Below are 57,671 nucleotides of genomic sequence, written 5' to 3' on the forward strand. Positions count from 1 at the left end.
TGAAGCCGCCCCAGCGGGCATCGTCTATGCGCAGGCCGACGGGGCGATGCTGCTCACCGACGAGGGGTACAAGGAAGCCAAGTTGGGCCGCATTTTTGCCGCGACGGCCTTGCAAACGAGCGTGGTCGAGGAGCGCGGCGGGCACATTGCCGCGTCGATTTTTGTGGGCCATCTGGGGACGGCAGCCGCGTTTGGGGACAAATTTGCGGCGCAACTCGCCCCCTACAAAGACCAGGGGCGCGACCTGGTTTTTATCAGCGACGGGGCCATTTGGCTGCGCCAGTTCATCGAAAAAACCTGTCCCCGGGCCACGCTGATTTTGGACTTCTACCATGCCATGGAACACATTGGCCAGGCCGGCAAGGCGTGTTGGGGGAGCGGAAAAGCGGCTTCCGGCTGGTTTAAAGAACAACGCAAGCTACTGCTGGACAGTAAATTAGACCATGTCTTAGCCCATCTAAAGCAGCTCGCCATCGCCCCGGCCCTGTGCGAATCGGTCTGTGCTTACCTCGAAGCCAACCGCGACCGGATGGATTACAAAGCCTACCGCAAACGCGGCTTGTTGATTGGCTCGGGTGCCATTGAGGCCGCCCACCGCACGGTGATGCAACGCCGCATGAAGCGGGCGGGCCAACGCTGGGGCAAAAACGGCGCCCAACGCGTCTTGACCCTGCGCGTCTGCGCCATGAGTAACCGATGGCAACTGGTGCGACAGCAAATTGAACCCTTCAATCCCGCAAGAGAGGCCTAGCGACAATTTGAATTGCACCCGTTCGTAAGCCGGCAAAAACTTCTATTTCAAATAATAAACCGGAAAGCGCATCCGGAACAAACGAATTTTGACCATCACTTCTCGCTGTCTCCAACAACCGGAAGTGGTTTCGCTTTGCTCCTGATTATCTTATCCATGCGCCAGTTCCTCGCCGTCCTCGTTTCCTGCTACCTGCTGCTTGCCGGCACCTTCCGGGCGCAAGCCGATGCGTTCGACCGTGTTGAAGCCGTGGCGGTTACGTCTCCCGCCGGAGGTGTTCGCCTCAATGGCACGCTGCGCTTGCCCAAGGGCGGCGGCCCATTTCCGGCCGTGGTGTTGCTGGCCGAGCGCGGCGCCGACCTCAGCGACCCCAACTCGGGCAGCAACCAGCTGCTGGGTAGTCTGGCCGATTATCTCGTCAATCAGGGTATCGCCGTGCTGCGCCTGCACGAACGCGGCCAGGGCGGCTCCGGCGGCTCGATTGCCACCACCACGCTTGCGGAGCGGTCGGCCGACGCCATTGCGGCCCTCAACTACTTGCGCACCCGGCCGCAGCTCGATGTCACCCGTTTGGGCCTCATCGGCCACGGCGAAGGCGGCAACGTGGCCCTGCTGGCGGGCGCGCAGCCGCTGGCCCCCAGCTTTGTGGTGGCGTTGGCCGCCGCCGGCCTTCCCGGCCGCGAACTCCTTGCCAGCCAACCCATTATGTATGGCAAAGTACTAGGCGATGACTCGACCGATGTGCAGCGCCGGCGCAAGTACCGGCAGGAGCAAGCGGTGGCGCTGGTCGAAGCCGAGAAGCTGCGCGCCCACGGCTCCAATGCCGCGCAGGTGCAAACCTACCTCGACCAGCAGCACCTCCGCCAGAAGGCGGCCATGCGCCGCGATGCAGAAAGCAGCCTCAAGCACCAGCGGGACATGCTCGAAATTGTGCGCCAAACCCCCGACAACAGCCAGGCTCAAGCCATTTTGAGCAATATGATGCGCCAACGCTACCCGAATATTGCCCCGGCCGATGTGCAGGCCACCGTGCATACGCTCACCACGCCGGCATACCGCAACTTCCTGGGCTTCGACCCCCAGCTCGCACTGGCGCAGGTGCAGTGCCCGGTGCTGCTGCTACAGGGCGACGAGGATGCGGAAATGAATGCCCCACTAAATCTGGCCCTGCTGAAAAAAGGTCTGCGCCGCAACCCCCGCGTGGCTGAAATTCACTACGCCGGCCTGAACCACGCCCTGCAAATCACCAGCGCCATTGCGGCCGGCATGTCGCCTCCGCCCATTTCCCTGGATGCCCCGGCCGACATCCGCGCCTTCATCGCGGGTCAGAAGTAGCCATTCTGAAGCCAACAAAAAAGCCCTTCTCTGGACTGAGAAGGGCTTTTTTATTGGCTTCAGAATAGCCAGGAATTAAGCGGTGGTACAAAAGCAAACGCACACTGAATAACTGGCAACCAACTGCTAATCAAAAGCAAGGCTTGCAGCCTGTAGCTCAAAGTTTATGGCTCACCGCTTAACCTTGCTAGCTATTGCCGCCGTGCTGGGGCTCCAGCATTTCTTCCACAATTTTCTTGTTGAAGGCGGGCAAATCTTCGGGCTTGCGGCTGGTGATGAGGCCGTGGTCGCACACCACTTCCGCGTCTTCCCAGTGGGCGCCGGCGTTGCGCAGGTCGGTTTGGAGGCTGGGCCAGCTCGTGACGCGCTTGCCGCGCACCACATCGGCTTCTACCAGCAGCCAGGGACCGTGGCAGACGGCGGCTACGACCTTGCTCATACCGGAAAACTCCCGCACGAAGGCTACCACGTCTTTGTCCATGCGCAGGATATCGGGGTTCATCTGGCCGCCGGGCAGCACCAGGGCGTCGTAGTCGGCGGGCTTGGCGTCGCCAATCACTTTGTCCACGTCTACTTTGCTGCCCCAGTCTTTGGCCGGGCCGTCCCAGCCCTTAATGGAGCCGCTTTTGAGGGAAATAACGTGCGTTTCGGCGCCCTCGCCTTCCAGGTACTTCTTCGGTTCTTCAAGCTCCGACTGCTCGAAGCCGTCGGTGGCAATGATGGCAATTTTTTTGCCTTTGAGTTTGTCGCTGCTGAAAATGCTCATTGGTAGGGGGTATTGAAAGGAAAGGCCGGGGATATGCCCGGCCTCCTTGTTTTACGCTCTCAGCGGCCGTTGGTTGGGCGACGGGGCGAAATGAGGACGCCCAGATTTTATTTTTCAAGTATCTTCCGAGCTATGAATCGATTTTTACGCGTGCTCTTTTCTACTGGATGGGTATTGCTGCTGCTGGCCGGGCTGGCCCCGCTGAGGGCCTCGGCCACGCACCTGGTGGGCGGCGAGCTGGAGTTGCAGCACCGCAATGGCAACAATTACACGCTCCGCCTCAACCTCTATTTCGACGACGTGAAAGGCGACCCCGGCGCCCTCGACCGGGAGATTTCGGCCGGCATTTTTGCTAAAAATAATAACCAGCGCCTCGGCAACATTGTCCTGCCGCTCGTGTCCAACACGTTTGTGAACTACACCGACCCGGCCTGCGCGGTGGGTTCGCTGCGCACCCGCAAGCTGGTGTACACCCGCGACCTGGTGCTAACCCCCGGCACCTACAACAGCCCCGACGGCTACTACGTGGCCGTAGAGCGCTGTTGCCGCAACAGTGACATTAGCAACATTGTGGCCCCCGAAGCTGCCGCCCAGGCCTTCTACCTGGAGTTTCCGGCCGTGGTGCGCAACGGCGTAGCATTCATCGATTCCACGCCCCGCATCTTTCCGCCGCTTAGCGACTACGCCTGCCGCAACGAGGTTTTTTACTACGATTTTGGCGGCGATGACTCCGACGGGGATTCCCTGGCCTACGACATGGTGACACCCCTCAACGGCAGCACGTCGGTGCAGTTCCCCTCGCTGCCCCAGGTGAGCCCGGCCCCCTATGCCCCCATCATCTGGAAGCCCGGTTTCGATACCGAAAACCAGATTGTGGGCCTGCAGTCCCTGCGCATCAACGCCCGCACCGGCCGCCTCACGGTGCAGCCCGCCGAGCAGGGTCTGTTCGTGTTTGGGGTGCGCTGCTCGGAATACCGCGCCGGCCGGAAAATCGGCGAAACTCGCCGCGACTTTCAGCTGAAGGTCATCCTCTGCCCCACTAACGCCACGCCCCAGCTGCTGGTGAATAACCCCGGCAGCCCCACAGCCTACGTGCCGGGCCGCGACACCCTGCGCCTGGTGCCCGGTGGCAACCGCTGCCTCAGCATCCGCTTCACCGACCCCGACCCCAACTCCCGCCTCACGCTGAGCACCCGCCCGGTCAACTTCAGCACCAACGGTCCCACCTTCACCACCAGCCGCACGGGCACGGTGCGCGCGGCCGGTGCCCCCGACACCCTCAGCGCCACGCTGTGCTTTCCCGAGTGCGCCGATTCGGAGGGCCGGGTTTTCCTGGTCGATGTTATCGTGGCTGATAACGGCTGCAGCCTGCCCCGGCGCGACACCGTGCGGGTGGCCTTCATTGCCACGCAGCCGCCCAACGTCCCGCCCTTACTCACTACCAGCTTTCCGCCCGCGCCCAGCCCGCCGGCCCCGGCCGGGCCCGTGGTTGTTCGCGTGCCCGTGGGCACCCGCTACACGGCCACCCTGGCCGGCACCGACGCCGACGGCAACCCGCTGGCCCTGACTGCCGACGCCCAAGGCTTCGGCCTCGCGGCCCAGGGCATGAGCTTCACGGCCCAGAACGGGGCCGGCCGGGCCGATGCCACCTTCGTCTGGGATGCCACCTGCGCCAACGTCACGCCCGACGGCCTGCTCGTCCGGTTCCGCCTCACCGAGGCCGGGCCTTGCACGCCCCGCAACCAGGAACGCCTGGTACGCTTCGAAGTAGTGCCCCTGGAAGACACCGTGGCCTTCCGGCCGCCCAACATCATTACGCCCAACAACGACAACAAAAACGACTTCCTGAGCATGCCCGACCTGCCGCCCGACTTCTGCGACCGCCGGTTTGCCGGCATCCAGATTTTCACCCGCTGGGGCCAGCGCGTGTACCAGTCGCCCGAGCGCAACTTTAGCTGGGGCGGCGGCGGAGCGGGCGGCGTGTACTACTACCTCGTCACTTATACCGATGGCCGCAAGTTCAAGGGCTGGGTGGAGGTGATTTTGTAGCGGCGGCCCTCCGAATGGAGCGGCAGCCGGTAGCGCCGGGCTACTTTTGCGCCTGCAAAGCAGCGCCAATAGCTGCCCGTACGTCTGTTGCTCCTATGATTCGAATTCTCCTTGCCCTGCTGCTGGCCGGCTCGCTGCTTCCGGCCGCGGCCCAAACGCTGTACATGCCCCGCGACATTCAGCGGGCCTACGACCGAGGCACCCGCAGCCCCGACGGCCGCCCCAGCCCTAAGTACTGGCAAAACCGCGCCCGCTACGACATCACGGTGCAGGCCGCCCCGCCGGCTCGCGACATTCGGGGCCGCGAAACCATTACGTACTTCAACAACAGCCCCGACACGCTGCGGCAGGTGGTGATGCGCCTGACCATGAACATTCACCGGCCCGGCGCGGCCCGCGACGGCGACGCCAGCCCCGACTACCTCACCTCCGGCCTCGTCATCGACACGTTTGCGGTGAACGGCCTGGGCCGGCCGGCACCTTTTGCCGATGGCGGCACCGCCCGCAGCCTGCCGTTGGGCAAGCCGCTCGCACCCCGCGACTCGGTCAAGTTCACCATTGCCTGGCACTTCCCGCTGTCGCTGGAGAGTGGCCGGGAGGGCGTTATCGACCCCAATACGTTCTTCCTGGCCTACTTCTACCCCCGCGTGGCCGTGTACGACGACTACGCCGGCTGGGACCGACTGCCATTTGTGGACAGCAAGGAGTTCTACAACGATTTCAACGACTACCGCCTCAGCGTGCAGGTGCCCGCCAACTACATAGTGTGGGCCACCGGCACCCTCCAAAACCCCGACCAGGTGCTGCAAAAGGCCGCCGCCAAGCGCCTCAAGCAGTCTTTCACCAGCGACAAAGTCATTCACGTGGCCACTGCCGCCGACCTGGCTAAAAAGTCCATTACCGCCCAAAACGCTACCAATACCTGGGTGTGGACGGCTAATGACATTTCCGATATGACGGTGGGCCTGAGCAGCGGCTATGTGTGGGACGCGGCCAGTGTGATGGTGGACGCCCGCACCAAGCGCCGGGCCAGCATGCAGGCCGCGTTTGCCGATTCCACGGCCAATTTTCACCAGTCGGTGAAGTTTGGGCAGTACGCGCTGGGCTGGTTTTCGGACCCCAAAAACTGGCCCGGCGTGGCGTATCCTTTTCCCAAAATGACGGCATTTCAGGGTTTTGCCGACATGGAATACCCGATGATGCTGAACGACAGCCCCCAGGAGGACCCCAAATTTGGGCAGTTTGTGCAGGACCACGAAATCGTGCACACTTACTTCCCTTTCTACATGGGCATCAACGAAAGCCGTTTCGCCTACATGGACGAGGGCTGGGCCACCACGTTCGAGCGCCTCATCAACACCAGCCAGAACGGGGCGGCCTACGCCGATGAATTCTACAAAAAATTCCGGGTCAACCGTTGGATAAACGACCGCAACTCGGCCCAGGACCTGCCCATCATCACGCCCAGCAGCGAGCTGCGCGCCGGCTACGGCAACAATGCCTACGGCAAGCCTTCGCTCAGCTACTTCGCCCTGAAAGACATGCTCGGCGATGCGCTATTCAAGAAGTGCCTACACGCATTCATGGCCGACTGGCACGGCAAGCACCCCATTCCGTGGGATTATTTCAACTCATTCAGCACCACTTCGGGGCAGAATCTGAACTGGTTTTTCCAGAACTGGTTTTTCACCAACAACTACATTGATTTGGCTGTGACGGCCAGCGGCAGCACCGTCACGGTACAAAACGTGGGCGGCTTCGCCATTCCTTTCGATGTGGCCGTGACCTACACCGACGGCACCACGGCCACCCTGCACCAGTCGCCCGCCATCTGGCAGGCCAACCAGAAGCAGGCCACCATCGCGCTGCCCAAAGCCGTGAAATCGGTGACCTTGCAGCAGGGCGTTTTCATGGATGCCACCGAGCCGGACAACACCTGGCCGCAGCGCTAAGCGCCTGGCGCGGGCGAAGTTTGCCCCTACCGTACTTCACCGCAGGAGGCGCAGAAGATTTCGCAGAAAGGCCGCAGAAGTGGTTTTGTTTTCTGCGAAACCTTCTGCGCCTTCTGCGATGAAAACAGCTCGTGCTATCTGCGTAACGGCAGCTACCTACTCAACCTCTTTACGCGCTTTTTTCAGCTCCTGGCGCACGGTTTTCACCCGCTCGTCGAAGCCGTCGGGGTCGTAGTCTATGCCGTCCACATCGAGCTGCTCCAGCAGGTCCATCATGGCGTTGGCGTGGTCGGTGCGGGTGCCGGCGGGCATGGTCACGAAGGTCAGCTCCGACCACAGCAGGGCCAGCAGGCGCGTGCCAGTTTCGTCGCGCATCTGCATTTCCAGCACCAGATTGGAGTTGTCGAAGTGGATGAGCTGGCTGGAAATGCGTACTTCCGTCCCCTGCCGTGCCGGCTTGAGGTAGCTGATATGGTGCTTGGTGACCACCCAGGCCGCGCTTTGCTCACGGGCCAGCTCGCCCATGTTCAGCGAATAATGCGCCGTGGTGTGGTCTTCGCGGGCATTGAGGAAGTAGTCGAGGTAGCGGGAGTTGTTGAGGTGCCCCAGCATGTCGCAGTCCTGGAAATAGATGCGGTGGGTGGTTTCGGGCGTTTTGATGAGGGCAGGCATGAGCTTAGAAAAGGGAAAGCAAGCAGTTATTCTGGGTTTGATTCTGGCCGTTGCGACGAAGCCCGGACCTTCAGCACGGCGTCCAGCACCACGCGGCTGTGCTCCACGGGCTGCTCGTCGCGCAGCTGTTGGATTTCGCGCAGCAGCAGCTCGCTGGCCCGCCGCCCAATGGCGTAGGCGGGCTGCGCTACCGAGCTCACGCTAGGGGTCAGCAGCTCACATACGGCCCAGTCGCTGAAGCCGATAACGGCCACGTCTTCGGGTACGCGGCGGCCCATTTCCTTGAGGGCGGTGATGGCCCCGATGGCCACGGAGTCGGAAACGGCGAAAATGGCGTCGGGCGGCTCGGGCAGGCGCATGAACTGCTGGGCGAAGGCTGCGCCCTCGGCGTGCGTCACGGCCTGGCACTCGGCCACGTACTCGGGGCGGAAGGGCAGGCCGTAGGCGGTGAGGGCGGCCTGGTAGCCAGCGAAGCGCTGCCGGGTATTTTCGGGGTGGGTGGGGCCTTTGATGTGGGCCACGCGGGTGTAGCCCTGGTCGAGCAGGTGGGCCGTGGCATCGTAAGCCCCCTGGAAGTCGTTGGTAACCACGCTGCTGGCCGCCAGCTCCGCGCTGGTTTTGTCGAAGAGTACCACGGGCAGGTCGTAGTCCTGCAAGGCCCGCAGGTGGTCCACGGCCACGGTTTCGTTGCTCAAACACACCAGCAGGCCGTCCACGCCGGTGGCGTGCAGCATCTGCGTCACGCGGATTTCCTTCTCGTAGCTCTCGTTGCTCTGGCTCAGAATAACGTGGTAGCCCAGCTCCTCCACCACGTCCACAATGCCGCTGATGACGTCGGAGAAAAACGGGTGTACGATGTCGGGCACCACCACGCCCACCACCTTGTAGGCCTGCTGGCGCAGCTTCACGGCCAGCGGGTTGGGGGTGTAGTTGAGGCGTTCGGCGGTGGCCAGCACGGCCTGCTTGGTGGCCAGGCTGATGTCGGGATAATCCTTGAGGGCCCGGGAAACGGTGGCGACGGTGACGCCCAGCTCCCGGGCAATGTCGCGAAGGGTGGCGCGCTTCATAGGGCGGGTGGGCCGGCCTTGGTTGCCGGGAGGGCCAAAGTTACTCGCCGGGCCCCGGTGGCAGCGCGCGGCTGATTAGGCGCAAAAATAAATGTGCTTCCGAAATCGGTTACGTAACCGATTTCGGTAAAATTTCTTCTGTATTTCAACTACTTAGGCTTGTAATAGCCATTTCTTTGACTCAATCTTTACGCCATCATTACGGCTTTCTCACTTTCAAAATTCCCACAATCATGAAGAATATTCTACGGTTTTTTGGCTTTTTGCTGTTGCTGCTGAGCGGGTGGCAGCAGGCTCAGGCCCAGGCCCCCATTGCGGGTAGCGTGACGGAGGCAAACGGGAGTCCGGTGATTGGGGCCACCGTGCTGCTGAAAGGCACCACCACCGGCACGGCCACCGATGCTACCGGTCGGTACGAGCTGCCGGCCCAAGCGCCGGGCAGCTACCAAGTGGTGGTTTCCTCCATCGGGTATGTGCGCCGCGAAGTGGCCGTGACGGTGAGCGGCACCACGGCCGTGAACCAGGACGTGACCCTGCTGGCCGACGTGCTTTCGCTCTCCGACGTGGTGGTGACGGGCGTGGCCAACCCGCGCTCCAAGCTGGAGTCGAGCGTGGCTATTACGACACTTTCGCCGCGCGAAATCCAGCGTTTTGCCCCACTCACGACCACCGATTTGGTGAAGGTGATTCCGGGATTCTACGCCGAAAGCTCAGGGGGCGAGGGCAACGGCAACGTATTTGCGCGGGGCCTGCCCTCGTCGGGCGGCTCGCGCTACGTGCAGTTTCAGGAAGACGGTCTGCCGGTGCTCGAATACGGCGATTTGATGTTTGCCAACTCTGATATTTTTGTGCGCCTCGACAACACCATTGGGCGCGTGGAAGCAGTGCGCGGCGGCACGGCTTCGGTGCTCACCAGCAACGCGCCGGCCGGTATCATCAACCTGATTAGCAAAACCGGCGGCAGCACCCTGGAGGGCAGCGTGCGCCAAACCATCGGCCTCACCTTCGACCACAAGCGCACGGACCTGGAGTTTGGCGGCCCGCTCAGCGACCGACTCAAATTCCACGTCGGCGGCTTTTACCGCACCGACGACGGCGTGCGCTCGCCGGGCTTCACCGCCAACAACGGCGGGCAGCTCAAAGCCAACATGACGGCCACCTTCGACAAAGGCTACGTGCGGGTGTATGCCAAGTACCTAAACGACCGGGCCGTGAGCTACCTGCCCATTCCCCTGCAAGGCGACCCCAAGGCCAAAGGCATTCCGGGCTTCGACCCCAACTTTGGCACCCTGCAAAGCGTGGAGCTGATGAACCTGAACGTGAGCACGCCCTTCGGCAGCGAAGTAAACGAGCGGCTCGACCGGGGTATGAACCCCAACGTAACGGCGTTTGGGGCCGAGGCCGGCTTCGAGCTGGGCGACGGCTGGAACGTGCGGGCCTCGCTGCGCAACGCCGACATCAAGGGCCATTTCAACGCCATTTTTGCCGCCGATGGCAACCCGCTGCCAGCCGACGAATACGCCCGCACCCGCTTCGGCCTCACCAACTATACCTACAGCTACGCCCGCGGCTTTGGGGCCGGGCAGCCCCTGCGCACCGGCGACCTGGCCGGCCTGGGCGGCAACGGCCTGGTGGCCCAGTACGGCTGGTGGAACGTGGACAACCCGCTGCAAAACTTCTCGGGCAAGTTGGAAGCCAGCAAGTCGTTTGCCGATAAATTCACGGTGACGGGCGGCTACTACTTCAACCAGAACACCGTGGCGGCCGTGTGGTGGTGGCACAACCTGCTGGTGAACGTGTCGGACAACACCCGCACGCTGAACCTGGTGGACAACACCACGGGCCAGTCGCTCACCACCAACGGCTACTCGCAGTTCGGCTCACTCTACCGCAACTATTCGGCCTCCACGCGCATCAACGCGCCGTATGCCAACGTGGAGTTTAAGCCGGTGGCAGCGCTCTCCATCGAGGCCGGCCTGCGCTACGACATGGGCCGCACCAACGGCTTCACTGAGGCCGATAAGAAGTATGACTACGACGTGAACGGCGACGGCACGATTAACCGGGCGGAGAGGGGCGTGAGCTACGGCAGCAAGAACGATATCCCCTTCGATTACAGCTACAACAAGCTCTCGTACTCGGCCGGCATCAATTACAAGCTGACCGAAAGTGCGGCCGTGTTCGGCCGTTTCAGCGAGGGCTACCGCGCCCAGAACGACCGAACCTACGCCTTTGGGGGTACCACGGCCACGAGCACCGGCGTGCCGGCCGGCTCCAAGCCCGACCGCGTGAACCAGGCCGAGCTGGGGGCCAAGCTGCGCACGGGCCGGATGTCGGTGTTTGCCACGGCGTTTTACAGCCGCTTCCGCGACATTGAGTTTTCGGACCTCGTGGCCGATGGCCGTGGCGGCTTCACCTCCATCAACCTCACCTACAATACCCGCGCTTTCGGCGGCGAGCTGGAATCAACCTTCGATTTGAAGCCGCTGCGCCTGATTTTCAACGCCACCCTGCAGGATTTGCAGTACCAGGACTACGTGTATAACCAGGACACCAACGGCGACGGGGCGCCCGATGTGCGCAACGACTTCAACGGCAAGCAGATTGAGCGCATCCCCAAATTCTACTTCACCCTGCGCCCCGAGGTGACGGTGGCCAAGGGCCTGGAGCTGGGCGGCACGTTGCAGTACTTCGGCAAGCGCTTCACCAACCCCGGCAACCAGCAGGAGCTGCCCGCCTTCGGCCAGTTCAACGCCGACCTGAACTACGCCTACAAGCAGTTCCAGTTCGCGGTTAATATGAATAATGTTTTCAACACCATTGGGCTGACCGAGGGTGACCCGCGCACGGGTCTGACGAGTGTGAACAGCCAATATTTCTACGCCCGGCCCATTCCGGGCCGTAGCGCCACGGTGGCCGTTGGCTACCGGTTTTAGCCCTCGGCCCCGCAACTGGCAGAAGGTGCGGTGGGACAAACCGACTGCCCGCCGCCCGTGGCCCTCTGCAAGGGGCGGCGGGCGGCATTGGTGGTGACGGGCCGTTCACCCCACCCCCTAACCCCCTCCCCTCCGGGAGAGGGGGAACTAGAATTAGCTTTAAAAGTCTAGTATATAGAGACTAATACTATAAATCTAGTTCCCCCTCTCCCGGAGGGGAGGGGGCTAGGGGGTGGGGTAAACGGGCCGCGAGCCAGAAACTTACAGTATCACGCTCTCTTCCCATCGCACCCGACGCATCCTCCAAAATCCCACCCGCATGGCTTCTTCCTCTACGCTGAGCACCCCGGCCGCGCGGGCCCGACCGGCGCTGTCCTTCTGGCACATCTTGAACATGAACGTGGGCTTTTTTGGCTTGCAGTACAGCTTCGGCTTGCAGCAAACCAACATGAGCCCCATTTATTCCTATTTGGGGGCCGATGCCGATAAGCTGCCCTACCTGTGGCTGGCCGGGCCGCTGACGGGCCTGCTGGTGCAGCCGCTGGTAGGAGCCTTTAGCGACCGAACCACCAGCCGCTGGGGGCGGCGCACGCCGTATTTTTTGGGTGGGGCGCTGGTTTGCAGCATCTGCCTGCTGGCCATGCCCTTTAGCTCGGCCGTGTGGATGGCGGCCAGCCTGCTCTGGATTCTGGACGCGGCCAACAACGTGACGATGGAGCCCTACCGGGCCTTCGTGAGCGACCAGCTGCCACCGGCACAGGTGCCCACGGGCTTTCTGACCCAGAGCTTTTTCACGGGCCTGGGCATCACGCTGGCCAATTTCACGCCCTCGGTGCTGGTGTACCTGGGCTTGCTGAGCGCCACGGCCCGGAGCGCCAACAACATCCCGTACACCACCTACGCGGCCTTTTTCATTGGGGCGGCCGTCAGCATCGGGGCCATTCTGTACTCGGTGCTGAAGGTGCGCGAGCAGCCGCTGGATGCGGCGGCGGTGGCCGCTATTCGGGCCGCGCCGGGGGGCGTGGGCGCTACGCTGCGCGAAATTGGCAGCGCCCTGCGCCACATGCCCCCGGTGATGCGGCAGATGGGACTGATGATGTTTTTTAACTGGTATGGCATCTTTTGCTACTGGCAGTACATTACGCTCTGCCTGGCCCGCACCATTTTCAACACCGCCGACCAGCAGTCCGACGGCTTTGCCCAGGCCCAGCTGCTGACCGGCCAGGTGAACGGCACCTACAACATCGTCACGTTTCTGAGCGCCTTTGTGCTGGCGGTGCTGGTGCGGCGGGTGGGGGCCAAAGCCGTGCACCTGGGCAGCCTGGCTTTGGCTGGCCTGGGCCTGCTGGCCCTGCCCGGCCTGCACGACCCGCGGCTGCTGCTGGCGCCCATGCTGGGCCTGGGCATTGGCTGGGCCAGCATGATGGGCACCACCTACGGCCTACTGGCCAGCGGCATTCCCAAGGCCCGCACCGGGGTTTACATGGGCATTTTCAACCTCTTCATCGTGGTGCCCATGCTCTTGCAGACGCTCACCTTTTCCTGGATTTACACCAACCTGTTGGCCTCCCGCCCCGAAAATGTCATTCGCCTGGCCGGCGCTTTATTTCTGGCCGCGGCGGCCGCGGTGCTGCTCATCAGAACTCCGGGGCAACTACCCGCCGCCGAAGCGAACGAAACCAGCGCTGGCAACTAAAGCAGTTTCGGAATCTGTGTGCACGCACCTCGGATTTGCACTAACAACCAACAACTACCACCTGGCAACCAATAACCATGTCCCACCCCGACGCCTCCTCCCCGGCCCTGGCCCTGCTGCACGCCGCCCGCACACCGGCCGGTTTCGTGGCGAGCGGGCAGGACGTGAGCAACTACCAGCGCGTCTGGACCCGCGACGGGGTTATCACGGGCCTGGCCGCGCTGCTGAGCGGCGAGCCGGCCCTCATTGCCACGTTCCGGGACACGCTATTTACCATTTTCGCCCACCAGCACCCCACCGGCTTTTTCCCTTCCAACGTGGACCCCGCCACCGGGCAGGCCAGCTACGGCGGCAACTGCGGGCGGGTCGATAACGTGAGCTGGGCCATAATCGGGCTGCTGCACTACGCCCGCCTGGCTCCGGACGGGGCCGCTTTTGCGGCGGCCTACCAACCGCAGGTGGAACGGGCCTTTCAGGTGCTCAATGCCTGGGAATTCAATGGCAAGCACTTGGTGTATGTGCCGCAAAGCGGCAATTGGGCCGACGAGTACGTGCAGCATGGCTATGTGCTCTACGACCAATTGCTGCGGGTGTGGGCGCTGGAGCTGGCCGCCGGCTGCTACCTCCGCCCCGCCTGGCGGGCGCAGGCTGCCACTATTCGGGCGGTGCTGGCCCGCAACTATTGGAACGACCCGGCCCGGCTGGACGCGGCCGGCCTTTACGCGCCCAACCTGCGGCACCAGCTGCGGGCGGCCCCTACCGGCTTCTGGCTCATGGGCTTCAACCCGGCCCGCGTGTACGGGCAGTTCGACCTGGCGGCCAATGCCCTGGCGCTGCTGCTGGGCCTGGGTACGCCCGCCCAAACGGCGGTGCTGTGCGGGCACTTGCGGCAGGAGCTGGCCACCCGGCCGGGGCTGCTGCCCGCCTTCGCTCCTACCATTACCGATGCGGACACACTGATGGCCGAGCTGCGCGACAACTATGCCTACGGGTTCCGCAACCGCCCCCACGAGTTTCACAACGGCGGCCTCTGGCCGGTATGGAACGGCTGGCTGGCGGCCGCCCTCTACCAGCAGGCCGCACCCGACCTGGCCGGCGAAGTGAGCCGGCGCCTGACCGCCGCCAACCGCCGCCACCCCACCGACCCGGCCGTCTGGGGCTTCTACGAAAACCTGCACGGCCGCACGCAGGCGCCCATTGGCGTACCCGCCTGCGCCTGGAGCGCGGCCGGCAGCGTGCTGGCCGCCGCCCACGCCGCCGGGCTTCGGCTGTGCTTCTGATATACCTTTTGCTTCTCCGCTATGCATCCGCTCCTGCACTCGGCTTCTGCGCCCCCCGCCGCTTACCAAGGCCACCTGCTGGCCATCGGGGAAGCGCTGGTTGATATCCTGACCACGGATTTTGTGGGCGACCTCTCGCAGGTTACCACGCTCCGGGCGCTGGCCGGGGGCAGCCCGGCCAACCTGTGCCGCTTCGTGCGGCAGTGCGGCGGCAACGCCCAACTGGTGGCCGCCGTGGGCCAGGACGGCCTGGGCGACATGCTGGTGCGCGCCCTGGCCGCCGCGGGCCTTAGCACCGCTCACATTGCCCGGCTGCCCGACCGCGCCACTAGCCTTATTGTGGTGGGCCGCAGCCACGCCACGCCCACATTCATCCCCTACCGTAGCGCCGACCGGTTTTTGCCACCCGTGCCGCCCGAACTGATTGCCGAAGCGGCGGTGGTGCACACCACGGCTTTTGCCCTCAGCCGGCAGCCCGCCCAGGGCCACATCCTCGCCGCCCTAGCCCAGGCCGCAATGCTGGGCCGGCAGGTGTCCGTCGATTGGAATTATGCCGCGCCCATCTGGCGGCGCAACGATAATGCGGCGGCCGTCTGGCAGCAAGTACTGGCGCGTCAGCCCCTGCTGAAGGTAAGCCTCGATGACGTGGCCCGCTTTGCGAGCGTGCCGGCTACGGTTTCGGCCGCCAAAGCCTTTCTGCACGACGTGCCGGCGCGGGTACTTTGCCTCACCTGCGGGGCCGCCGGCGTGTGGTACCGCAGCGGTAGCGAGGACTGGCAGCACTTAACGGCGCCGCCCGTGGAGGTGCAGGATGCTACGGGAGCCGGTGATGCCTTTTGGGCCGGGTTTCTGACGGCCTGGATGGCGGCGCAGGGCACGGCGGCGTGCGTGGCCCAGGGCATCCACACCGCCGCCCGCCGCTTACAGGGGCAACTGGTGTAAGCGCGTTCCTACCCTCCCACCCCAAAACTACTCGGCACGCCTAACACTTTGCGGAAAAATCGCTACCTTTTAGCCCTCAAATTTCCCGCCTTATGTTTACGCTAACCCCCGACCGCTCTGCCGTTCTGCACGCCCTTGCCGATACTATTATTCCGGCGATGCCCGATGGCAGCCCGGCCGGCTCGCTGGGCGTGAACCTGGAGAAGCTGGAAGCCGCCATTCAGGAGCAGCCGCTGGGCGCGCAGGCCGAATTTGGCCAGCTGCTCGACCTCATGCAAAAGCCCATTTTGGGCCTCACCTGGTTTGGGCCGCTGAAGCCGTTCCGCAAGCTGGCGCCCGAGCAGCGCGAGCAGCTGCTGCAGAGCTGGGCCACCTCCAACGTGCCGCAGCTGCGCAAGGGGTTTCAGGCGGTGCGCAAGCTGTGCACGCTGCTCTACTACGGCGGTAGCATGGCCGAGGTGCCCGCCGCCTGGGGCCATTTGGGCTACCCCGGCCCCGACGAGAAACCCGTGGACACGCCCAAGCCCATCCATACCCTGCGGCCCGAGCAGAACACGGAGTACGACTGCGACGTGCTGGTGATTGGGAGCGGCGCGGGCGGCGGCGTGGTAGCCAGCGAGCTGGCCCAGGCCGGCTACGACGTGCTGGTGCTGGAAAAAGGCCCCTACTGCCACGGCTGCGACTTCACCCAGCGCGAAGTGGACATGCTGGGCAAGCTGTATGATGCCAAAGGCGCGCTGAGCACCCAGGATGGCAGCATCGGAATTCTGGCGGGTTCCTGCCTGGGCGGCGGCACCACCGTGAACTGGGCCGGCGCCTTCCGCACCCCCGACTACGTGCTGCAGGAATGGGCCCGCGAGCACGATGCGCCCCATTTCACCACGCCGGAGTTCAAGGAAAGCATTAACGCCGTGGCCCGCACTATTGGGGTGAACACCAACTACACCCGCCACAACGGCCAGAACCAGGCCTTGTGGGACGGCTCGACCAAGCTGGGCCAGGAAGTGAAGCTGATTCCGCGCAACGAAAAAGGCCTTACGGATTCGGACAGCCACTTTCGTAGCCTGGGCTACAGCACCCTCGGCGATGGCCACGGCATCAAGCAAGGCACCCTGAATACGTACTTGCTCACGGCCTTCGAGCACGGCGCCCGCATTCTGGCCGATACCAAGGTGGACCGCGTGACCATTGCCCAGGGCCGCGCCACCGGTGCCGAAGCCGTGCACACCACCGAAGACGGCCGCCAAATCCGCATTTCGGTGCGCGCCCGGCGCGTGGTGGTGGCCGGCGGCGCCATTCAGACGCCCGCCCTGCTGCTGCGCTCCGGCCTGAAGCACCCGCACCTGGGCCGCCACCTGCACCTGCACCCCACCGTGGTGGTGGGCGCCCGCTACCCGCACCCCATGAACTCCTGGCACGGCCCGAGCATGAGCGTAGTGAACGACAACTTCACCATGCTGCACGGCACCAACTTCGGTGCTAAGCTCGAAACGCCGCCCACCCACCCCGGCTTGCTGAGCATGGTGCTGCCCTGGCTCTCGGGCCGGCAGCACCACGAGCTGCTGCGCGACGCCGACCACTTGGGCTCATTCATTGTGCTGACGCGGGACCGCGACGGCGGCCGCGTGAGCCTCGACAAGCACGGCGCCGCCCTGATTGACTACACCCTATCGGACTTTGACCGCGCCAACATGCTGGAAGGCGTGCGCGCCGCGGCGCAGATTCACGTGGCGGCCGGCGCCACCGCCGTGTACCTGCCCCACGGCACGCTGCCCGTCCTGCATGCCCACGACGGCACGCTGCAAAACCCGGAAGTGCTCGACAAGCTGCCGCACCTGGGCTGGAAGCCCAACCAGTTCGGCCTCTACAGCGCCCACCAGATGAGCACCTGCCGCATGGGCGGCGACGCGGCCACGCACCCGCTCAAGCTCAATGGCGAGACCGTGGAAGTGCAAGGGCTCTTCGTGGCCGATGGCTCGGCGTTTCCGGCCTGCAGCGGCGTCAACCCCATGCTCACCATCATGGCGCTGGCCCACTTCACGGCCCAGGGCATGAAAACCGGCGACGGCCGCTTCGGCCGCGCAGTACCTTTGGCCCCAACCTTGGGCCAGCATGCAACGAATTAGAACCGCCGTAACAACGCGCCGAATAGCCGTAACGCTGTTTTTTGGTGGTTTACTGCTGCTGGGGCTGCTGCTCACCCCCGACTACGGCATGAGTTGGGACGAGCCCGCCGAGCGGGAGGCCGGCTACGTCAGCCTGCAGTACGTGGCCCAGCGCCTGGCGCCCTACGTGCCCCAAAGCCCTTATCTGACCGGCTGGCCCGTGTTGCGCACCTACCGCGACGCCGACCACGGTGTGGCCTTTCAACTGCCCATGGCGGTGATGGAAGCCATTTTTTCGCGCCATGACTTACAACGCGCCTACTGGCTGCGGCACTTCCTCGTGTTCGGCACTTTTGTGCTCGGAACCTGGGCCATATTTCGCCTGGCTTCGGCCCGATTCGCTAGCTGGAAATGGGGGCTGGTAGCGGCCGGAATTCTGGTGCTGTCGCCGCGCATCTTCGCCGAGGCCTTCTACAACTACAAGGATTTGGTGTTCATGAACCTGTTCGTGCTGGGCGGCTACACCCTCACGCGGCTGTTGCGGCGCCCCACAGCAGGACGGGCCGTAGTCCATGCCCTGGTGACGGCTCTGGCCACCGATGTCCGCATTATGGGGCTGCTGCTACCGGTGCTCACGCTGGGCTTTGGCGCACTGGAGTGGTGGGCGCGGCCGGTGCGGCGGCCGGCCCTGGTGCGCACGCTGGCTCTTTATTCGGCGGCGACGGGCCCTTTGGTGGTGCTGTTCTGGCCGTATCTGTGGGAAGCCCCGCTGCAACGGCTCTGGGAATGTTTCGGCAGCTACCGGCGCTACCGCCAAACCATGCAGGTGTTCTACCTGGGCCAGATGGAATCCTGCCAGCGGCTGCCCTGGCACTACCTCGCGGTGTGGCTGCTGGTGACGACGCCAGTGGTGTACAGCCTGCTTTTTCTGGGTGGGGCCGGCGCAGTATTGCGGGGCTTTTTCCGGCGGCCGGTGGCCTTTCTGCGGCGCACGGCGGGCCGGCGCGACCTGCTGTTCGGGGCGTGGTGCGTGGGGCCGCTGGTGCTGATTGTGGCTATTCAGTCGGTGGTGTACGATGGGTGGCGGCACGTCTACTTTATATATCCGGCCTTCGTGCTGCTGGCCGTGCGGGGCTTGTGGGCCGGGGTACAAGCCTACCAGGCGGCGGCACCGGGCTCGGCACGGCGGCGGCTGGGGCAGCTTGCGGGGGTACTGTTGGCCGCAGGGGTGGCGCACACTGCCGTGCGCCAGGTGGCCGACCATCCGCATCAGTACGCGTATTTCAGCTTTCTGCCGGGGCCGGTGGCCGGGCAGCTGTTCGAGCGCGACTACTGGGGCATTTCTACCGTGCACGGCCTGGCGTGGGTGTTGGCGAATGATAAGCGGATGACCATTACCCTCAGCGACACGCTTTACAGCAAGGATTTTATCGGCAATAATTTGCTCCTGCTACCCGCCGCCGACCAGGCGCGGGTTCGATTGGTGCCCCACCACCAGGCACAGTATTTTCTGGGCATGTATCGCTGGCATCCGGCGCCTTACGAAGCCACTTATGACACGCCCGTTCATGCCGTTGAGGTGGACGGCTTGCCCATTCTCACGGTGTTTCGCCGGTAAAGGCAACGGTACCGAATGATGGTTCTGGAAGCGCCACGCTAACTTTTAGGCCTCTCCCACGGCCGCTCCTTTCCGGCCCCTCAACAAGGTGGTGGAACACGGTTTTTTCTGACTCAACGCACCTAATTGCAACACGCTCCGTACTCGTCTCACCCATTCTATTCCGACGACCTATGCGTTTTGCCTCTTTTTCCGTGCTGTGCCTGACTTCGGCGCTGGCCCTGAGCAGCTGCTCCCTGTTCCGCTCCCGCCCTGCTGCTGCCCCCGTCGTCGAAGCCGTGCGCACGGAGGATTCGCCCACACCCAAAACGGCCGCCCGCGACCTGGCCGATGTCATGACCACCGAGCTCCAGCTCACGCCCGACCAGACCCAACGCGTGCGCACCGTGCTGAACGGCACCGTGGAGCAGGCCAATGCTGCCAAAGCGAAATACGCGCCCAAGTCGCCGGAGCTAATGGCTGAGTTGAAACGCATCAACGTCAGCTCCCAACAAGAGCTGCAAGTGATACTGGGGCCCACCAAATTCAAGCAGTTGCAAGCCAGCCGCCGCAAAATGGCCGCCGAGATGCAGCAGCGCCGACAGTAGCCAAAACAGCCGTTGCTACGGATATTCCGGGGCCGAAATCAGCGCCAGAGGCGCCACATCGGTATCGTCGTACACATCGGCCAGGGGCAGCAGCAGGTTCAGGTCCGGAATATTCAGCACGTCGGCAGGGTCGCTGAGCACGGTGTAAATCCACTGGCCAGCATCATCGCGCCGAAACCATTCCAGCACCCAGGCCGTCTGCGAAACCAGCATGTAATGCCGCAGGGAGGGGATTTTCTTGTACTGATTGAACTTCCGGCTGCGGTCATACTCGGCCGTGGAAGGGGACAGGACTTCCACAATGAGCACGGGCTGGCGCACCAGATAAGGGTCGCGGCGGTCACCGGGGTCGCAACTAACCACTACGTCAGGATAGGTGTAGTGGAAATCGTCCTGCACGGCTAGCCGCACATCTTCCATAAAGACTTGGCATCCTTTGCCCCGAAGGCCCGCCCGGAGCGCTAGGGTAATATTCTGCGTAATCAGGTTGTGCGCCTTGGTACCGCCCGCCATCGCGAAAACCTCACCATCGAAATACTCGTGCCGCACCTCACTCCGGGCTTCCAGCGCAATGTATTCTTCGACGGTGTACTGACGTTGGGTTTCGGGCTGTCCCATAATTTGGTGGAAAATTACGTTCAAAGGTCAGTGTTATGTATTGACTTATAGCGAGCCATTGCAAGCAGCCTGCTTTTTAAGACTACCAAGACTCACGCACGGTATGAAATGCGCTTTTCCCGCAGAGGTAGCAGATTTTTTGACGTTCAACTCTGCGGACCTCTGCGGAAAAGACAGTTAGCATAAGTCGTCAGGTATTTAAAACGGGGGTTTCGTCACATCGAGGCCATTTTCTGACAGCAATACACCACACCGTGTCGCGCTACAAGTATTTCACCAGCAGCCCAATCAACTTGCGCACTTTGGGCGTGTAGGGCGGGTACATGGCTTTAATGCCGGTGAAGCCCACGCGCTGGCGCATCACGCCCTTTTCGTTGCTGAACGCCAGGAAACCGGAGTGGCCGTGGGCCTTGCCGAGGCCAGAGTTGCCCACGCCGCCGGTGGGCAGCTCCGGATGCGCAAAGTGCAGCACCGTTTCGTTGATGCCCGCGCCGCCGGCCGAGATATTGTCCAGCAAGTAGCGGCGGTTTTCGGCGTTGCTGCTGAATACATATTGGGCCAGCGGCTTGAGGCGGGCGTTGACGTAATCCGTCGTTTCGCTCAGGGTTTTGAAGGTGAGCACAGGCAGTAGCGGCCCAAAAATCTCCTCCTCCAGAATGCGGGCGCCGGCCGGCACGTTGGTCAGGATAGTGGGCTCGATGTAGTTGTGCGCGGAATCGACGGTGCCGCCGGCGGCTACGGTGGCGCCCCGGGTCTGGGCATCCTCAAGCAAGCCGGCCAGGCGGGCAAAGTGGTGCTGGTTCACCACGCGGGCCAAAGATTCAGATTGCTGAATGCCGGCCCCGTCGGGGTTGTAGGCGCGCTGAATGGCCGCCGTGAGTTCCTGGAGCAGCGCCGGCTGCACGCTTTCCTGCACCAGCAGGTAGTCGGGTGCCACGCAGGTCTGGCCGTTGTTGAGGAATTTGCCCCACACGATTTTCTCGGCGGCGTCGCGCAGGTCGGCCGTTTCGTCCACCACGGCGGGGTTTTTGCCGCCCAACTCCAGCGTGAGGCCGCTGAGATGCTGGGCCGCGGCGCGCATCACAATTTTGCCTACTTCGGGGCTGCCGGTGAAGAAAATATGGTCCCAGGGCAGCTTTAGCAACTCGGTGGCCACCTCCTTATCGCCCTGAACAAGGGCTACTTCCTCGGGCAAAAACAGCTCCTCGCACATGCGCTGCAGTAGGGCCGACGTAGCGGGCGTCTGCTCCGCCGGCTTGATGAGCACGGCGTTGCCGGCCGCGATAGCCGAGATGAGCGGACCCACGGCCAGGTAAAACGGGTAGTTCCAGGGCGAGATAATCAAAACCACGCCCTTGGGCTCGAACTGCACCCAGGAAGTGGTTCCCAGCAGCGCCATCGACGAGCCCACCGACCGTGGCTCCATCCAGTGCTTCAGGTGCTTGGCGGTGTGCTTGAGCTCGACCAGCGAAGTCCAGATTTCGGTCATGTCCGTTTCGGCGGTCGGCTTGCGAAAGTCCAGGTGCAGCGCCTCGTGAATGGCCGTCCGGTTGGCGTGCAGCCAGTCCTGGAGCTTTTGCAGGCGGGCACGGCGCTCGCTCACACCTTCGCGCCGCAGGGCCGGCGCCCGCTGGCGTAAAGCGTCAAATTGCGCCTGGAAGGCATTAGCCGCTGGCAAAGCGGCTGAGGTGGGCGGAGTAGCGGGCGCTGAAACAGTTGGTTGCATAAGCAGGAGCGATGAGCAAGCCGACCATTCGGAACCGACTCGCTGAAAGATACGTGGTTCACTCCCTAGAGTGGTTCCCGATTTGTTGGACGGAATTAAAAATGAAGAATTAAAAATTAAAAAACTGACTGTCAATTTTTTAATTTTTAATTCTTCATTTTTAATTCCTTCAAAAGCGGTACACGAACCCCAAAACCGCGCTAACGGGTGGCAAAAAACTTCCGGAGGGTTTGCCGCCGACGCCCCCGCGCCAAGTGGCGTCGGCCTGGTTGCCGATGCAAAATAGGTGGGCGCGATGCTGGCTATTTCACCACCAGGCTGCCGCGCAGCATGCCCATGCCGCAGGTAAACGTGAACGTGCCCGCCTGCTGCGGCAGCAGCTCCACCAGCGTGGTTTTAAAAGCCGGCAAGTCGCGGCGTATGCTGAAATCGGGCATCAGCAACTCCTCCGAGCAGGAGTTTTCCTCGTCGCGGTAGAAGCTGAGCTGCACGGGCTTGCCGCGCTCCACTTCGATGACGTCGGGCGAGTATCCGCCTTTCACGGTGATGTCTACTTCCTGCACGCCGCCCGACGAGGAAACGGCGCTGGCCGTTTGGCGGGCCGAAAAGAAGAAGTACCAGATAACGAAGGCAGAAAGGGCCAGGCCCGTCAGGGTCACAATGATTTCGGGGGTATCCATGTTTTTGAATTAAAAATGATGAATTAAAAATTAAAAATTAGTCCTGCGACTCCTGAATACAGTGGCGCTGCTACACGTGAATAGAGTGGCGCTGCTGCACGCAAAAACGCGCATTTTTAATTCAACATTTTTAATTTTTAATTGGAGCGAAGCTCCTGAGCCGCAGCGAATTGGTGAGTACCGATACCGAGCTCAGGGCCATGGCGCCGGCCGCCAGCATGGGCGAGAGCAAAATGCCGAAGAAGGGATAGAGCAGCCCGGCCGCCACCGGAATGCCCAGCGTGTTGTAGACGAAGGCGAAAAACAGGTTCTGCTTGATGGTGCGGATGGTTTGCCGGCTCAGCTCAATGGCCGTGACCACGCCCTGCAAATCGGAACGCATGAGCGTGATGCTGGCGGCTTCCATGGCCACGTCGGTGCCGCCGCCCATGGCCAGGCCAATGTCGGCCTGCGCCAGGGCGGGCGCGTCGTTGATGCCGTCGCCCACCATGGCCACGATGCGGCCCTCGGCCTGCAGCTCCTTCACTTTGCCGGCCTTGTCGGCGGGCAGCACTTCGGCAAAGTAGCGCGTGACGCCCACCTGCCCGGCCACCTGGGCCGCCGTTTGCGGGTTGTCGCCCGTCATCATCACCACTTCGATGCCCATGGCCTGCAGCCGCTGGATGGCGGCGGCGGATGTTTCGCGCACGGTGTCGGCCACCCCAACGAGGCCTACGGCTTGCTTATCCACGGCGACGTAGAGCACGGTTTTGGCCTGGGCCAACAGTTCATCGGCCTGCTGGCGCACGGCCGGGGAAAGGCTGATGCCGGCTTCGTCAAGCAGGCGGAAGTTGCCGATGAGCACCGCCTGGCCATTTACCGTGGCTTCGGCGCCCTTGCCCTCGATGGCCCGGAAGCCAGTGGCGGTCAGCACCGCCGCCTGCTGGGCCTCGGCGTAGCGCACCACGGCCTCAGCCAGCGGGTGTTCCGACTGCCGCTCCACGGCCGCCACTACCTGCAGCAGGGTGCTGGTGTCCTGGCCTGCGGCCGGGACGAAATCCGTCACCGCCGGCTCGCCGCGGGTGATGGTGCCGGTTTTATCGAGCAGCACGGTGTTTACCTGGTAGGCTTTTTCCAGGGCCTCGGCGTTGCGGATGAGCACGCCGTGCTCGGCCCCTTTGCCGGTGCTCACCATGATGGCCGTGGGCGTGGCCAGCCCCAGCGCGCAGGGACAGGCAATGATGAGCATGGCCACAAAGTTGACCAGGGCCAGCGGCAGGCGGGATTCTGCGGGAGCCAAATCAAACCACAATACGAAGGTGAGAATGGCAATAACGACCACCGTGGGCACGAAAATGGCGCTAACCTTGTCGGCCAGCCGCTGAATGGGCGCGCGGCTGCCCTGGGCGTCTTCCACCAGCTTCACAATCTGCGAAAGCATGGTATCGGCGCCCACTTTGGTCACGCGGAAGCGGAACGAGCCGGTCTTGTTGAGGGTGGCGCCGAACACCGGGTCGCCCGCTTTTTTCTCCACCGGCAGGCTTTCGCCGGTGAGCATGGCTTCGTCCACGGCCGAATGGCCTTCTTCGATGAGGCCGTCGGTGGCCACTTTTTCGCCGGGACGCACCACAATGAGGTCGTTGAGCTGCACCTGTTCGATGGGCACGTCCATTTCCTGGCCGTTGGAGCGCACCACGCGGGCGGTTTTAGCCTGCAGCCCAATCAGGGCTTTCATGGCCGCGGAAGTCTGGGTTTTAGCCCGCAGCTCCAGTACCTTGCCCAGCAGAATCAGGGCAATGATGGTGGCCGTGGTGTCGTAGTACACTTCCGGCATCAGGCCCCGGCTGGTGAAGAAGCCGGGCACCACGGTGGCGGCCAGGCTGTAGAGAAAGGCCGCGCCGGTGCCCACGGCAATGAGCGTATCCATGTTGGCGGACCGGTGCCGGAAGCCGTTCCAGGCCGAGGTGTAGAACTCGCGGCCGCTGTAGGCCAGCACGGGCAGCGTGAGCAGCAGCAGGGCGTAGTTGAGCCATTGCATGTTGATGCGCGCCATCATGGCGGGCCACAGCATAAGCATGCTCAAGGGCATGATGACGGCGGCCAGCCCCGCGGCCACCCAGAAACGGCGCTTGAGCTTGCCGTAAGCCAGGGTTTTCTGCTGGTCGATTTCGGCCTGGCGGTCGGCGGCGCTGGTGTCGGGCTTGCGCTCCGTGACGCCGTAGCCGGCCTGCACCACGGCTTCTTTGAGCGTGGCCGGGGTGGCCTGGGCGGGCAGGTAGTCGACGGTGGCCTTTTCGGTGGCAAAGTTGACCACGGCCCGTTGCACGCCGGGCGTGCGGCTCAGGGACTTCTCGACGAAAGACGCGCACGAGGCGCAGGTCATGCCTTCAATGTCGAGGGTTTCGGTTTTGGTGGTAGGTTCCATAAGTAAAGCAAAAAGGGAGCAAGGCAGGGGCAGCTTTGGCTGAAACCCAGGCTTGAAATCACGCAACAAAGGAACGAGCCACCAGTGCGAACCCTGGTACGGAATCCGACCTAAAACATGCAAAATTCGCACCGTGCCACTTTCAAGCCCAGCCAACAACATCTGACTCCACAGTTGCATAATTTGGCCCAGCGCCCTGGGAGTTGCAAACGGAGCGTAGCCGCAGATAAGGCCGCTGCGGCCATCCGATGCAACTTTTGGCCACAGCAACAGGAAGCCCAAGCGGCGCTGTGCGAAACTCTTTCAGCGTAACTGCAGTAATGACTGGGCCATTTGCGTCGTAACGTGTGCTTACTTTTGCGGTTGCTTAGTCCCCGTCATGTTCCGTAGCCTGTTCCCCTTCCGCCGTTTGCTGGCGACGAGCTTCCTGCTCGTCTTCGTCAACGTGTTTGCGGGCCAGTGCTACTGCGCCGGGATGCGCCAGGCGGCAGCAATTGGCTTAGCGCAGAACAAACCGGCCGCCCGGCCCGCCCCCATGGCACCGGGCCACGCCTGCTGTCAGGCCACGGCTCGCAAGGGCAAAGTGGCCACGCGCCCGGACGCCAAGCAGCAGCACCAGCAGAAGCATTCCGATAAGGGCGACTGCTGCAAGGACAAGTCGGCTACGCTACTCTCGTCGCTGACGACGCCGGCGGAGAAGCAGCTGTTTGCCCTCGCTCCGGCCCTGCTGCCGACGGCCACGGCCTTCCATTTTCGCCCCGCCGCGGGCGCGTGGAACCCGGCCCGCGCGGTAACCCTGGTGCTCCGGGAGCACCTGCCGCCCAAAATCCCCGACATCCGAATTTTCATTCAGTCCTTGACGGTCTGATTGGTTTGACGCGCTGAGGCTCGCCCCGGCATAGCATTGCTATGTCCCGGGGCGAGCCTTTCCGTTTGTCCGCCGCGCCGGCCTTTTGGGGGCTTTATTTCTTGGATTACCCTGAAAAGCTCCCGCAAACCGGCTGCCGGCTTGTCGCCGCGAGAACTACCGTAGGGGCTGCTAAGGCAGGCTTGGCTCGCAGCCACAATTCGGCACAGCCACAGCAATTCTTTCCTCTTTTTATTTTTACTATGAAATTTATTCCTTCAATCGCCTTTGCTTTTAGCGGGCTATTGCTGCTTGGGGCCTGCTCTTCCAGCAGCACCACCACCGAGCCCCGCAAGGAAGTCAGCTACATCCGCGGGCCCTACAACGCCGCGTTTTTCCGCCGGCACGGCGACTCCGAAGCCCTGTCGGCGGGCTTCCACTTCCACCACGGCCGCGAGCACGACGTGCTGCTGCAAACCAAGCTGGCCGACCGCGAAAAAGTGGACGCCGACTTCGACGCGGCCGTGTTCGACTTCGTGAAAAACCAGAAGTCGAAGGTGGGCCCCTCCATGGAGTTGTTTGGGCCCTACACGGCGCGGGTGATGTGGCGGCTGTTTCGGACCATTGACTGGACCCACCAGCACCACGAGCAGACCTACGACATCATGGCCAGCCAGCGCGTGGCCTGGGCCAAGAAGAAGGAATGGACCGACCGCGCCGTGAAGCTCTATTTGGCCCGCAATAAGGAGGTGGCCCGCTCAGTGGCCCCGCTCGACATTACCATGCGCCGGGCGGCCTGCATGATGAAGCCTTACTTCACCTACTACCGCAACTTCTACCCCAAGTCCAACTCCCAGGCCTGGGTGGCGCACTGGTGGCACCCGGCCATTTATGAGGCCCAGATGCTGAGCGGCAACGCCGCCGGCGGCCAGGAAGCGGCCATCAAGTCGGTGAACGACCTCATGTTCAGCGACGTGTACAAGAACCGGCCCCAGCGCATGATTCTCAGTCGCGAGCTGATGCCGCGCTACTCGCGCATGTCGCCGGAGTCGGCCAACATCTTCGACAACCTGCACATGCTCCACGGCCTGGCCTACGACATCCTCAGCTACGAGGGCTGGACCGAGCAGCAGCAGCGCGACGAGCTCTACCGCGTCATCGACGCCATGAGTTACCAGCCCGGCGACGAAAAATACGTGCGCAAGTTCGAGCTGCCCTACCCCGACGTGGACCTGCGCCAATACCCCGCCTGGATGGCCGGCCCGGAAGGCTCGATGTCGAAAATCATGATGGAAATGATGATGGAGATGATGCCGATGATGATGCCCGACCTGGCCCCGGACATGAAGGAGAAGATGATGGCGCAGTTCCAGATGAAGATGCGCCCCGGCATGGAGCCCGGCGAAACCGAAGGCTCGCTGCACGACGCCATGATGAAAATGATGCCCGGCATGAAGATGATGCCCGGCGCGCTGGAGCCCGGCAAAACGCCCGAAATGATGCGCGAGGCCATGCTCAAGGGCTGGCAGGAAAAGCACGGCAACATGCCCGACGTGCCGCCGCTCGACATGAGCCAGGAGCCCACGCTGGCCCGCTAGCGCCGGTGTCGTTTTTCCATTTCATCACCTGAATTATTCTTTTATGAACAAGTCATTTATCGTGCGTAGCCTGCTGCTGGCTACCAGCTGCCTGCTGGGCCTGGCCCCACTGGCCCACGCTCAATCCGACCAGATTAACCTCGACGCCGGCCTGCCTACCCGCCTCGAAGACGCCTACCCCACGGCCCGGGGCAACCGTGAGTTCCAGCTGCCCGTGCGCTACCAGCGCAGCCAGCAGGGCAACAACCTGGTAGAGTATACGCCCACCCTCGAATTGGGCCTTTTCCGCAACACCCAACTGGCCGTGTCCGTGCCCATCTACTCGGGCAACGGCGACCGGGGCGGCAGCGGCAACGTGCAGATTGGGGGCCTCTACAACTTCAACACCGAAGGCAAGTTCCTGCCCGCCGTGGCTCTGGCCGGCGCCCTCACGCTGCCCACCGGCCTGCGTAGCGAAGGCACCGATTACAACGGCCGCTTCATCCTCACCAAAAGCCTGTTCGGCACCCTCAACCGCCTGCACCTCAACCTGGCCTACTTCCACAACAGCCAGCCCGGCGTGCAGGCCGAAGGCAATGAGCTAAAAGTGGAGCGGCCCGACCGCCTCGCGCTGCTGGTGGGCTACTCCACACGCATCGCGCCGCAGTCGTCGCTGGTCGTGGATTTTGTGCGTGAGCAGCGCCGCTTCCGGGGCGAAATGGGTTCGTCGCTGGAGGCGGGCATTCGCCGCCAGATGAACCCGCGCCTGGTGCTGAGCCTCGGGGCCGCCGCCGGCCTGGGCACCGATGCCGACAAGTTTACGACCACGCTGGGTTTCCAGCACGCGTTTTAATGTCGGCCGGCACATGGGGCCGGCCAGTCATTTCCTTTTGCCAACCTTCTCCGCGTGAACATTACCCGTCAACCCTTGCTGCTGTGATGGAGCTGCTGGTTAATCACGAATTTTCAAAGTGATATCCGTTTGTCCTGCTGGCCCTCATTCAGGGGGTGCCCGGCCGGGCGGGCTGACTGCCCAGGCCAGGAGCTTGTCCTCGCTTATTCATTTTTCTAATTTTCTCCCGCTTTTTATGGAACACAAAAAACCTTATTCGCGCTTTTTCCTGATGCTGGGCACCTCCCTGGTGGCCATGTACGTGGTGATGTACCTCAACGTCTACGAGTGGGACCATGTGTATTTCAGCATGACCCGCCTGTACATGTCCCTGCTGATGCTGGTACCGATGACCCTGATTATGATGGGTTTTATGTGGAGCATGTACCCCAACAAGCAGCGCAATGCTCTGATTATGGGGGGCAGCCTGGCGCTGTTCGTGGTGGTCACCATTATGGTGCGCTCCCAAACCTTCATCGGCGATACGCTGTGGATGAGGGCCATGATTCCGCACCATTCCATTGCCATCATGGTCAGCAAGCGCGCCGACATCAAGGACCCCGAAGTACGCAAGCTGGCCGATGACATCATTGAGGCCCAGGAGCGCGAAATCAAACAAATGCAGCAGATGCTGGCCCGGCTCAAGCAGGAACGGGCAGCGCAATAAGCAACTTACACTGGCTCGTCCTCAGCCTTGGCGCATCGGCCGGGCGGGGCACCGACGCCGACAATTTTACGACCACGCTGGGTTTCCAGCACGCATTTTAATTCTTAGGTGGCGGTAGTCTTTACCGTTGCCGAAACTTCATCTTTCGACCTTTTTTATGAACCGCATTCCACTTTTTCTGCTGGCCAGTGCCAGTCTGTTTGCCGTTGCCAGCTGCTCCTCCGACTCCGCTTCGAGCAGCGCCACCAACACCGTGACCACGCCCACCAACGGCCCGGCCGCGGGCACCGCCGACCACGCTGGCGGGCACATCTACGCCTGTCCCATGCACCCGGAGGTGACCAGCACCAAGGCGGGCGAAAAGTGCCCCAAGTGCGGCATGAACCTGGAGCACAACGACCAGGTCAGCAACGGCAAAATCTACGACATGAAGCTGGTGCCCACGCCCATGCAGCTCACCGCCGGCCAGCCCGCCACGCTGGCCTTCACACCCCGCGAAACCGGCAACGAGGCCGCGCCCGTGCCGCTGGCCGTGGTGCACGAGAAAAAAATTCACCTCATCATCGTGAGCAAAGACCTGGGCCAGTTCTACCACGAGCACCCCGAATACACGGCCGACGGCGACTACAAGGTGCAGTACACCTTCCCAAAGGGCGGCGACTACGTGCTGTTTCAGGACTACACGCCCGCCGGCAGCGGCCACCAGTTGGGCCGCCAGCCCATCACGGTTAAGGGCGCGGCTTATGCACCGATGAAGTTTAAAAACGACGACATGCAGTGGGACAAGGACGGCTACCAGGCCACGCTGGCCTTCGACAAGGCCCTGACCACGGGCCAGCTGCTGGGTATGAAAATCACCATCAGCAAGGATGGTAAGCCGGTGACGAATCTGGATAACTACCTCGGCGCGCTGGGCCACGTGGTGGTCATCAGCGAAGACACCCAGAACTACCTGCACGTACACCCCAACGACCAGGCCGACAAGGGCCCCAACATCGGATTCAACACCAACTTCGAGAAGCCCGGCTTGTACCGCGTGTTCCTGCAGTTCAACCACGCCGGTGCCATTCACACCGGCGACTTCACCATCAACGTGAAGGCCCCGGCCGCCAGCTAGGCGCGCATTTCTTCACGCATTGTTTCACCTGCTTCCCAACCAAATTCCATGAATAAGTTCCCTTTTTTCCTCGCGGCCCTCTGCTCGAGCACCCTGCTGCTGGCCAGCTGCAGCAACGACAAAACCGCTGACACCACGGCCACCGATACCAACACCGTGGCCATGGATTCGGCCACTTCCGGCGACATGGCCGGCATGGACCACTCCAGCATGGCCGGGGGCAGCATGGCCGGCGCTTCGCCTCTGATGGCCTCCATGAACGACATGATGGCCAAAATGGACGCCATGAAGATGAAAGGCAATACCGACCACGACTTCGCCCACATGATGATGGAGCACCACAAGGGTGCCGTGGCCATGGCCGACATCGAGCTGCGCGACGGCAAAGACGCCACCATGCGCCAAATGGCCGAGAAATTAAAGGCCGACCAGCAGAAGGAGCTAGCCGAAATGGGCCCCATCGCGGAGCGCCTCGACAGCGCCCCGACCAACTACAAGCCCCAGGACCCAACCGACCCCTTCACGGCGCAAATGAAGACGAGCATGGCCCACATGATGGGCAACATGCCCGCGCTGGTGGCCGATGCCGACATGAACTTCAACATGATGATGACGGTGCACCACCAAAGCGCCATGGACATGGCCGAAGCGGAACTGGCCCATGGCAAAGACACGCGGCTCAAGGAATTGGCGCAGCAAATGGTGAAAGAGCAGAAAAATGAAATCGAGCAGTTCAAAGCCTGGCACGCCCGGAACGCTGATAAAATGAAAATGTAGGCTCCGACGAGCCTGTGAAAAAGAACGTCATGCTGAGCGGAGCCGAAGCATCTCTACCGCCCCGCAGTGAACTCGTGCGGTTGACGCGAGAGCGAAGCGGTAGAGATGCTTCGACTCCGCTGCGCTTCGCTCAGCATGACGTTCTTTTTCAATTCCAAGTACCTCCGATTCAACAACCCCAATTATTCCTCCCATGAAATTCTCCCTGATTCTCGCGGCCGCTATGGTTGCCACTGCTTCTTTCGCGGCGCAAGCCCAGCACAGCCACAAGCCCGGCGCGGCGGCCCACGGCCACAAAGCGGCTGGCGAAACCCACGCCCACAAATCTCCCCACGGTGGCGTGGTGCGCACGGCCGGTGCCTACCACCTTGAGCTGGTGCAGCAGGCCGGCGAAGTACACGTGTACCTGCTCGACGGCAAGGAAGCCACGATGGCCACCGCGGGCACCACCGGCTCGGTGATGATGCTGACCACGGCCGGCAAAACCAGCACCGTGGCCCTGACGCCCGCCGGCGACCATCTCGTGGCCCAGGTTCCGGCCGGCACTACCGTGCGCACGGCCATCGTGAGCCTCAAAGCCAGCGGCAAGTCGCTGAGTGCCCGGTTTGAAAAACTGGATGCGGCGGCCAAAACCAGCAAGGCCTCCGCGGCCTACACCTGCCCGATGAACTGCGAAGGCTCGGCCAGCGACAAGCCCGGCAGCTGCCCCAAGTGCGGCATGGCCCTCGTGAAAAAGTCGTAAGGTTGGGGGTGAATTAAAAATTAAAAATGAAGAATTAAAAATCGCCGAAATGAAGAAAAAACTCATTTTTAATTTATCATTTTTAATTTTTAATTTTCTGATAATCTGCGGATTAGCTCAGGCCCAAACCACCATCAGCCTCGACAGCGCCGAAGCCCTGACCTTGCGCCGCCACCCGCGGCTGCGGCAGTCGGACCGCGAGATTGAGGAGCAGCGCGCCCTGAAGCGGGGCTCGTTTGCGCCGGCCAACCCGGACTTCCTGTTCTCGGCGCCCACGGGCGAAATGTGGGCCCCGGGCGTGGTGCAAACCATTGACTTCCCGAACGTGTACCGGCGGCAGCGCCAGGTAGCGCAGGCCGGCATCACGCTGGCCGAGCGCAACCGCGCGGTGAGCCGGGCCTCGGTGCTGCGCGATACGCGCCTGGCTTACCTGAGTTTGCAGTTTGCCGAAGCTCAGGTGCGGCAGCTGACGTACCAAGACAGCCTGTTTCGGGCGCTGCGGGTGGCCACCGAGCGGCTATTCGCGGCCGGCGAGGTCACGTCGCTGCAGCGCATCAGCACCGACGCCGAAGCCCGGCAGGTGACCGTTCAGCTGCAGCAGGCCACCGAGGACCGGCGCGCCGCCCAGCGCCGCCTGGGTTTGCTGCTGGGCCAGCCCACCGCGCCCCTCACCACCAGCACCGACCTGCGCCGCAGCGGCCCGGAGCTGGCCCAAACCGGTGGGGCGCTGCTGGGCAGCCTGCCCGCCGAAGACAGCGCGGCCCTGGGGCGCAGCCCCACGCTGGCCGCCGCCACCCAGAACGTGGCCCTCAGCCAGTCGGGCATCAGCCTGGTGCGGGCCCGGCGCACCCCGGCCCTCACGCTGGGGTACCAGAACCAGGCCTTTGAAAACTCGGCCCTTCGGTACCGCTTCCAGTTCGGGGTGTCGGTGCCCATCTGGTTCTGGACCTACCGCTCGCAGCTGCAGGCGGCCACGGCCCGCAGCGAGGCGGCCGGCTACCAGCTCCAAACCCAGCGCCTGGAGCTGAGCACCCTCTACCAGCAGGCGCTGGCCGATACGCGCAAGTTCTCGGCCGCGCTGGGCTACTACGAGCAGACCGGCGTGCCGCAGTCGCGGGCCATCATCAGCCAGTCGCAGCGCCTGTTCCGGGCCGGCGAAATCAGCTACCTCGTCCTGATTCAGAGCCTGAACCAGGCCTTCACCATTCAGAATACCTACCTGACCACCATCCGCGACTTCCGTCAGGCCCTCATCGAACTTAACTACCTGCGGGGTGAATAACATGAAGCAACTCCTGATTTTGCTGCTGGGCTTATTGCTAAGTGGCACCGCGTACGCCCACGGCGGCGAGGACCACGGCGACGGACCCAAGGCCGGCACCCCGGCCGGCGCTACCTCGTTTTCGGTGGCGGCCCTCTCCGAGCAGTTCGAGGTGCTGCTGCGCTACGAGCCGCTGGAAGGCGGCCAGCCCGCCGACCTGCGCCTGTTCCTGTCGGACTACGCCACCAACGCCCCCATCAAGGGCGCGAAGCTCACGCTCACCAACCCCGAGGATGCCGCGCTGAAATGGGCCGTGACGGAGCAGGAGCCCGGTATCTACCTCGTCGAAGGCCAGTTTCCGGCCAACAAAACCTACAGCTTCACGGTGAACATCGTGGCCGGCGAACAGGCGGACCTGATGCTGCTGGAAGGCATTAACGTGGGCGAGAAGCTGCCGGTAGCGGCCGCGCCGCCGGCCGTAGCTACTTCGCTTTTTTCCTCCTGGAAAACCATTCTGGCCCTGGTCGGCGCTTTCGTACTCGGCATCGGCCTGACGGTCCTGCTGATGCGGCGTCGGCGCACGGCCGCTCCTGTTTCCACCTCCAGTTCCGCAGTCTATGAAAACCACGCATAAATTCCTCGCCGTGACGGCCGCGGCCGGCCTGGTCCTGACCGTGTTGCTGCCGCCCCCGGCCCTGGTGCAGGCGCACGGCGGCGAAGACCACGGCGGCGAAGCCAAAGCCAGCACCGGCGTGGCCCTCACCGACGAAGTGCTGCTGCCCAAGGAAAGCCAGTTTCTGTTTGAAGTGCGCACCCGCCTGGCGGCCTTTTCCACCACCTACAGCCGCGCCACGCTCTACGGCACCGTGTCGGCCGCGGCCGGGGGCGAGGGCCGTATTGTGGTGCCGCAAAGCGGGCGCATCGTGAGCCTGGCCGCAAAAGTGGGCCAGCAGGTGCGCGCCGGCCAGACGCTGGCCGTGGTGGAGCAAACCCTGGACGCCACCCAGCAAATTGGCCTCAGCACCGAGCGGGCCAACGCCCAGGCCGAGCTGCGCGCCGCCCAGCAGGACTACGCCCGCCTGCAAACCATTGCCGACATTGCCGCCCGCAAGGATGTGGTGGCCGCCGAGCTGCGCCTGCGTCAGGCCCGCCAGAACGCTAGCATCCAGAACGGCCAGGCGGGCCAGCGCCGCGTGAGCATCACCTCGCCAGTGAGCGGCACCGTGGACGTGTTCAACCTCGCCGTGGGCCAGCAGGTGAGCCAGGGCGACGAGCTGTTCCGGGTCATCAACCCCGGCAAGCTGCGCGTGGAGGCCCAGGTGTTTGCCCAGGACTTGGCCAAGGTGACGCCTGGGGCCGTGTTCCGGGTGGAAGGCCTGCAGGGCCAGGCGGGCGTGCCGGCCCGGCTGGTGGTGTTCAGCAACGTGGTGAACCCCGTGAACCAGGCCCGCCAGCTGGTGCTGGAGCTCGACGCCCCCGCCGGCAGCGCCTACCGCGCCGGCCAGGCCGTGAACGTGCAGGTGGTGGGCCAAACCGGCGGCGGCACCCCGCAGCTGGTGGTGCCCACCTCAGCCATCACCGACCTCAACGGTAAGCCCGTGGTGTTTGTGCACACGGAGCCCGAACGGTTCAAGATTCGCTACGTGCAGCCCGGCGCCGAGAACGGCCAGCAAACCGTGCTGCTGCAGGGCCAGGTGAATGAAAACGACCGGGTGGTCACGGCCGGCACCTACCAGCTGAAATCCATCTACCTGAATCAGTAGAACGACCAACTCCCCTCCTCAGATGAGGAGGGGATGTCCGCGCTTCAGCGCGGACGGGGGTGGTTGACCTCGTTGCACGACACCCGAACGAACCTGACGCCAGTCGTTCAACGACGTCCCTCCGGTGGCACCACCCCAGCCGCGCCTTCGGCCCGGCGTCCCCTCCTCATCTGAGGAGGGGATTTTCGTCCAGCTTGTCCACTATCATGCTTGATAAAATCATCCGCTTTGCCCTGCAAAACCGCCTGCTGATGCTGGCCTTCGCCGTGGGCTTGCTCATTGCCGGCACCTACACGGCCAACCAGCTGCCCGTGGACGTACTGCCCGACCTCGACCGGCCCCGCGTAACCGTGTTTCTTGAAGCCCCCGGCATGGCCCCTGAGGAAGTGGAGGCCCTGGTGACGCTGCCCGTGGAAACGGCCCTGAACGGGGCCACCGGCGTGTCGGCGGTGCGCTCCAACTCGGCCATTGGTCTGGGCATGGTGTTCGTGGAGTTCGATTACGGCACCGACATTTTCACGGCCCGCCAGATTGTGAGCGAGAAGCTGCAAACTACCGGCGAGCAGCTGCCGCAAGGCGTCACGCCGGTGCTGGGACCCATTTCGTCAGTCATGGGCCAGATTATGCTGGTAGGAATGTCAATTAAAAATGAAGAATTAAAAATTAAAAATGACTCCCTAACAGATTCGGCAGGCTCCCCCTCTCTTTCGGAGAGGGGGCCGGGGGGTGAGGCGAACCGTCCGAACGCCGCCCGCACCAACGCCGCCGACCTGCGCACGCTGGCCAACTACACCGTGCGCCAGCGCCTTTTGTCAATTCCCGGCGTGGCTCAGGTCATCCCCATTGGGGGCGACAACCTGCAGTACCAGGTGCTGCTCGATATGCCGCGCCTGAACGCCACCGGCCTGACGGTGAACCAGGTGGAGGAGGCATTGCGCAAGTCGAACCTGAACACCACGGGCAACTTCTTCGACCGTAACGGTTCGGAAGTCCTCATCCGCAACCTGGGCCGGTTGCGCTCGGTGGCGGATATCGAGAACATCATCGTGGGCTACCGCGAGCAGTCGCCCATCCGGGTGGCCGATGTGGCCAAGGTGGAATTTGGGGCGCGCTTTAAGCGCGGCGACGGCAGCGTAAACGGCCAGCCCGCCGTGATTCTGAGCATCGAAAAGCAGCCCGGCGCGGCTACCGTGGGCCTGACCGAAGCGGTGGAAAAAGCCCTGGTGGAACTCAAGCCTTCGCTGCCCAAGGACGTGCAAGTGAATACCCGCCTGTTCAAGCAGTCGGAGTTCATTGAGTCCTCGATTTCCAACGTGGAGGAAGCCTTGCGCGACGGCGCCATTCTGGTGGTCATCGTGCTGTTTGCCTTCCTGCTGAACGTGCGGACCACCTTTATTTCACTGGTGGCCATTCCGCTCTCGCTGCTAGTTACAGCGCTGGTATTTAAGGCGGCCGGCATCAGTATCAACACCATGACGCTGGGCGGACTGGCCATTGCCATCGGTGAGCTGGTCGACGATGCCATCGTGGACGTGGAAAATGTGTACCGGCGCCTGCGCGAAAACAAGCAGCGGCCCGACCCGCAGCCGGTGCTGCGCGTCGTTTATTCGGCCTCGTCGGAGGTGCGCAACTCCATCGTGTACGCCACCATCATCGTGGTGCTGGTATTTCTGCCGCTGTTTGCGCTGGAGGGCATGGAAGGCCGCATTTTCGCGCCGCTGGGCATTGCCTACATCACGAGCATCGTGGCCTCGCTGTTCGTTTCGCTTACCGTTACGCCGGTGCTCTGCTATTACCTGCTGCCCGGCATGAAGCAGATGGACCACCCCGAAACCGACGGCGGGCTGGTACGCTGGCTCAAGAAAAAGGATACCCGGCTGCTGGGTTGGGGCATGCGGCATCCCAAGCTGGTGCTCACCTCTGCGGCCCTGCTCTTTATGATGGCCGTGGCCATGGTGCCTTTCTTCGGCACCGAGTTTCTGCCGCCCTTCAACGAAGGCTCGCTGACGGTGAACTTCTCGGCCCCGGCCGGCACCTCGCTCACCGAAAGCAACCGGCTGGGCACGCTGGGCGAGCAGCAGATGCTCAAGATTCCGGAAGTGGCCTACACGGCCCGCCGCACCGGCCGCGCCGAGCTCGATGAGCACGCCGAATCGGTGAACAATTCGGAAATCGAGGTGGCCTTCAAGACCGAAGCCGAGCTGGAGAAGGAGGGCAAAACCATGCGCAGCCGCGACGAAATTCTGGCTGACATGCGCGAAAAGCTCAGCCTGATAACCGGCGTGAACGTGAACATCGGCCAGCCCATTTCCCACCGCCTCGACCACCTGCTGAGCGGGGTGCGGGCCCAGGTGGCCATCAAGGTGTTCGGCAACGACCTGCTGGAGCTGCGCCGCTACGCCAACGAGGTGCGCGACGCCGCCAGCACCGTGCCCGGCGTGGTCGATTTGCAGGTAGAAAAGCAGGTGCAGATTCCGCAGCTGCTGATTCGGCCCAAAGACGACGCGCTGCGCGCCTACGGCATGGGCCGCGGCGAGCTGGTACGCGACCTGGAAACGCTGTTTCAGGGAACCGTGGTCTCGCAGATGGTCGATGGCCAGAAGCGCTTCGACCTGGTGGTGAAACTGCCCGAGGAGCAGCGCAACGACATGGCCGCCATCAGCCAGACCCGCATCGAAACCCCCAGCGGCGCGCTGATACCCGTGAGCCAGGTAGCGGAAATAACTTACGAGCCGGGACCCAACACCATCAACCACGAAAACACCCAGCGCCGCATCACCATCTCGCTCAACGTGGCCGAGCGCGACCTGGGCTCCACGGTGCAGGAGATTCAGGCCAAAGTGAGCCAGCAGGTGAAGCTGCCGCCAGGCTATTACCTCACCTACGGCGGGCAGTTCGAGAGCCAGCAGTCGGCCTCGCAGAAGATTCTGTGGCTGAGCTTATTCTCGCTGGCCGGCATCTTTCTGGTTTTGTTCTCGCACTTCAAGAGCAGCTATATGGTGGGCCAGATTATGCTCAACATTCCGCTGGCGCTCATCGGCTCGGTGGTGGCGGTGCTGCTCACGGGCGGCACGTTCAGCATTGCCTCGCTGGTGGGCTTTATCACCCTCACCGGCATTGCCTCGCGCAACGGCATCATGATGATTTCGCACTACATCCACCTCGTGGAGCACGAGGGCGAGCAGTTCGGCATACCCATGATTATCCGCGGCTCCTTAGAGCGCCTCGTGCCGGTGCTGATGACGGCCCTGGTGGCGGCGCTGGCCCTGGTGCCGCTCACGCTGGCCAAAGACGCGCCGGGCAAGGAAATCCTGTATCCGGTGGCCACAGTGATTTTGGGCGGCCTGCTCAGCTCCACCTTTCTCGACATCATCGTGACGCCGGTGGTGTTCTGGCTGGTGGGCGAAAAAGCCCTGGCCCAGTACTTCGCCGCCCACAGCGAAACCGGCCTCGACGCCCACCCGCAGGAGCTGGACGCCGCGCCCCTCAAGCCGGCCGGCGACCAGAACCCGGGGCTGCCCACGCGGTAAAAGAGCCAAATAATGGCTGTCAGGAACTCAATTTTGTACCCGCATCGGCGCACGCGCCGCTACTTTTGGCTGTTTCTATTTCAACCAACCCGCCCGCTTCGGGCCCCTCTATTTCAACTCCATGAAAACGCTCCAATTCAAAACCAACATCAACTGCAACAACTGCATTCGGGCCGTAACGCCCACCCTGAACGCCGAAACTGCCATCACTTCCTGGCAAGTCGATACGGCCAACGCCGATAAAATCCTCACCATCACCGGCGACCTAACCGAAGCTCAGGTTGTGGCGCTGGTGGAAGAAGCTGGTTTCAAAGCCGAAAAGGCGTAGCGCTAAACCAAAAAAGAAGCCCGTTCCAATGCTGGAGCGGGCTTCTTTTTTTGAGAAAAGCAGTGCTTAGAACAGCGGCTTCTTCACTTTCTTGTTGCCGTCTTCGTCAATTTTGATTTTGGTGCCGTCGGCCAGCTTCACCTTGCGCGAGCCGTCGTCGCTCACCTTCACCTTGGCGTCGTTCAGGTACTTGGTTTTGCGGTTGCCCTCGCCGTCACGCTCCAGCTTTTTCACGCCCGAGCCCTGGCCCACGCTGCTGGTGCCGGTGCCGGTGCTAGCTGTCACTACGCGAACCGGAGCCACCGTGTACGGGCCGCTGCCGTAGCTGGCGCGGTTGGCGGAGTAGGTGTTGTAGTAGTCGGGGTTGTTGAGCGTGGTGCGCACCTCCTCGTCGGCGCGGTCGTTGGTTTCGCGCATGGCCAGGTAGCGGCCCGTGGTGTCGGTAGAGTAGCGGGTTTCGAGCTCGCCCAGGGTCCGGCCGCGGGTGTAGTAGGTCTTTTCGATGCGGGTCACGACCACGGTGTCGGTCAGCTTCAGGTCTTCGGCCACCCGGGCAGCCAGGCGGCGGGCCTCGTCGCGGGCCAGCACGTCATCTTCCGTCACCACGGCGGTGTTGGAGTCGGTAACGGGCGTGGTGGCAACAACTTCCGTCGTTTTTTCCTGCGAGCAGGCGGCGGTGGCCAATGCGGCGGCGGCCAGCAGGCCGAGAATTTTAGTGTTCATAATCTTGCGGGTTGAGTAACCATAAATGGCCATGTAGCCATTTTCAGGCCCTGATACGGCGGCACTGGTTCAGAGGTTCAAAACGGATACGGCGCAGCCTAGGCATTCACCACCGAGCCGCCGTTGGGGTGCAGCGTCTGGCCCGAGAAGTAGGAAGCGTCTTCCGAAGCCAGAAATACGTAGGACGGGGCTACTTCGGAGGGCTGGCCGGCGCGGCCCATGGGCACGTCGTGGCCGAAAAGCGGCAGTTTCAGCATGCCGATGCCAGTGATAAATGGCGTCCAGATGGGGCCGGGCGCCACGGAATTCACCCGAATGCCTTTTTTGATGAGCTGCAGCGACAGCGCGCGCGTAAAGGCCGTGATAGCGCCTTTGGTAGACGTGTAGTCGAGCAGCATCTCGTTGCCCTTAAAGCCGTTCACCGACGCAGTGTTGATGATGGAGTCGCCTTCGGTGAGGTGCTTGAGGGCCGCCCGCGAAATGCGGAACATGGCAATAATATTGAGGTTGAAGATGCTGTCGAGCTCCTCGTCCTTGATTTCTTCAAGGGTGTCATGCCAGTTCTGCTCGGCGGCGTTGTTCACCAGAATATTCAGGCCGCCCAGCTCGGCCACCGTGCGGTCTACTATTTCCTGGCAGAAGGCGGGCTGCTTGAGGTCGCCGGGCAGGAGCAGGCAGCGGCGGCCGTAGCCGCGCACAATTTCCTGCACCATCTCGGCGTCCTGCTGCTCGGTGGGGAAGTAGCTGAGGGCAATGTCGGCGCCTTCCACGGCGTAATGCACGGCCACGGCCCGGCCAATGCCGGAGTCGCCGCCCGTGATGAGGGCCACTTTGCCCTTGAGCTTGTCGGCCCCTTTGTAGCCCTCCCGAATGAACTCGGGCGCGGGGGTCATCTTGTATTCCAGGCCGGGGTTGCCAGCGCCGGCATCTTGTTTTTGGGGCGGGAAAATAGTGGGCTTGTCAGACATCAGATAGGTAATTGGAAAGGAATGTCTGATTCCTAACGGGTCTGCCCGATGCTGGTTGCGCCCCGTGACGATTTTGCCCGGCGGGGGCTGCACTTGCCCAGGGCGTACCTTTGGGGCATCCGTTCCGGCGGTGGCGCCCGCGCCGCTTCGGTTTCGGCGCATCACTCAACTTCTTGCCCAATGCCCCCCATCACCTCCACCCGCCTCAATAAATTCATCAGCGAAAGCGGCTTTTGCTCCCGCCGCGAAGCCGACCGGTTTATCGAGCAGGGCCAGGTGCTGCTCAACGGCAAGCCGGCCCAGATAGGCGACCAGGTGGGCCCGCGCGACCGGGTGAGTGTGAACGGCCACAAGCTGGAGCCCAAACAGGCCGAAGACGCGGTGTATCTGGCTTTCAACAAGCCCGTGGGCGTGACCAGCACTTCCGAACCGGGCGTGCGCGGCAACATCGTGGACTACGTGAACCACGCCGCCCGCGTCTTCCCCATCGGCCGCCTCGACAAGGACTCGTCGGGCCTGATTTTCCTGACCAGCGACGGCGACATCGTGAACAAAATTCTGCGGGCCGGCAACAACCACGAGAAGGAATACCTCGTGCAGGTGAACCGCATTCTCTCCGACCGCATGCTGGAGGAAATGTCCCAGGGCATTCCCATGCTAGGCACCGTCACCAAGCCCTGCCTCATTGAAAAAGAGACGCCCTACATCTTCCGCGCCACGCTGGTGCAGGGGCTGAACCGCCAGATTCGCCGCATGGTGGAGCATTTTGGCTACGAAGTGGTGAAGCTCGAACGCGTCCGCATCATGAACGTGACGGTGAAGGGCCTGCCCGTGGGCGACTGGCGCGAGCTGACCCCACCGGAGCTGGCCGGCATTATGAAAATGGTGGCCAAGTCCAGCGGCACCGAAGAAGCCTCGGGCGGCCGCCGCCGCTCTACCCAAACTGCCGCCCCCAAAACGCCCGCCGTGGACCGGCGCCCCAAATCCGGCCCGCCATCCCAGAAAAACCCTTCCGCCAACGGCTGGTGGGGCCCCCGCCCCGAAAAAGCCGCCGGCCCCGGCACCAGCAAGCGCCCGGCCAAACCCGGTAGCAGCAGCGGCTCAAAACCAAAGAACAGCGGCCCCAACAAGCTGGGCAGCCGCCCCCCCGCTCGCGGCAACGCCGGAGGCCGCAGCAAAGGCCCGGCCCCAAGACGGTAAGCGTCTTCAACAAAGCCAGCACTCGGTAGCTCGCAGCTGGAATCAAACCCATTCGTTTCGGGGTTAGGTTTGTTGATGAAGCACTTTCTACTACTCGCGCTGTGGCTGTGGCTGCCCGGGATGGCGAGGGCCCTCGCGCCACTGGAGCCCCTGCAGATAGCCGAGCAGTTTGTGGCCCCGGCCGGCTGGCCCGAAATGCGGGACTACCTCTGCTGCGAAGCCGCCGGCCAGGCCCGGCGCGAAACCCTGGGCCAACAGATTCCGGCCCGGCTGCGGCGCGTGTGCCAGCTGGTGCAGCAAGGCGCCGCCACTGCCGTGGTAGCCGTGGAGCTACGCGACTCTGTGGACCGCCGGGATTTTTACCTGCACTTCAGCAAGGAAGGCGGGGCCTGGAAGCTGCTGGCCATCCGCAACCTGGCCATGACGCACCTGGGGCCGCCCATGGTGGAAATCCTGTCGGGCATGAAGCCCGCCGAAGTAGCCGACTACGACCAGAAACACCCCGACGCCAGCCACGCCTTCACCCTGGGCAACCTGAAGCTGTGGACCAGCGCCGACGCCGACATTGCCGCCCACTTCGCCCGCAACCAAGCTGGCTTCCAACAGCTCCTGCGCCTGGTGCAGAAGGGCCGGTACTTTGCCCCGGCCAAGCCCGCGGCCGCTCCCACCGGCGAGCAGGCCGCCAACGCCAACCCGGCCGTGCACGCCCTGCTCCGCCAGCTGTTTCTGGCCCAGGTCACGCGCCGCGAAACCGACTGCACGGGCTGCCTGGAGTTCGTTATCGGGGGCAAGGTGAGCAGCACGGTGGGCCTGCTCTACCAGCCCACGGCCGCTTTGCTCCCCGCCATGACGCCTGACCGCCTCATCGTCCTCAAGCCCTTGGGCGGCGGCTGGTATCTGTACAAAACGGTGTGAGCCGCACGGCCACCAACCGTGCCACGGCTCAGGCTGGTACCTTTGTGGCCTCAATGCCCCGCCCCATGAAGCCACCGCTCCCCGCCGCCCCCCTCGAAAAAGACCAGCTGCACCCGCGCAACCCGCACCGCGCGCCCTACGATTTCCCGCAGCTCAGCCAGGTCAGCCCCGAGCTGGCCGCTTTTGTGCAGCCCAACCAGTACGGCAACCTGTCCATCGACTTTGCCAACCCCACCGCCGTGAAAGCCCTGAACCGGGCCCTGCTGCGGCAGTTCTACGGCATCGAGCACTGGGACATTCCCAAGGGCTACCTGTGCCCGCCCATTCCCGGCCGGGCCGATTACGTGCACTACCTGGCCGACTTGCTGGCCGAAAGCAACGGCGGCGTGCTGCCCCCCGGCGAAGAAATCACGGTGCTCGACGTGGGCGTGGGCGCCAACTGCATCTACCCCATCATCGGCCGCCGCGAATACGGCTGGCACTTTGTGGGCTCCGATGTGGACGGCGTGGCCGTGCGCGCCGCCCAGCAGATTGAGGCGGCCAACCCCGCCCTGGCCGGCGCCATTGAGTGCCGCCTGCAGCCCGCCCGTACCCGCATTTTCGACGGCCTCATTCAGTCCGGTGAAGTATTTGACCTCACCATGTGCAACCCGCCGTTTCACGCCTCGGCGGCGGCGGCGGCGGCTGGCAGCCAGCGCAAAACCACCAACCTGGGCACCGCCCGCGGCCCCCGCCCGGCCCTGAACTTTGGCGGCCAGAACAACGAGCTCTGGTGCGAGGGCGGCGAGGCCTCGTTTATCCGCCGCATGGTGCAGGAGAGTGGCCGGCGGCCCCGCTCCTGCTACTGGTACACGTCGCTGGTTTCAAAAAAAGAAACCCTGCCTGGCGTGTACAAGGCCCTGAAAACGGCCGGCGCCACCGCCGTGCGCACCATCGATATGGCCCAGGGCCAGAAAAAAAGCCGCCTCGTGGCCTGGACCTTCCTCACGCCTGCCCAGCAAGCCCGGTGGCAGGCGGAGCGGTGGGCAAGTATTCAGTAGCTTACCTAACAAACGCACCTTAATATTGCGTATCTTCGTAATAATCCACTCCTCTGTTTTGTTCCTCTACTTGAATTAGGAAAAACAGATACAACGATTTAGCAGCACAACACTATGGGTAGGTCACAAGAGACTTTTGGTAAGAAGGACAACGAAAAGAAGCGCGCGAAGAAGAAAACCGAGAAGGAAGAGCGCAAAGCCGAGCGCCAGGCTAACGCCAAGGCCGGCCAGCCGCTGGAAGAAATGTTTGCGTACGTAGACGAGGATGGCAACATCTCGGCCACGCCGCCCGACCCCAAGAAGAAGCGCATCATCAAGGACGAGGACATCCAGATTGGGGTGGCCCGCCGCACCGATGACGACAACGAAGACCCCGTGCGCAATGGCATTGTGAGCTTTTTCAACGATTCCAAGGGCTACGGTTTTATTAAGGACCAGCAGACCCAGGAAAGCATTTTCGTGCACGCCAACGGCTTGGCCGGTGGCCCCATTGGCGAAAACGACAAGGTGACGTTTGAGGTGGAAATGGGCCCCAAAGGCCCCAACGCCGTGCGCGTGAAGAAAGCCAGCGCGACGCCTCCGCCCGCGCCTGCTGCTCCCGCGGCGCCCGCTGCCCCTGCCGAATAACGCAGGCTAACCATTGCTGCAAAGAGGCTGATACTCCCGAAGTGTCAGCCTCTTTGCGTTTCGGCCAACAGGTGGGCTCGGGCGCTTTGCCAGTACAAGGCACTTCTTACTGACCGGTACTTTCGTAACCTTGCGCCTATGAAACACTTTTTTCTCTTCCTTCTATCGTTCGCTTTTGTTACTACGGGCTTTGCACAGTCCAAAAAGAGCGACATTCTGCTGCTGGGCACTTTCCACTTTCATAACCCGGGCTCTGATGTAGTCAAGGTTAAAACCTTCGACGTGATGACGCCCAAGGTGCAGGCCGAACTGGAAAACATCACCCAGAAAATCAGCGTTTTTCATCCCGATAAAATCTTCGTGGAGTGGGCCTGGGACGAGCAGAAGCAACTGGATGCGCTCTACAGTGCCTACCTCAACGGCAATTTCGAGCAGCACGTCACGACTACCTACCCCAAAGCGCAGCACAATTTTCTGTTGAAAAGCGAAATCATTCAGCTGGCCTTTCGGGCGGGCAAAAAGACGAAGCTGACCCGGATTCACGCCCTCGACTACCGCAACGTCTCCCTGCCGTTCGACAGCGTGATGAATGCCATGAAGGCCGCCAACCAAACGGCGCTGATGCAAAAGGTGCAGGATGCCACCAGCGAGCTGGAAACCAGTCAGAACAAGAAAATCGAGAAATTCACGCTCACCCAGCTGCTACTGGACACCAACACCAAAGAAGAGCTGGCATTCAACAAATCCCTCTACATCGACATTCTCAACCGGGCGGGCAAAACCGACAATTTTGCGGGCGCTTTTCTGGTGTCGGAATGGTACCGCCGCAACCTGTACATGTACTCCCTGGTGCAGAAAAACATGACGGCGCCAGACAGCAAGGCGCTGGTGCTGGTGGGCTCCGGCCACGCCGCCATGATGAAGGAATTTATCGAATCAGACCAGCAGTTCCGATTGAAAGAGCTCAAAGACGTGCTGAAATAAGTCGCCCGTAGCTACCCGCAGCAACGGGGTTTCTGCATATCGGTTACCCCATTCTGACTCACTTATCAGCGCGGGTTAAGGCGCTCTGTTGCTGCGTAGATTCACCGTATTTCTCTGACCTGTCCGCCCCGTTATGAAAAGTAAAACAGTAGCCCTCTTCTTATTCCTTGCCTTTGCCGGCAGCACAGCTCACGGCCAAAGTGGCGCACACAGTACCAAGCCCAACACACGCCGGCCAACCACCGGAGCCGTAGTTCCAAAGCCAGCTGCGAAGGATGAGCTGTACCAAACGGTAGCCAAGCTAGACGCGGAAATGTTCGCCGCCTTCAACGCCCACGACGTGGACAAGCTTATGTCCTACTTCGCCGACAACGTGGAATTTTACCACGACAAAGGCGGCCTGGCCGATTTCGCCCAAACCAAGCAAGGCTTCGCCCGCATGTTCGCCCAAAGCCCCGACATCACCCGCACGCTGGTGCCCGGCACCCTGGAAGTGTATCCCGTGAAAGACTACGGGGCCATGCACATCGCCACGCAGCGCTTCTGCCACGTCGAAAACGGCCGCGAGGACTGCGGCAACTCCAAGTTCGTGATGGTCTGGCAGCAGCAAGCCGAAAGCTGGAGAATTACGCGCGTCGTGAGCTATGACCATTAGCCGGGCCGCGCCAAGGCCCTATTCACAAACCGAAATTTCCGTTGGCAAAGCGGGTTGCGGGGACGGTACTGCAGGCTAAAATCACTCTGGCGAAGCTGGCCTAAATTGAATTATTACTGCTTTTTGTTATATCTGGAAAGGCCGCGCTGGCCCGACCATTTTCAACGCGCGCGCCTCACTGACAAACCGGCAAAAAAACGTCATAAAACTGATTGTTTTTTTAAGTGCAGCAAGGCTATTCTCATCGGGCCGGGAAGAATCGCAAGGAGGGAAGAAGGGCCTCAGTAGGCCGGGCAGCAACCGCTTTAAAGAGTTGTGCGCTAAGCGTGCAAAAACTCCCGCAAACGATTTTCTCACAATGCCGGAGCGCTTTTTTCTGGACTAAAGCCCCCTATCTTGCGTCTCGAAGTACTGGCCCGGCCAGCCCGCTGCCAGCCATTTTGAGCCCCAAATCCCGGATGCCGCCGCAGCCTGCCGCTGCTACTGCTTACTGCTTGGGCAAGATGCTTTTTTTGATGCCTGCACCTGCCTTTCCGCTCCCGTCACCGTCCCTGGAAGCGGCATTTTTTCTACACTTTCTACACTATGAAAAAAGTACACTTTTCTCAGTGCTCGCCGTGTTGCTTGCGACGCTGCTACTGCCGCTTCGGGGCTGGGCTCAGGGGCCGATTCTGTTCACCATCGCCAATAACTCGCCCTTCGCCAACACCGACCTGTATGTAGCCGTGGTGGGCATCGACGCGGCTACCGGCAACCACATTTTGGTGAACCCGCGCACAAACGCCAGCCTGCCCATATCCATGTCGTTCAACACGGTGCTGGGGCCTACTTATAACGGCGCCATAGGACCGGGGGGGAACTAGCGCTACGCCAATTGCTTCACCTGGCTCAGTGACATTGCCAACCGCACCTTCAACCTGCCGCAGATTGCCGGCTGCCAAATGTTCATCTAGCGCGGGCAGCAGCTGTACTTCTATTTATACGGAGCGTCCGGGGCACTATCGGGCTGCTCCAGGCCCAACGCTCACAACCCTAATGCCCACAACCGGGGCATTCTTTACGAAATTATTAATCTAACCAACAATAAGTCCTACTTTTTCAGCAACACGACGCGGGTTGAGTCCTGTAAATACCCGATGGGCTTGGAGCTTTTTGGCGCTGGCTACCAACAGCGCACCGGCGAACTGAAAAACCACGCCGACGTGCAGGCCGCCTTCCGCGCCAACGTGCCCGCCGAATTCCAGGGCAACCGGAACAACACGACGGGCAAAATCACCTTTCCCTCCAAAACCCCGGCCTTTGCCGACGGCACCAACGGCACCGCGCCCGGCCCCTATCCAATTTTACCTGGGCTCGCACATCGACGCCATATGGAGCAAATTCACCAACTAGGACCTTATTTTCTTTACCGGTAACACAGGCGTGTTTGAGGGCCGCGTGAGCGGTGGGCACCTTACGATGGTGGCGAGTTGGGAGCCTACGCTGACCACACGGGCATTGTGGCGGCCAAACCCACCACGCAGGAGGCTTTTGAAGGAAAGAGCGTGCTCAACCGACAGTTGGGCGACGGCGACAGCGACCTCGTGGTGCAGGCCCAACTCACGGCGGCCATGAACCGCCACGTGATGAACACCACCGCCAACCCCGGCCAGCAAAAATGGTCCGATGCCTCCCAGTATTATCTGGCCGCACCGGCCAGATAATACGCACGATTCTGGCACCTGCTGGGCATCAGCGTCGACCAACAGTCCCACGTCTTTGCCTACGACGACGTGAACGACCAGTCGGCGACGCTGCAAACGCCGCGGCCGACCAAGGTGATTGCCACCTTTGGGTGCTACGCTGGCGCTGCTCCGCCACTGGCTACCGGCGTGGCCACCATGTACAAGGATTGCAGCTACACCGGCACCGCTGTGGCCCTGCCCGCCGACGACCACAACTTGGGGGCTCTGCAAAGCTGCGGCATCCTCAACGACGACATCTTGTCGCTGCGCGAGAACAGCGGCTACGAAGTGGGGCTCTACGAAAACGACAACTTCGGCGGCACGGCGCTCACGGTAGGCGCGACCGATTCAAGGGCGATGCCGTGAACGTGGACGCCCTGCTGCCCGGCCTGTACACGCTAGAAGTGGTGGCGCAGGGCCAACGCGCCATTATCCGCCGCTTTTTGAAATAGCCGCGAGCGGGCATTTACAGAAAAAGGCGACCCGACTGGGCCGCATTTTTCGTTAGGTTTGCGACTGAATGGTCACTGATGCTACGCAGTGCGCTCGTAAACCTCAACCCCTGTGGGAGAGAGGGACTAGCTTTAATTACTAGAAACCTGACTTTTAGAAGGCAAAAACCAGGTCTCCCTCTCCTAGGGAGAGGGGGCTATGCCCCGAATTTTGCCAAAGATACCGCGCTGGGCTGTATGCTGCTGCTCATGTCGCCCAACCTGCCCGAGGAATTCCAAACCCTGGTTCTCAGCCGCGAAAAAACGGTGCAGTTCTACACGCTCTGCCCCATCTACCCCGAGGAAATGCACTTGAAAATGGACCAAGGCGCCGACATTCTCCTTGACCGCTTCGACGAGTACGGTATCACCGACATCGTGGACCTGGACCGGCCCAACGTAGCGCTAGCGTAAGCAGTTGCTGGTTGTCAGTCACCAGATAATGTACTGACTAACAACTAGCAACTAGTATCAGGCGAGTGCGGCCAGCGGCAGCATAGGTCCTTCAAAGTGCTGCTCAAAAAACTCGTCGCACCACCGACATACGTTCTGTAAGTCCTCGCCGCGGGCCAGGGCGTGGGCCTCGCTCACGCCGATGGACTCGCCCATTTTCCAGGGGTCGCCCTCGTTCAGGCGCTGCATAATTTCGGATTGGGAAGCGCGGAGCAGCACGTCGGCCACTTTCTCCTTGCGGGCGTCGCCAAGTGGGAATTTGGTGCCGGGGCAGCAGGGGTTGATTTTCCAGAGCTGAATGCTGATTTCCTGGGGCAGCTCGGTGCCGCCCAAAAAGCCTTTGGCCCCCGACAGGATGGCGCAGAAGTTGTGGCTGGGGTCGCGCAGCCAGATGTCTTTTTCCAGGGCGCGGCCCCTGGCCCAGTTGCCGCCCAGCCACATGTCCTCGGTGGCGCCCCAGTAGCCCCAGCTCAGCGGGTTTTCGGCCAGGTAGTCTTCCCGGTTGATGAGCGGGTCGTGGTCGTCGCCGTTTACACCGCGGCTTTCGAAGAGGTCGGCCAGGGTCATGAGCCGGCTACCCGCCGCTTTGTGGTAGCGGTCGATGCTGGCAATATCGAAGCGCGTGACGCCTTTTTCAATCAGCAAATCGAGGATTTCGGGCGTGAGCAGGTCGCCGTTGGTTTGCAGCATCACCTGGGTGCGGCCCTGGTATTTCTCCTGAATGGCATCCAGAATCAGGTACAGCTTAGCGCGGTCAGCAATGGGTTCGCCGCCGGAAAGAATCAGCCGGTCAATGCTATCGGGCAGATTTCGTACGATACGCAGGCAGTCCTGGGCGCTGATGCGGGTGCCCTGCGGCCCGGAGCTGTTATAGCAATGGTCGCATTTGTCGTTGCAGAGTTGGGTAAATACCCAGTAAACGGACTCGCAGTGGTTGAAATCGGTTTTCATTGAATAACATTAATGGCAATCGGAACACCATGCTAAGCTTGTTGAAGCATGACGCTCTGACGTTCTAGGGAGTCAAAACCGCCGTTTGCTGAATGTTCTCCCAAAAAGACAGCTCAGCCTGGATATTGGTGCGCGGGTCCTGAATAAACTCGCGCACCGATGCGAACGTGCTGAGGACGCCCCGGTCAAGGTAGCCGAAGCGGGTGCCCACGGTGAGGGCCTCGCGGCTGTCGTGCGTCACGAAGAGGGACGTAATCTGGTGCTGCCGGCTCACCCGCAGAAACAGCTGCTGCATGTCGGCCCGCGTCTGGGCATCGAGGTTGCCGAAGGGCTCGTCGAGCAGCAGCAGACGCGGCCGGATGATGAGGGCGCGACCAAACGACACCCGCTGCCGCTGCCCGCCCGAGAGCTGGTGCGGCGCCTTTTGCGCGTGTTCGGCCAGGTCCAGCTCGGCTAGCAGCGTGCGCACCTGCGCGTCGGCCACCGCACGGGGCACTTTGCGGATGCGCAGGCCAAAAGCCACGTTCTCAAACACGCTCAGGTGCGGAAACAGCAGCGGCTCCTGGTAGAGGTACACCATCTGGCGCTCGTTGGGCGGCACGGGCAGCAGGTTTTCGCCCTGCAAAAGCACGGTGCCGGCATCGGGCGTTTCGAGGCCGGCCAGGATTTTCAGCAGCGTGGTTTTGCCGCAGCCCGAGCGGCCCAGTACCGCCAGCACCTCGCCCTCGGCCAGGCCAAAGGCAATGTCGCGCAGCACCGGCTGCCCGTCAAACTGCTTGGTGAGGCCATTTACTCGCAACAAGTCACTCATACCAGTGCCCCTTCGCCGTACGCGGCGGCATCGATAGTCATGCGGTCGGGCGTGGGGCGCACGCCGCTCAGCCACTCGGTGAGGCGGTCCACGTAGTTGTCCAGGTGCGTGATTTGCTGCACGCCGTGCTCCACGATGGGGTCGAGGGTGGTGGCCAGCAAAGTGCCGCCGTACTGTTGGGTTTGCCAGGTGATGACGTCGCCCCCGGCGTTGGTCTGGAGGATTTCGGCCGCCTCAGGCACGCGGGTATACACGCCGTGGGTGTGCCAACAGGCCTGACGCGGGGTGAGGCCCTGGTATACCGGGTGGTCGTAATTGGTATCGGATACGGGCGGCTTGGTGGGGTCCGTCACCCACCAGTAGTTGTTCACCGGACGGTCTTCCCACTGCGCATCGAGCCAGGCCGTAGACGAGTCGCCTTCCAGAAACACCTTTTTGCCGGCGGCCAGGAAGTCGTAAATGATGTCCTTTTTCTCGGTCAGCACCGCCTGGTTCGACTGGAAGGGGATGGCCAGCGCGTCGAGGTCGGCCACGGCTGCGGCCGTGAGGTCGTGCACGTAAAGCAGCTCGTACAAGTCGCGGTATTTGGGGGCCGTAGCCATGGCGTAGTGCGACCACACCCCGTTGAAAATCAGTCCAATCTTAGCCATGAGCGGGAACGGTTGAAGTGGAAAGCAAGTGAATAAAGTTACGGTATAGCGCCACCAGCGCGCTGTCGGCTTTGCCGGAATAGGTGACGTCGGCCAGCGGGCCGCTGGCCGTGAGCAGCATCCGGCCGTTGGTGCTCACCTCGTCGAGCACCACGATGGCCCGCTGCCAGGTATCGGCCAGCAGCACCTCGGCCCCCGGCGCGGCCTGAATGTAGCCGCAGGACCACCAGCCGCTCATGCCGTGCGAGAAATTCAGCTGGTCGAGGTCGATGTTTTGAAGCAGGCCGTGGCGGTCGGGGCCGGGCAGGTAGCGCACGTCCAGCGTGCGGCGGGAGTTGTCCATCAGCCACTGGTTGCCGGGCACCCAGGCCGTGAAAAAGCCGTCGCAGCACACCAGCGCCTTGCCTTCGTCCAGAAAAGCCCGCACCTTATCCTTAATTTTGAGCATGGCCACGTGGTCGGAGCCGTTGGGCACCACCAGCAGGTCGTAAGGCGTCAGGTCGGGGTTGAAGTCTTTGGTGATGAGGCAGATGGTGTAGCGCACCAGCTCATTCGAAACGTAGTATTTTTCGAGCCCCTGGAGGCCATTGGAAATAAGCAGGGCTTGGAGCATGGGCGGTTGTTTGGAGGTGTTCGGTATTGGTGATGCTTCGACAAGCGGACGCCGGATGGGCATGACGTTCCAACTGCATCCTTAAACACATACGGGTAAAAGCACTTATTCAGTCTTCCGCAGCAGCGCATTCTTGTTGGCCCACAGCAGCAGCGTCGGCGGCAGCAGCAGCAGCAGCGAGGCCACCGCCGCCAGCTGGGCATTGGCTTCGCCTACATACGTAAATACCTGCACCGTGAGCGTGCGCACCTTGCCCACGCTCAGCAGGTTGGTCAGGCCAAAGTCAAACCATGCCAGCAGAAACGTCTGGAACAGGGCCGTGCGCAGCAGCGGCCACGCCAGCGGCAGCAGCACCTGCCAAAGCGCCTGCCGGGCCGTGCACCCCAACGTGCGGGCCAGCTGCTCGTATTCGCGGGCCTGCTGCGTCCAGAAGCTGCGCAGCAGCAGCGTGGCGAAGGGCACGGCAATAAGCAGCAGCCCCAGCAGTACCCCGCCCACCGAGCCGGATAGGTGCAGCCGGATAATAAAGGGCTGAATGAGCACCGCCAGCAGCACCGGCGGCAGCGCATATGGCAAGTAGCTCAGGGCTTCCCAGCGGCCCGGCCGGACCGCGCGGGTGATGGCCCGCGCCAATGCAAAGCCCGCAATTGTGGCCACCACAGCCACCACACTCGCCAGCAGCACGCTGCGGCCCAGTCCGGCCAGCAGCTCATTGTCGGCCGCCACCAGGTCGCGCAGCGCGCCCAGCGAGTACGCGGCCGGCAGCGCGGCCGGGAAGCGCCAGGCGGGCGCCACCGCCAGCAACGCCAGCAGCACGAACGGCAGGGCAAACAACAGGGCGAGCAGCGTGGTAAGGAGCTTAGAGCGCATGGCGACGAGTCAAACGGGTAAGCACCAGAATCAGCCCCAACAGTCCCACGGCCACGAGGAAGCCCGCCAGGTAAGCGGCCGGCAGCTCGCGCAAATCGAAGCGCTGCAGGCGGGTGGCGATGTACACCGAGAGCATTTGGGGGTAGGGCCGGCCCAGCAGCAGCGGGATGTCGTAGGCCCCGAGCGTGGCAATGCCACTGAGCAGCAGCGTGGGAGCGGCCCGGCGCAGCAGCACCGGCACGGCCACCCGCCACCGAAACTGACCCGGCGTAGCCCCCAGCGTCTGGGCCAGCTGGCGGTAGTCGGCCAGACGGCTTTCCTGATAAATAGCTTGAAAGAGCAGCGTGAGAAACGGAAACAGCAGCAGCACATGCGCCCCAATGATGCCCACGCCCGCCGCATCCTGCACTAGCTCGGGAAAGCCTTCGACACTATGCGTAAGGCCCAGCCCAAAGCTGAGGCGCGAGAGCCAGCCGGCCCGGCTCAGCAATTGAAACAGGTAGAAACCCATCACCAGCGAGGGCATGAGCAGCGGCACGTAGAGCAATGTCGGAAACGGCCGACGGCGGAGCGTGCCCTGTGCCCCCAGCACCAGCGCGAGGGCCAACGCCACGGCCAGCGTCAGCGAAACACTGGCAATCCAGAAACTGAACAGCGCCGATTTCAGCAGGCCCGCATCGGCCCCCAGCGCCTGCCAATGGCGGCCGGTGAAGCCGGTGGCCAGCGGTCCGGCCAGCCCCACACTGCCCAGCAGCGCATAGCCGAGCCCGGCCAGCGGCAGGCCGGCCACCAGCAGGGCGTAGCATAGCAAGAGCCAGTTGCGGGGTTTCATGGGTTTTGAGGAAAGAACGTCATGCTGAGCCTGTCGAAGCATCTCTACCGCTTCGTTGAGCGGTAGAATTACTATTGCGGTAGAGATGCTTCGGCTTCGCTCAGCATGACGGTTTGTGGTACGAAAACCCGCTCACCGCTCAATCACTTGCGTCCGAAAATCCTTAAACAGCCGGGTCATGTATTCGGGGTCGGGCTCCATGAGGGCGAGGTCCTGGATGGCTTCGCGCTTGGGGGCGTAGCGGCGCGAGGGCAGTTGCACAAACTGCTGGCGTTGGGCGGGCGGCAGGGCAGCCAGGCTCAGCACGGTATGGTCGCCCCACACGTTGGGGTCCATTTTTTTGAGCTGGGCCTCGGGCGAAATCAGGAAGTTGATGGCCAGCATGGCGGCTTCCGGGTGCTGGGCGCCTTTCACGATGCCCAGGTAGTGCGAGTTCTGGATGGTGCCGGGCTGGGGCACGTAGGCGCGGGCGGTGGCCGGAAATACGCCCTGGTTCACCTTGTTGTCCACCTCGGCGTCATTATTGGAGAAGGTGAAGGCCACCTCGCCGTTGGCAAAGAGCTGGTGCAGGGGCGCGAGCTGCTCAGGAAACGTCTGGCCCTGCTTCCAGAAGTAAGGCCGGCTGGCATTCACCTGCTTCCACAGCTCACCCGACCACTTATTATACACCGCCTCATCAAACTTGCCCTGGAACAGCCTGGGGTCGCCCGACAGCGCAATCATCCACGATTTGAGCAGGGTCATGCCCGTAAACTCGTTCGGAATGGTGAACTGGCCGGGGTGGGCTTTCACAAAAGCCGGCAGCTCGGCAAACGACTTCGGCGGACTGGCCACCCGCGCCGAATCGTAGATAAACGTCATCTGCACGTTGCCCCAGGGGCATTCCATGCCCGCCACCGGCTGCTGGAAATCGGTATTGATGAACGGGTTTTGCAGGTCGAGGAAACGGGCGTTGGGCAGCTTCTCCACAAACGGACCCAGCAGGGCATCGACCTGGCGGAGCTGGTAGAAAGTTTCCCCGTTTATCCAGGCAATATCGACTTCGCTGGGCTGGCCGGCCTGCTGCTCGGCGGCCAGCGTTTGGGCCAGGCCCGCGCCCTGGCCGGCCGAAATCTGCAGGTCGATATCGTAGCGGCGCTTCAGCTCGGGCTTCACGTAGGCACTCATGTACTTGTTGATGAGCGGGTCGCCCATCCACATCTGCATGCTCACCGGCTGGCCTTTGCCAGTGGCCTCAATTTGCGGCCACGTCTGGGCCAGGGTCTGCTGCGGGGTGCGGGCGGGCTGGTTGTCGCAGCCGGCCAGCAGGGTGGCGGCGGTGAGGAGCGGGAGGAAGTTTTTCATGGGACATAGTAACCCCACCCCAACCCCTCCCCTCCGGGAGAGGGGCTCTAATTCTAATTTCTAGTTTCTAGTTTACGTATCTAGAAGCTAAGATTAGAGCCCCTCTCCCGGAGGGGAGGGGTTGGGGTGGGGTGAATGGGGTATTTACAGCGCGTAGCGCAACCCGAACTGGAACTGACGCGGCGCGCTGGCATTGCGCCGGATGATGCCCGAATTGGCCGCGCCGGTCTGAATCTGGTTGCTTTGCGTGGCGTTGTTGGCGTAGCCGCTCAGGTTCTGGGTGTTGAGCACGTTGAACACGTCGGCGGTCAATTCCAGGCGGCTGGTGGCCTGGCCGAAACGGAACGTGTACTGCGCGCCCAGGTCAAACGTCTTCGACCAGGGCAGGCGGTCGGAGTTGCGGCCCTCGCCGGGGAAGCGGTCGGCGTTGCCCAGGTAAGCGGTGCTGAACGAGCTGCCGTCGCCATTCAGGTCGTTGGTCGTCTTCGGGCTGCCATCTTCATTAAACTCGCCCACGATGGGGTAAGCCCCCGTGACGCGGTTGATGGGCTGGCCGCTTTGCAGCAAAGTCGCCAGCGTGAAGCGCAGGCTGCTGATGGGGTAGTAGCTGCCGATGGCGTTGATAACGTGCGTGCGGTCGTTGATGGAATTGGCGAATTCGGAGCCGTAGTTGTTGCCGTCGGCAGCGCGAAAGTTCACGTCCTCGGTGTCGTTTTTCAGGTTCGAGAGCGTGTAGGAAACCCGGTAGCCGTACTTATCGTCGGCCGCGTCCTTCTGCAGGTTGAAGCTGGCGGCCAGGTAGCGCGAGCGGCCTTCCGATTCGGTCAGCACCACGCTGCGGGCCACGCCCCGCACTATCTGGCCGTTGATGACGGCGTAGGAGCCCGTGGCATCGGTTACGATGGGCACCGGGCGGGTGGCGTCGGCTTGCGTTGTCGTGCGTACCACCACGTTGTTGGGGTCCGAAACGGGGTATTCCGACACGCCGTTCACGTTGCGCAGCCGCAACAGGTCGGAGGAGCGGTTGTACATGGCATCCACGTAAAACAGCGTTTTGCTGCTCACCTGGTACTGATAGCCCAGCGTGGCCTGCCGCGAGTAAGGGTTCTGGTAGCCGTTGGGATTCAGAATGCGGCGCTCGCCTCCAAATGCGGTGGCCCGCTGCCCTTGCAGGCTGGCCGCCGGAGGCCCTTGCAGGTACGTAATGCCGCTCGTGAACCCGGCGCCCTGATTGCCGTCGAACGTAACGCGGTCCACGTTGGTGTTGGCCGGCAGGGCGCCCACCCGCACCAGCTCGCGGAGCTGGGTTTTATAGTCGGCCGAGTTGGTATTGGCGCCCAGGGCGTCGCTGTACACGGTGTACAGGATTTTGTCGTAGAACAAGCCGTAGCCGCCGCGCAAGGCGCTGCGGTCGGTGAGTTGCAGGTTGAAATTGGCGCGGGGCGCCACGTTGTTGCGGTCGCCATTGGCCGCGCCGCCCTTCGAAAGGTTGTCGTAGTCGTAGCGCAAGCCCAGGGTCAGGTTCAGGCGCTCGGTCACGGCCACCTGGTCTTCGAGGTAAACGTTGTACAGGTTTTGGGTGGTGCCGAAGGAGGCCGGGCGCAGCTCCACACCGTAGTTCAGCACCTGCACATTGCCGGGAATATCATTGATGCTCAGCCCCGTGCCCAGGTTGCGGCTGCGAAGCTCGTTGAGCTGCGCCAGGCTGAGCTGCACGCTGTAGCTGCCGTTGGGGTTGCCGCCGCCAAAGAGCGAGTGTTCGGTGCTGATGAGGCCGAAACCGCCCTTAAACGTGTTGCGGCCCTTGAGCAGCGTGAATTTTTGCTGGGCCTGCCAGGTGCTCTGGTGCGAGTCGAACAAGTAGCCGGGGTGGCCCAGCACGGCCACGGTCTGGATTACGGCCGGAACCGGGCCCACGGCTTCCTGGGTCACGGCGTTCACCGTCACGTCGGGGCTGTTGGGGTTGTCGGCGTTGGCGTAGTTCCAGCGGAAGCGGGCGTACTGCACGTCGGTCTGGGAGGTGAAATTCTGGCCCACGTACACGTTTTGGGTGGCGATGTTCAGCGAGTTGCGGTCCTGCTGGTTGCCGGTCGAGGGGAAGGCCACGCCGCCATCCAGCCCACCGCCCTGGCGCTCAATGTTCACGATGCCCACGTTGGCCCGCAGCGACGAGCGGAACCGTTCCGTCCAGCGCTGGTCGAGCTTGCCCGAGAGGTAGGTGAAGCGGTTCTGGCCCTGCACGGTGGCGTTCACGCCCAGCGCGGGCGAAGTCAGCGCATTGTCTTTAAAATCGAAGGTCTGCTCGGCGTTCAGGTAAAAAAACGTCTTGTCCTTCACCAGCGCGCCGCCCACGCCGAAGCCGAACTGCTGGCGCTGAAAGCCGTTTTTAACCTGGTTTCCCGAAATGTCGCGTTGCGCGAAATCGGTCTTGCCATCAATGCTCGGGCCGGGCCGGGTGAGGTAAAACACCTCCGCCGCAAGGTCGTTGGAACCCGATTTGGTGGTCACGTTCACGATGCCGTTGGCCGAGTTGCCGAACTCGGTGGAGAAGTTGTTGGTGAGCACGCTCACATTCTGGGCAAAGCCCACCGGAATGGCGAAACGCTGCCCGCCGAGGAAGTTCTCGTTGTTGTCCAGCCCGTCAATCAGATAGTTGGTATACAAGCCATTGGCCCCGTTGATGCTCACATTGGGCGCTTCGGTGAAGAAGCCGGTGGCCAGCGTTACGTTGGGCAGGCGGTAGAGGGCGCGGGTGATGTCGCGGGCCTCAATGGGAATCTCGCGCAGCTCGCGGGCCGAGAGCTGGGAGGCCACCTCCGCGTTCTGGGTGTTGATGGTGGTGGCGTTGTTAGGAGCCCGCACCACCACGCCATCCAGCGTTTGGGCGCTGAGGTTGGGCAGCACCAGCGTCACGCTGGGGCTGGAGTTGGCGCGCAGCACCAGGTTGGCTTCGCGCACGGCCTGGTACTTGTCGCTCACCGTGGTGCTCACGGCGTAGCTGCCGGCCGTGCTCAGGCCCCGGAATCGGGCTTTGCCCTGGGCATCGGTGGGCTGTGCGGTACTGAAGCCGATGGCGGCGTTATCGAGCTGCACTGGCAGGCCCACAACGGGCCGGCGGGCATTGTCCTGCACCGT

Annotated in this window: 49 protein-coding genes and 2 pseudogenes (1 of these 51 running past the window's edge); 34 read left to right on the forward strand and 17 right to left on the reverse strand. The window is 62.5% G+C overall.

The window, feature by feature from the left end; translation table 11 throughout:
* Positions 1 to 751: pseudogene (locus GM79_RS25655) on the forward strand (ISLre2 family transposase); the annotation flags it as partial.
* A gap of 156 nt (positions 752 to 907) precedes the next feature.
* The gene (locus GM79_RS21490; protein WP_035567960.1) at positions 908 to 2,086 is read left to right on the forward strand and encodes an alpha/beta hydrolase family protein; all 1,179 of its coding nucleotides are present in this window, start codon (positions 908 to 910) and stop codon (positions 2,084 to 2,086) included.
* Between the two features lie 187 nt (positions 2,087 to 2,273).
* Here GM79_RS21490 and GM79_RS21495 read toward each other — a convergent pair whose 3' ends face one another.
* Positions 2,274 to 2,852: a type 1 glutamine amidotransferase domain-containing protein gene (locus GM79_RS21495; RefSeq protein ID WP_035567961.1), complete on the reverse strand. Its 579-nt coding sequence runs from the start codon at positions 2,850 to 2,852 to the stop codon at positions 2,274 to 2,276.
* Between the two features lie 132 nt (positions 2,853 to 2,984).
* Here GM79_RS21495 and GM79_RS23450 point away from each other — a divergent pair, with 132 nt between their 5' ends.
* Together GM79_RS23450 and GM79_RS21505 are read left to right on the forward strand one after the other, a co-directional pair.
* Positions 2,985 to 4,901, forward strand: a complete 1,917-nt coding sequence (locus tag GM79_RS23450; protein ID WP_152560135.1) for a gliding motility-associated C-terminal domain-containing protein — start codon at positions 2,985 to 2,987, stop codon at positions 4,899 to 4,901.
* Between the two features lie 95 nt (positions 4,902 to 4,996).
* Positions 4,997 to 6,853 (forward strand): M1 family metallopeptidase, encoded by a 1,857-nt coding sequence (locus GM79_RS21505; protein ID WP_035567962.1) that lies wholly within the window; start codon positions 4,997 to 4,999, stop codon positions 6,851 to 6,853.
* Positions 6,854 to 7,009: 156 nt separating this feature from the next.
* On the opposite strand, the gene GM79_RS21510 is transcribed toward GM79_RS21505, so the two are convergent.
* Complete coding sequence (locus GM79_RS21510; protein WP_035567963.1) at positions 7,010 to 7,525, reverse strand: acyl-CoA thioesterase; 516 nt, start codon at positions 7,523 to 7,525, stop codon at positions 7,010 to 7,012.
* Positions 7,526 to 7,551: 26 nt separating this feature from the next.
* Positions 7,552 to 8,592, reverse strand: coding sequence for a LacI family DNA-binding transcriptional regulator (locus tag GM79_RS21515; RefSeq protein ID WP_035567964.1), 1,041 nt, complete (start codon positions 8,590 to 8,592; stop codon positions 7,552 to 7,554).
* A 233-nt stretch (positions 8,593 to 8,825) separates the two neighbouring features.
* Between GM79_RS21515 and GM79_RS21520 the strand changes: the two genes are divergently transcribed.
* The 7 genes from GM79_RS21520 to GM79_RS21550 all read left to right on the forward strand — a co-directional run bounded on the left by GM79_RS21520 (position 8,826) and on the right by GM79_RS21550 (position 19,756).
* A complete protein-coding gene (locus GM79_RS21520) occupies positions 8,826 to 11,528 on the forward strand; it encodes a TonB-dependent receptor (protein WP_035567965.1) in 2,703 nt (900 codons plus the stop codon).
* A gap of 319 nt (positions 11,529 to 11,847) precedes the next feature.
* A complete protein-coding gene (locus GM79_RS21525; protein ID WP_051719170.1) occupies positions 11,848 to 13,224 on the forward strand; it encodes an MFS transporter in 1,377 nt (458 codons plus the stop codon).
* A gap of 77 nt (positions 13,225 to 13,301) precedes the next feature.
* The gene (locus tag GM79_RS21530; protein WP_051719171.1) at positions 13,302 to 14,504 is read left to right on the forward strand and encodes a hypothetical protein; all 1,203 of its coding nucleotides are present in this window, start codon (positions 13,302 to 13,304) and stop codon (positions 14,502 to 14,504) included.
* Positions 14,505 to 14,525: 21 nt separating this feature from the next.
* A complete protein-coding gene (locus GM79_RS21535; RefSeq protein WP_051719172.1) occupies positions 14,526 to 15,446 on the forward strand; it encodes a carbohydrate kinase family protein in 921 nt (306 codons plus the stop codon).
* Positions 15,447 to 15,538: 92 nt separating this feature from the next.
* The gene (locus GM79_RS21540; protein WP_035567966.1) at positions 15,539 to 17,572 is read left to right on the forward strand and encodes an FAD-dependent oxidoreductase; all 2,034 of its coding nucleotides are present in this window, start codon (positions 15,539 to 15,541) and stop codon (positions 17,570 to 17,572) included.
* Entirely contained in the window at positions 17,559 to 19,169 is a 1,611-nt protein-coding gene (locus GM79_RS21545; protein ID WP_035567967.1) for a hypothetical protein, read from the forward strand. Before GM79_RS21540 ends, GM79_RS21545 begins: the two co-directional genes overlap by 14 nt.
* A gap of 173 nt (positions 19,170 to 19,342) precedes the next feature.
* On the forward strand, positions 19,343 to 19,756 hold the full coding sequence (locus GM79_RS21550) for a hypothetical protein (protein WP_035567968.1): 414 nt from the start codon (positions 19,343 to 19,345) through the stop codon (positions 19,754 to 19,756).
* A 15-nt stretch (positions 19,757 to 19,771) separates the two neighbouring features.
* Here the strand turns inward: GM79_RS21550 and GM79_RS21555 are convergent, their stop codons facing one another.
* Together GM79_RS21555 and GM79_RS21560 are read right to left on the reverse strand one after the other, a co-directional pair.
* Positions 19,772 to 20,374, reverse strand: a complete 603-nt coding sequence (locus tag GM79_RS21555) for a Uma2 family endonuclease (RefSeq protein WP_051719173.1) — start codon at positions 20,372 to 20,374, stop codon at positions 19,772 to 19,774.
* A 262-nt stretch (positions 20,375 to 20,636) separates the two neighbouring features.
* Positions 20,637 to 22,100 (reverse strand): aldehyde dehydrogenase family protein, encoded by a 1,464-nt coding sequence (locus GM79_RS21560; RefSeq protein ID WP_081867933.1) that lies wholly within the window; start codon positions 22,098 to 22,100, stop codon positions 20,637 to 20,639.
* A 70-nt stretch (positions 22,101 to 22,170) separates the two neighbouring features.
* Here GM79_RS21560 and GM79_RS21565 point away from each other — a divergent pair, with 70 nt between their 5' ends.
* On the forward strand, positions 22,171 to 22,386 hold the full coding sequence (locus GM79_RS21565; RefSeq protein WP_152560136.1) for a hypothetical protein: 216 nt from the start codon (positions 22,171 to 22,173) through the stop codon (positions 22,384 to 22,386).
* Between the two features lie 16 nt (positions 22,387 to 22,402).
* Here the strand turns inward: GM79_RS21565 and GM79_RS21570 are convergent, their stop codons facing one another.
* Together GM79_RS21570 and GM79_RS21575 are read right to left on the reverse strand one after the other, a co-directional pair.
* A complete protein-coding gene (locus GM79_RS21570) occupies positions 22,403 to 22,780 on the reverse strand; it encodes a cupredoxin domain-containing protein (protein ID WP_035567971.1) in 378 nt (125 codons plus the stop codon).
* A 130-nt stretch (positions 22,781 to 22,910) separates the two neighbouring features.
* Positions 22,911 to 25,184 (reverse strand): heavy metal translocating P-type ATPase, encoded by a 2,274-nt coding sequence (locus GM79_RS21575; protein ID WP_035567972.1) that lies wholly within the window; start codon positions 25,182 to 25,184, stop codon positions 22,911 to 22,913.
* A gap of 379 nt (positions 25,185 to 25,563) precedes the next feature.
* On the opposite strand from GM79_RS21575, the gene GM79_RS21580 reads away from it, so the two are divergent.
* The 12 genes from GM79_RS21580 to GM79_RS21635 all read left to right on the forward strand — a co-directional run bounded on the left by GM79_RS21580 (position 25,564) and on the right by GM79_RS21635 (position 38,685).
* Positions 25,564 to 26,052 carry a hypothetical protein gene (locus GM79_RS21580; protein WP_035567973.1) on the forward strand — a complete coding sequence of 163 codons (489 nt, stop codon included), beginning with the start codon at positions 25,564 to 25,566 and terminating at the stop codon, positions 26,050 to 26,052.
* Positions 26,053 to 26,294: 242 nt separating this feature from the next.
* A complete protein-coding gene (locus tag GM79_RS21585; protein WP_035567974.1) occupies positions 26,295 to 27,629 on the forward strand; it encodes a hypothetical protein in 1,335 nt (444 codons plus the stop codon).
* 43 nt (positions 27,630 to 27,672) lie between these two features.
* A complete protein-coding gene (locus GM79_RS21590) occupies positions 27,673 to 28,461 on the forward strand; it encodes a hypothetical protein (RefSeq protein ID WP_051719174.1) in 789 nt (262 codons plus the stop codon).
* 235 nt (positions 28,462 to 28,696) lie between these two features.
* A complete protein-coding gene (locus tag GM79_RS21595; protein WP_035567975.1) occupies positions 28,697 to 29,167 on the forward strand; it encodes a DUF305 domain-containing protein in 471 nt (156 codons plus the stop codon).
* A gap of 157 nt (positions 29,168 to 29,324) precedes the next feature.
* Positions 29,325 to 30,284: a heavy metal-binding domain-containing protein gene (locus GM79_RS23455; protein ID WP_051719175.1), complete on the forward strand. Its 960-nt coding sequence runs from the start codon at positions 29,325 to 29,327 to the stop codon at positions 30,282 to 30,284.
* Positions 30,285 to 30,332: 48 nt separating this feature from the next.
* Positions 30,333 to 31,061 (forward strand): DUF305 domain-containing protein, encoded by a 729-nt coding sequence (locus tag GM79_RS21605; protein ID WP_035567976.1) that lies wholly within the window; start codon positions 30,333 to 30,335, stop codon positions 31,059 to 31,061.
* A 193-nt stretch (positions 31,062 to 31,254) separates the two neighbouring features.
* A complete protein-coding gene (locus tag GM79_RS25860) occupies positions 31,255 to 31,803 on the forward strand; it encodes a heavy metal-binding domain-containing protein (protein ID WP_051719176.1) in 549 nt (182 codons plus the stop codon).
* Positions 31,804 to 31,852: 49 nt separating this feature from the next.
* Entirely contained in the window at positions 31,853 to 33,085 is a 1,233-nt protein-coding gene (locus tag GM79_RS21615; protein WP_035567977.1) for a TolC family protein, read from the forward strand.
* A gap of 1 nt (position 33,086) precedes the next feature.
* Positions 33,087 to 33,698, forward strand: a complete 612-nt coding sequence (locus GM79_RS21620) for a hypothetical protein (RefSeq protein ID WP_035567979.1) — start codon at positions 33,087 to 33,089, stop codon at positions 33,696 to 33,698.
* On the forward strand, positions 33,682 to 34,827 hold the full coding sequence (locus GM79_RS21625; protein WP_035567980.1) for an efflux RND transporter periplasmic adaptor subunit: 1,146 nt from the start codon (positions 33,682 to 33,684) through the stop codon (positions 34,825 to 34,827). Before GM79_RS21620 ends, GM79_RS21625 begins: the two co-directional genes overlap by 17 nt.
* Positions 34,828 to 35,033: 206 nt before the next feature.
* A complete protein-coding gene (locus tag GM79_RS21630; protein ID WP_035567981.1) occupies positions 35,034 to 38,357 on the forward strand; it encodes an efflux RND transporter permease subunit in 3,324 nt (1,107 codons plus the stop codon).
* Positions 38,358 to 38,478: 121 nt separating this feature from the next.
* A complete protein-coding gene (locus GM79_RS21635; protein WP_035567982.1) occupies positions 38,479 to 38,685 on the forward strand; it encodes a heavy-metal-associated domain-containing protein in 207 nt (68 codons plus the stop codon).
* A gap of 66 nt (positions 38,686 to 38,751) precedes the next feature.
* Here GM79_RS21635 and GM79_RS21640 read toward each other — a convergent pair whose 3' ends face one another.
* Both GM79_RS21640 and GM79_RS21645 read right to left on the reverse strand, forming a co-directional pair.
* Entirely contained in the window at positions 38,752 to 39,408 is a 657-nt protein-coding gene (locus GM79_RS21640) for a hypothetical protein (protein ID WP_035567983.1), read from the reverse strand.
* 98 nt (positions 39,409 to 39,506) lie between these two features.
* On the reverse strand, positions 39,507 to 40,376 hold the full coding sequence (locus tag GM79_RS21645) for an SDR family oxidoreductase (protein WP_035567984.1): 870 nt from the start codon (positions 40,374 to 40,376) through the stop codon (positions 39,507 to 39,509).
* A 180-nt stretch (positions 40,377 to 40,556) separates the two neighbouring features.
* Between GM79_RS21645 and rluF the strand changes: the two genes are divergently transcribed.
* From rluF to GM79_RS26290, 10 genes and pseudogenes are all read left to right on the forward strand, one after another.
* The gene (gene rluF / locus GM79_RS21650) at positions 40,557 to 41,576 is read left to right on the forward strand and encodes a 23S rRNA pseudouridine(2604) synthase RluF (protein ID WP_035567985.1); all 1,020 of its coding nucleotides are present in this window, start codon (positions 40,557 to 40,559) and stop codon (positions 41,574 to 41,576) included.
* A gap of 75 nt (positions 41,577 to 41,651) precedes the next feature.
* Positions 41,652 to 42,491 (forward strand): hypothetical protein, encoded by an 840-nt coding sequence (locus tag GM79_RS21655; protein WP_035567986.1) that lies wholly within the window; start codon positions 41,652 to 41,654, stop codon positions 42,489 to 42,491.
* A 65-nt stretch (positions 42,492 to 42,556) separates the two neighbouring features.
* Positions 42,557 to 43,531, forward strand: coding sequence for a 23S rRNA (adenine(1618)-N(6))-methyltransferase RlmF (rlmF, locus tag GM79_RS21660; protein WP_035568009.1), 975 nt, complete (start codon positions 42,557 to 42,559; stop codon positions 43,529 to 43,531).
* A gap of 114 nt (positions 43,532 to 43,645) precedes the next feature.
* A complete protein-coding gene (locus GM79_RS21665) occupies positions 43,646 to 44,158 on the forward strand; it encodes a cold-shock protein (RefSeq protein WP_051719177.1) in 513 nt (170 codons plus the stop codon).
* Between the two features lie 138 nt (positions 44,159 to 44,296).
* Positions 44,297 to 45,142, forward strand: coding sequence for a DUF5694 domain-containing protein (locus GM79_RS21670; RefSeq protein WP_035567987.1), 846 nt, complete (start codon positions 44,297 to 44,299; stop codon positions 45,140 to 45,142).
* 133 nt (positions 45,143 to 45,275) lie between these two features.
* Positions 45,276 to 45,797, forward strand: coding sequence for a nuclear transport factor 2 family protein (locus tag GM79_RS21675; RefSeq protein ID WP_035567988.1), 522 nt, complete (start codon positions 45,276 to 45,278; stop codon positions 45,795 to 45,797).
* Positions 45,798 to 46,414: 617 nt separating this feature from the next.
* Positions 46,415 to 46,660: a hypothetical protein gene (locus GM79_RS25865; RefSeq protein ID WP_200875639.1), complete on the forward strand. Its 246-nt coding sequence runs from the start codon at positions 46,415 to 46,417 to the stop codon at positions 46,658 to 46,660.
* Positions 46,661 to 46,762: 102 nt separating this feature from the next.
* Positions 46,763 to 47,212, forward strand: a complete 450-nt coding sequence (locus GM79_RS25870; RefSeq protein ID WP_081867934.1) for a beta-1,3-glucanase family protein — start codon at positions 46,763 to 46,765, stop codon at positions 47,210 to 47,212.
* Between the two features lie 84 nt (positions 47,213 to 47,296).
* Positions 47,297 to 47,887 (forward strand): annotated as a pseudogene (locus GM79_RS26380) (beta-1,3-glucanase family protein).
* A gap of 164 nt (positions 47,888 to 48,051) precedes the next feature.
* Positions 48,052 to 48,426: a suppressor of fused domain protein gene (locus tag GM79_RS26290; RefSeq protein ID WP_081867935.1), complete on the forward strand. Its 375-nt coding sequence runs from the start codon at positions 48,052 to 48,054 to the stop codon at positions 48,424 to 48,426.
* Positions 48,427 to 48,483: 57 nt separating this feature from the next.
* Here GM79_RS26290 and GM79_RS21690 read toward each other — a convergent pair whose 3' ends face one another.
* The 8 genes from GM79_RS21690 to GM79_RS21725 form a co-directional block, all read right to left on the reverse strand.
* Positions 48,484 to 49,416 carry a radical SAM protein gene (locus tag GM79_RS21690; RefSeq protein ID WP_035567990.1) on the reverse strand — a complete coding sequence of 311 codons (933 nt, stop codon included), beginning with the start codon at positions 49,414 to 49,416 and terminating at the stop codon, positions 48,484 to 48,486.
* 64 nt (positions 49,417 to 49,480) lie between these two features.
* Positions 49,481 to 50,227 carry an ABC transporter ATP-binding protein gene (locus tag GM79_RS21695; RefSeq protein WP_035567991.1) on the reverse strand — a complete coding sequence of 249 codons (747 nt, stop codon included), beginning with the start codon at positions 50,225 to 50,227 and terminating at the stop codon, positions 49,481 to 49,483.
* Entirely contained in the window at positions 50,224 to 50,877 is a 654-nt protein-coding gene (locus GM79_RS21700; protein WP_035567992.1) for a hypothetical protein, read from the reverse strand. The genes GM79_RS21695 and GM79_RS21700 overlap by 4 nt, the downstream gene beginning before the upstream one ends.
* Positions 50,870 to 51,490 (reverse strand): hypothetical protein, encoded by a 621-nt coding sequence (locus tag GM79_RS21705; RefSeq protein ID WP_035567993.1) that lies wholly within the window; start codon positions 51,488 to 51,490, stop codon positions 50,870 to 50,872. Before GM79_RS21705 ends, GM79_RS21700 begins: the two co-directional genes overlap by 8 nt.
* Before the next feature lie 105 nt (positions 51,491 to 51,595).
* A complete protein-coding gene (locus GM79_RS21710; RefSeq protein WP_035567994.1) occupies positions 51,596 to 52,360 on the reverse strand; it encodes an ABC transporter permease in 765 nt (254 codons plus the stop codon).
* A complete protein-coding gene (locus tag GM79_RS21715; RefSeq protein WP_035567996.1) occupies positions 52,350 to 53,192 on the reverse strand; it encodes an ABC transporter permease subunit in 843 nt (280 codons plus the stop codon). Before GM79_RS21715 ends, GM79_RS21710 begins: the two co-directional genes overlap by 11 nt.
* Positions 53,193 to 53,324: 132 nt before the next feature.
* Entirely contained in the window at positions 53,325 to 54,536 is a 1,212-nt protein-coding gene (locus GM79_RS21720) for an ABC transporter substrate-binding protein (RefSeq protein WP_035567997.1), read from the reverse strand.
* 144 nt (positions 54,537 to 54,680) lie between these two features.
* Positions 54,681 to 57,671, reverse strand: the 3' portion of a protein-coding gene (locus GM79_RS21725) for a TonB-dependent receptor (RefSeq protein WP_072008699.1). It continues 54 nt past the right edge of the window; only the last 2,991 of its 3,045 coding nucleotides appear in the window; its start codon lies beyond the right edge, outside the window; its stop codon occupies positions 54,681 to 54,683.

Origin of the sequence: Hymenobacter sp. IS2118, assembly GCF_000715495.1 — a bacterium.
In the GTDB taxonomy this organism is placed as follows: domain Bacteria; phylum Bacteroidota; class Bacteroidia; order Cytophagales; family Hymenobacteraceae; genus Hymenobacter.

Bases quoted from the DNA above. Each gene is read 5' to 3' on its own strand.
- GM79_RS21490 (WP_035567960.1), top strand. From the start codon at position 908: ATGCGCCAGTTCCTCGCCGTCCTCGTTTCCTGCTACCTGCTGCTTGCC.
- GM79_RS21495 (WP_035567961.1), bottom strand. From the start codon at position 2,852: ATGAGCATTTTCAGCAGCGACAAACTCAAAGGCAAAAAAATTGCCATC.
- GM79_RS23450 (WP_152560135.1), top strand. From the start codon at position 2,985: ATGAATCGATTTTTACGCGTGCTCTTTTCTACTGGATGGGTATTGCTG.
- GM79_RS21505 (WP_035567962.1), top strand. From the start codon at position 4,997: ATGATTCGAATTCTCCTTGCCCTGCTGCTGGCCGGCTCGCTGCTTCCG.
- GM79_RS21510 (WP_035567963.1), bottom strand. From the start codon at position 7,525: ATGCCTGCCCTCATCAAAACGCCCGAAACCACCCACCGCATCTATTTC.
- GM79_RS21515 (WP_035567964.1), bottom strand. From the start codon at position 8,592: ATGAAGCGCGCCACCCTTCGCGACATTGCCCGGGAGCTGGGCGTCACC.
- GM79_RS21520 (WP_035567965.1), top strand. From the start codon at position 8,826: ATGAAGAATATTCTACGGTTTTTTGGCTTTTTGCTGTTGCTGCTGAGC.
- GM79_RS21525 (WP_051719170.1), top strand. From the start codon at position 11,848: ATGGCTTCTTCCTCTACGCTGAGCACCCCGGCCGCGCGGGCCCGACCG.
- GM79_RS21530 (WP_051719171.1), top strand. From the start codon at position 13,302: ATGTCCCACCCCGACGCCTCCTCCCCGGCCCTGGCCCTGCTGCACGCC.
- GM79_RS21535 (WP_051719172.1), top strand. From the start codon at position 14,526: ATGCATCCGCTCCTGCACTCGGCTTCTGCGCCCCCCGCCGCTTACCAA.
- GM79_RS21540 (WP_035567966.1), top strand. From the start codon at position 15,539: ATGTTTACGCTAACCCCCGACCGCTCTGCCGTTCTGCACGCCCTTGCC.
- GM79_RS21545 (WP_035567967.1), top strand. From the start codon at position 17,559: ATGCAACGAATTAGAACCGCCGTAACAACGCGCCGAATAGCCGTAACG.
- GM79_RS21550 (WP_035567968.1), top strand. From the start codon at position 19,343: ATGCGTTTTGCCTCTTTTTCCGTGCTGTGCCTGACTTCGGCGCTGGCC.
- GM79_RS21555 (WP_051719173.1), bottom strand. From the start codon at position 20,374: ATGGGACAGCCCGAAACCCAACGTCAGTACACCGTCGAAGAATACATT.
- GM79_RS21560 (WP_081867933.1), bottom strand. From the start codon at position 22,100: ATGCAACCAACTGTTTCAGCGCCCGCTACTCCGCCCACCTCAGCCGCT.
- GM79_RS21570 (WP_035567971.1), bottom strand. From the start codon at position 22,780: ATGGATACCCCCGAAATCATTGTGACCCTGACGGGCCTGGCCCTTTCT.
- GM79_RS21575 (WP_035567972.1), bottom strand. From the start codon at position 25,184: ATGGAACCTACCACCAAAACCGAAACCCTCGACATTGAAGGCATGACC.
- GM79_RS21580 (WP_035567973.1), top strand. From the start codon at position 25,564: ATGTTCCGTAGCCTGTTCCCCTTCCGCCGTTTGCTGGCGACGAGCTTC.
- GM79_RS21585 (WP_035567974.1), top strand. From the start codon at position 26,295: ATGAAATTTATTCCTTCAATCGCCTTTGCTTTTAGCGGGCTATTGCTG.
- GM79_RS21590 (WP_051719174.1), top strand. From the start codon at position 27,673: ATGAACAAGTCATTTATCGTGCGTAGCCTGCTGCTGGCTACCAGCTGC.
- GM79_RS21595 (WP_035567975.1), top strand. From the start codon at position 28,697: ATGGAACACAAAAAACCTTATTCGCGCTTTTTCCTGATGCTGGGCACC.
- GM79_RS23455 (WP_051719175.1), top strand. From the start codon at position 29,325: ATGAACCGCATTCCACTTTTTCTGCTGGCCAGTGCCAGTCTGTTTGCC.
- GM79_RS21605 (WP_035567976.1), top strand. From the start codon at position 30,333: ATGAATAAGTTCCCTTTTTTCCTCGCGGCCCTCTGCTCGAGCACCCTG.
- GM79_RS25860 (WP_051719176.1), top strand. From the start codon at position 31,255: ATGAAATTCTCCCTGATTCTCGCGGCCGCTATGGTTGCCACTGCTTCT.
- GM79_RS21615 (WP_035567977.1), top strand. From the start codon at position 31,853: ATGAAGAAAAAACTCATTTTTAATTTATCATTTTTAATTTTTAATTTT.
- GM79_RS21620 (WP_035567979.1), top strand. From the start codon at position 33,087: ATGAAGCAACTCCTGATTTTGCTGCTGGGCTTATTGCTAAGTGGCACC.
- GM79_RS21625 (WP_035567980.1), top strand. From the start codon at position 33,682: ATGAAAACCACGCATAAATTCCTCGCCGTGACGGCCGCGGCCGGCCTG.
- GM79_RS21630 (WP_035567981.1), top strand. From the start codon at position 35,034: ATGCTTGATAAAATCATCCGCTTTGCCCTGCAAAACCGCCTGCTGATG.
- GM79_RS21635 (WP_035567982.1), top strand. From the start codon at position 38,479: ATGAAAACGCTCCAATTCAAAACCAACATCAACTGCAACAACTGCATT.
- GM79_RS21640 (WP_035567983.1), bottom strand. From the start codon at position 39,408: ATGAACACTAAAATTCTCGGCCTGCTGGCCGCCGCCGCATTGGCCACC.
- GM79_RS21645 (WP_035567984.1), bottom strand. From the start codon at position 40,376: ATGTCTGACAAGCCCACTATTTTCCCGCCCCAAAAACAAGATGCCGGC.
- rluF (WP_035567985.1), top strand. From the start codon at position 40,557: ATGCCCCCCATCACCTCCACCCGCCTCAATAAATTCATCAGCGAAAGC.
- GM79_RS21655 (WP_035567986.1), top strand. From the start codon at position 41,652: ATGAAGCACTTTCTACTACTCGCGCTGTGGCTGTGGCTGCCCGGGATG.
- rlmF (WP_035568009.1), top strand. From the start codon at position 42,557: ATGAAGCCACCGCTCCCCGCCGCCCCCCTCGAAAAAGACCAGCTGCAC.
- GM79_RS21665 (WP_051719177.1), top strand. From the start codon at position 43,646: ATGGGTAGGTCACAAGAGACTTTTGGTAAGAAGGACAACGAAAAGAAG.
- GM79_RS21670 (WP_035567987.1), top strand. From the start codon at position 44,297: ATGAAACACTTTTTTCTCTTCCTTCTATCGTTCGCTTTTGTTACTACG.
- GM79_RS21675 (WP_035567988.1), top strand. From the start codon at position 45,276: ATGAAAAGTAAAACAGTAGCCCTCTTCTTATTCCTTGCCTTTGCCGGC.
- GM79_RS26290 (WP_081867935.1), top strand. From the start codon at position 48,052: ATGCTACGCAGTGCGCTCGTAAACCTCAACCCCTGTGGGAGAGAGGGA.
- GM79_RS21690 (WP_035567990.1), bottom strand. From the start codon at position 49,416: ATGAAAACCGATTTCAACCACTGCGAGTCCGTTTACTGGGTATTTACC.
- GM79_RS21695 (WP_035567991.1), bottom strand. From the start codon at position 50,227: ATGAGTGACTTGTTGCGAGTAAATGGCCTCACCAAGCAGTTTGACGGG.
- GM79_RS21700 (WP_035567992.1), bottom strand. From the start codon at position 50,877: ATGGCTAAGATTGGACTGATTTTCAACGGGGTGTGGTCGCACTACGCC.
- GM79_RS21705 (WP_035567993.1), bottom strand. From the start codon at position 51,490: ATGCTCCAAGCCCTGCTTATTTCCAATGGCCTCCAGGGGCTCGAAAAA.
- GM79_RS21710 (WP_035567994.1), bottom strand. From the start codon at position 52,360: ATGCGCTCTAAGCTCCTTACCACGCTGCTCGCCCTGTTGTTTGCCCTG.
- GM79_RS21715 (WP_035567996.1), bottom strand. From the start codon at position 53,192: ATGAAACCCCGCAACTGGCTCTTGCTATGCTACGCCCTGCTGGTGGCC.
- GM79_RS21720 (WP_035567997.1), bottom strand. From the start codon at position 54,536: ATGAAAAACTTCCTCCCGCTCCTCACCGCCGCCACCCTGCTGGCCGGC.